The following is a 57671-nucleotide window of genomic DNA, read 5'->3' on the forward strand; positions in this document are numbered from 1 at the left end:
GATTTTGCCTCTTGACAATGTCCTGCTCATATTAAAAGGAACGTCCCCAAGTGTCACCCCCATGTGCCAGCGACAACGGCAACGCCGATGTTTTGGCAATGTCAGCGAGCGGGCCGCATTTGAGACAAGGTGACGTGAAACGAAAGGGCGCTGACCTTTTGGTCGCGCCCCTGAAGTTGAACGTCAGATTGTCCAAATGCGGCCCGCGCAGCGTCGGCCGGTCCGCCGTTCGGTAGAACGGCGGAACCTCCTAGCCACCGAGATAGGCCTTGCGGACGTTATCGTCGTGCAGGAGCTCTTGGCCGGTGCCGGTCATGGTGATCTTGCCGGTCTCGAGCACGTAGCCGCGCGTGGCGATGGAAAGCGCCATCTGCGCGTTCTGCTCGACCAGGAGCACCGTGGTGCCGGCCTTGTGCAGGTCCTCGACAATCTGGAAGATCTGCTCGATCAGAATCGGTGCCAGGCCCATGGAGGGCTCGTCGAGCATGAGCAGCTTGGGGTTGCTCATAAGGGCGCGGCCCATAACGAGCATCTGCTGCTCGCCGCCCGAAAGGGTGCCGGCAACCTGGCGGCGGCGCTCCTTAAGGCGCGGGAACTGCTCGTAGACGCGCTCAAGACCCGGAGCCACCGTGGACTTGGGCTGCGTATAGGCGCCCATCTCCAGGTTTTCCTCAACCGTCATCTGCAAAAAGGCGCGACGGCCTTCGGGCACCTGGGCCAGGCCCTTGCTCACCAGCTTGTCGGCGGGCGCGTGGGTAATGTCCTCGCCCATAAACTTGATGGAACCGGTCTTGGAGCGCAGCAGGCCCGAGACGGTCTTAAGCGTCGTGGACTTGCCGGCGCCGTTGGCGCCGATCAGGGCCACGATCTCGCCCTCGTTGACGTTAAAGGAGATGTCCTTGATGGCGTGGATGGCGCCGTACCAGACGTTGATGTTGTAGACGGAAAGCATCGGCTCTGCCATTTAGTTCTCCCCCTTATCCTGCTTGCCCAGATACGCCTCGATAACGGCGTCGTTGTTCTGGATTTCCTCGGCCGTGCCCTTGGCGATGACCTTACCAAAGTTGAGCACGCAGATGCCCTCGCAGATGTTCATGACGAGCGACATATCGTGCTCGATGAGCATGATGGCGATGCCGAAGGTGTCACGGATCTTGACGATATTCGCCATGAGCTCCGCGGTCTCGGACGGGTTCATGCCGGCGGCAGGCTCGTCGAGCAGCAGCAGCTTAGGGTTGGTAGCAAGCGCGCGGACGATCTCCAGACGACGCTGGGCGCCATAAGGCAGCGAGCCGGCCTGCTCGTTTGCAAGGTGCTCCATATCAAAAATGGACAGCAGCTCCATAGCGCGCTCATGGGCGGCCTTCTCATGCTTCCAATACGTCGGCAGGCGCAGCACGCCCTCAAAACCGGAGTAGCGCTCCTGGTTGTGCAGGCCGACCTTAACGTTGTCCTCCACCGTCATGGTGTTGAACAGGCGGATGTTCTGGAAGGTACGGGCGATGCCCATGCGGTTGACCTGGTAGACGGACTTACCCGAGGTATCCTCGCCGTCGAGCAGGATGGTGCCGTGCGTGGGCTGGTACACCTTGGTGAGCAGGTTGAAGACCGTGGTCTTACCGGCGCCGTTGGGGCCGATCAGACCGGCGATCTCGGTCTTGCCAATGGTCAGGCTAAAGTCGTCGACCGCCTTAAGGCCGCCAAACTCAATGCCCAAGTGGATGCACTCGAGCGCCGGGCGCTGGCCCAGGTCGCGGTCGGGAACGATGGCGCCAGAAGGATACGGGACCATCTTGCCCTTGTTGAACTCAAACTTACTGGGCATCGGCTGCCACCTCCTTCTTGGGAGCAAGGCGGTCCTTAACGCGACCGAAGAACGCCTTGAGCTGCGGGTTGTTGGTAAAGACCATGACCAGGATCAAAACGATGGCATAGATGAGCATGCGATAGTCCGAGAACTGACGGAGCAGTTCGGGAAGCACCGTGAGCAGCGCCGCCGCGATGACAGAACCGCGCATGTTGCCCAGGCCGCCCAAGACCACGAACACCAGAATGAGGATGGACGTGTTGAAGTCAAACTTGGTGGCGGAGAGCTGCGAGAAGTTACCGCCGAACAGGGCGCCTGCAGCACCGGCGAGGGCGGCAGAAACCACGAAGGCGATCATGCGGTACTGGGTGACGGAGATGCCTACGGACTCGGCAGCGATCTTGTTGTCGCGCACGGCAATGATGGCACGGCCGGTACGGCTACGGACCAGATTGAGCACGATCACGAGCGCGATCATGACCAGGATGGCACCGGCAAGGAAGGTCGAGTAGGTCGACACGCCCGACGCGCCCTGGGCGCCCTTGATGATGGCGGTGCCGTCCTCGAGCAGATGAAGGTCGTCGATCGTGGAGTTGCCCGTGATGTTAAAGATCACGTGAAGGCCGCGGGAATCGACGCCCACGATAAGGCAGGTGACGATCTCTTTGATGATTTCGCCGAAGGCCAGGGTCACGATGGCCAGGTAGTCGCCGCTCAGGCGAAGAACCGGGATACCGATCAGGAAGCCCATAATGGCAGCAGCGACAGCGCCGACCACGATGCTGATGATAAGACGCACCGGATCGGAGGGAACGGCGCTCTCGAGGGCAACGGCGGTGACGATACCCGTATAGGCGCCGACACTCATAAAGCCCGCATGGCCCAGCGAAAGATCGCCCGCGATGCCGACGACGAGGTTAAGCGAGATGGCCATGACGATATAGGCCGTGATGGGAACCAGCTGACCGGCGATCATGCGCGGGATCATATGGTTGGACTGCATAAAGAACACGATGGCGAATGCCACGATGCACATGGCGTACGTGACAAAGTCGTGACGCGTCTGCTTGTCTTTAAGGAACTTCATAACGCTCACCTACACCTTCTCGGGGACGTACTTGCCCAAGAGGCCGGCAGGCTTGACGAGCAGGACGATGATCAGAACGCCAAAGACGATGGAGTTGGCAAGGCTCGTGGAAATGTAGGCCTGTGCCATTGCCTCGATGATGCCGATAAGAATGCCGCCGACAAAGGCGCCGGGGATGGAGCCGATGCCACCGAAGACGGCGGCGTCGAAGGCTTTGATGCCAGGCATGGCGCCCGTCGTGGGCTGCAGCACCGGCGAGTAGGAGCACAGCAGCACGCCGGCGATGGCGGCAAGGGCAGAGCCGATGGCAAACGTCATCGAGATGGTGCGGTTGACATTGATGCCCATGAGCTGAGCGGCGGCCTTGTCCTCGGACACGGCGCGCATGGCCTTGCCCATCTTGGTCTTGCCCGTAAAGAACACCAGGCCGGCCATGATAATCAGGCAAGCGACGATGGTGACGAGCGAGACAGCGCTCACGTTATACTTGGCCAAGAACTCCGGCACCGGGAAGGTGACGAGCGAAGTAAAGTTCTTGGGCGTGGCGCCCCACAGAAGCTGGGCGGCATTCTGCAAGAAATAGGACACGCCGATAGCCGTGATCAGAACGGCCAGCGGGCCTGCCTGGCGCAGCGGCTTATAGGCCAGGCCCTCGATGAGAACACCGAGAACCGTGCAGACCGCACAAGAGAGAATTACAGAAGCCCAGCCCGGGAGGCCGAGATACGACGTGGCGCAGAACGAGGCATAGGCACCGACCATGATGACGTCGCCGTGAGCGAAGTTCAGCATCTTGGCGATACCGTAGACCATGGTGTAGCCCAACGCGATGATGGCGTAGACGCTGCCCATGGACAGGCCGTTGACCAGGTATTGGATAAAGACCGTCATGTTCCACATCCCCCTTTCGAATAGGTTTCCAGTTGATGTATGAAACAGGGACGTTACATCGTCCCTAGATACCAAGCAAGCAGGGAAGGCCAAAACCTCCCCTGCTTGGGATCAAAACCGCTCTATGTAAGGCGGTCTATTAGGCCTGTACGTACTTGCCGTCGGTGATGACGTACGCCGTGGGGTCCTTCTGGACCTGGCCCTTGTCATTCCAGGAAAGCTTGCCGGTCAGACCGTCAACGGTGATCTTGAGCATAGCCTCGGGCAGCTTCTCGGCGACCTCGGTGGGGTCGGCGTCGACGCCCAAGCCGGCCTCCTTAAGAGCCTCGACCACAGCGTGCACGCCGTCGTAGGCGTCGGCGGCAAACTGGTCGGGGGTATCGCCGTACTTATCCTTGTAGGCGTTAACGAAGTCGGCGTTCTTCTCGTCGTCGGCGGAGAACGGGGTCATGAGCAGCAGGCCCTCGGCAAGGGAGGTGTCGAAGCCCTCCACGCCCAGGATGCCGTCCATGCCGTCGCAGCCCATCATCTTGACGTCGTAGCCCATGTCCTTGGCGTTCTTGAGCAGGACGGACGCCGGCGTGTAGTAGATCGGCGCGAAGATCATGGTGGCGCCGGCCTGCTTGGCCTTGGTCAGCTGGTTGGTAAAGCTCGTTGCGGAGTCGTCCTTAAAGGTCTCCTCGTCAACGATCTCGAGCTTGGACTCAGCGGCCTGAGCCTTAAAGGAATCCGCGATACCCGAAGAATAGGCGTCGCCGGAGTTATAGAACAGAACGAACTTCTCGTCCGCATACTTCTGGGCCAGGAACTTGGCAGCGTTGACGCCCTGGTTGGGGTCGGTGAAGCAAACCTGGAAGACGCAATCCTTGCCGTCGGTAACGTCCTCGGAGGACGCGGACGGGGTGATCATGAACGTCTTGGGGTCGTTACCGCACTCGGCGGCAACGGCAACCGACGCACCCGTGGTGGTCGGGCCGACGAGGGCCTGCATGCCCCAGTCGAGCAGGGTATTGAAGGCGTTGACGGCCTTCTCGCCGTCGGCCTGGTCGTCCTCGGCCTTGCTGACAAGTGGCAGCTCCTTGGTCGAGAAATCCTTGCAGCCAAGCTCGACGCCCTGGGTAACGGACTTGCCGTAGGACGCGGCAGCACCGGTCAGCGGGCCGATGGTGCCGATCTTAAACGAGGCGTCGCTCGAAGCGGAACCGCTATCGCCGCCGTTGGAGGAGCAGCCAGCTAGAATAGACATCGCCCCCAGACCTGCTGCGCTCGCGATAACGCTCCTGCGATTCATAACAGGGTTCAATGACTTACCGGTGAGGCTCGACATGCGGCTCTCCTCTCAAATCTCGTCGGGTTTCGGTTACCCGACAGGCCATCCTTCGCCGTGTTCGGCGTTCGCAAAATAGTAGACGCTTTAGTTAGGAAAAGTGGCGATTATTTCAACTTTTCTTATACCTCAGATTTTTATCCATATTTCTGCGTATTTTTGCCGCTTTATGCATATCTGCCACTTTATTGTGTAAAAGTAATGTTTCCATTCTGTTACAAGCATCCTCGCCCTGAATAAAAGAGCCTCACCGGTTGCGTTTTATACGCTCTTAGGCGGCGATGTACTTGCCGTCCTGAATCACATAGGCCGTAGCGGGCTTTTCGACCTGGCCCTCGTCGTTCCAGGTGAGCTCGCCGGTCAGGCCATCGATCTTGATCTTACGCATGGCGCGGGCAAGTTCGGCGGCAATGTCGGCACCGTCGGCCGTCGTATCGATGCCAGCCTTGTCGATGGCCTCGGCGATCGCGTGGACGCAGTCGTAGGCGTCGGCGGCAAACTGGTTGGGGGTCTCGTCGTACTCCTCCTTATATGCCTTGACAAAGTCGGCGTTCTTCTCGTCGTCGGCGGAGAAGGGCGTCATGAGCAGCACGCCCTCGGCAAGCGAGGTATCGAAGCCCTCCACAGAGAGCAGACCGTCCATGCCGTCGGTGCCCATGAGCGTCATGTCGTAGCCCATGTCCTTGGCGTTCTTGAGCAGGACGGACGCCGGCGTGTAGTAGATCGGCGCAAAGATGAGCGTGGCGCCGGCCTCCTTGGCCTTGGTCAGTTGATTGGTAAAGCTCGTGGAAGAGTCGTCCTTAAAGGTCTCGGTGTCGACGATATCGAGCTTGGACTCCTTGGCCTGCTCGGCAAAGGCGTCGGCAACGCCCGAGCTGTACGTATCGCCGGAGTTGTAGAACAGGGCGATCTTGGCGTCTGCGTACTTCTCGGCCAAAAACTTCGCGGCACTCGTGCCCATGGTGGGGTCGGTGAAGCAGACCTGGAAGACCGTGGTCTTGTCCTTGGTGACATCGAGCGACGAGGCGGAAGGCGTGACCATGAGCATGTCGTCGGCAATCTCACCCGAGACGGCAACGGCGGCACCGGTGGTGACGGGGCCGACGAGCGCCTGCATGCCCCAGTCGCACAGGGTATTGAAGGCGTTGATGGCTTTCTCGCCGTCGGCGACGTCGTCCTCGGACTTAAGCGAGAGCTTGAGGTCCTTGGTCGAGAAATCCTTTACGGCGAGCTTGGCGCCCTTCTCGACCGAGACGCCATAGGTGGCCGCGGCACCGGTCAGAGGACCGATGACGCCGATCTTGAAAGACTTGCCGTCATCGGCAGACCCATCGTCCGAGCCACCCGAGGAGCAGCCGGCAAGTGCGACGGTGCTGCCGAGCGCGGCGGCGCCGGCGAGGAAGTTCCTACGGCTGAGCGTGCTGTTGATGTTGAACATGGTGTCCCCCTTTTCGCTGGCCGCGGTGCGGCCGTCTTGCGGTACAGGGCAAACCTTATGGCCCAAACGTTGACAATTTGTTACGGGAGTTCGTTTGTAGCGAGCGTGTTTCCAATATTTCCGCAGCGTTTCGGGGGTAGCGTTTTATGCGGCTCCTGTTGCCTGGCAAGCACGCGCCCTTGGTTCACGCTAGAATGCACTCAACCTTAACTGGTCAATCATCCATACAGATGCACGAAGGAGCTATCTATGAGCGAACCCCTGCGCACCGTGAACGTCGGCCTGATCGGCCTGGGAACCGTCGGCGGCGGCGTGGCCCGTCTGATCAAGAGCCACCACGATGAGTACCTGGCCGCCTACGGCATCGACCTTAAGCTGACCCGCGCCTGCGCGCTTGCCTGGGAGCAGGCCGAAGCCGCCGGTATTGAGCGCGAGGCCTTTACGAGCGACTGGCATGATGTCGTCACCGACCCCACCGTCGACATCGTCGTCGAGCTAATTGGCGGCGAGCATCCCGCAACCGAGATCTTCACCACGGCCTTTGAGAACGGCAAGCACGTCGTCTCCGCTAACAAGGCCCTGCTCGGCCGTCACGTCGAGACGCTCGCCGAGAAGGCGCGTGAGTGCGGCGTGCAGATCAAGTGCGAGGCCAGCTGCGGCGGCGGCATCCCCATCGTCAGCACGCTCGAGCACGACCTGGTGGGCAACAAGATCCTGACCATCGCCGGCATCCTCAACGGCACCACCAACTACATCCTGTCGCGCATGGACGCCGAGGGCGCCGATTACGCCGACGTGCTCGCCGACGCGCAGGCCAAGGGCTACGCCGAGGCCGACCCGTCCGCCGACGTCGACGGCTTCGATGCCGCCAGCAAGACGGCCATCCTCGCCTCCATCGGCTTTGGCACCCGTGTGACCACCGACGACGTCTACCAGCAGGGCATCCGTACCATCGGCGCCGAGGACATCGCCCAGGCCCGCGAGCTCGGCTACACCATTAAACTGCTCGGCATCGCCCGCAACACCGACGCCGGCGTCGACGTCCGCGTGCATCCCACGCTGATCCCCGCCGACCACATGCTCGCCAAGGTCAACGGTGCCATGAACGCTGTCTACGTGGTAGGCGACGCCGTGGGCGAGACCATGTTCTACGGTGCCGGCGCAGGCTCCTTCCCCACCGCGAGCGCCGTCGTGGGCGATATCCTGTCGCTCTCCGAGCAAATCAGCCGCGGCGTTGCTCCGCTGCCCGAGATTGAGCCCTATGGTCACAACCTCGCTTTTAAGCCCATGGACGAGCTCCAGACCAAGTACTATGTGCGTCTGAAGGTCGCCGACCGCGTGGGCGCCCTGTCCGAGACGGTCGACATCTTTGCCAAGCACAACATCTCGATCTCGCTCATCAACCAGGTCGAGGACGGCAAGTCGGGCGTCAGCGATACCTGCTCGGTCATCTTCCTGACGCACCGCGCGCTCGAGAAGGACGTCCAGGCTGCCGCCGCCGAGCTTGCCAGCGTCGACTGCGTGGCCGAAATCGCCAACGTCCTGCGCATCGAGGACGTCGAGGCCTGGACCGAAGGCGTCATGGCCAACTAGCCCGATTCTCGGCAAATCAAATAACGCATGAGGGGCTCCCATCCGATTGGATGGGAGCCCCTTTTAGTTACATCTTTTGCACGAAGTGGTCGACTAACGTTTGAGCAACTTGACCGTTCATCAACAACCGTGGATACCGTTTACCGATATGCGGCGTCAGCTGTTTTTTGCCGCCACTATGCTGTGCTGCAAGTATCCATGCACATAAGAGAGGAAGCGATATGCTGCTCAAGGGCAAGAAAGCAATCATCACCGGAGGCACGCGCGGAATCGGCTATGCCATCGCCTGCCGTTTTATCGAGGAAGGCGCCGCCGTCACGGTCTTTGGCTCGCGCCAGGAGACTGCCGACGCAGCCGTTGAGAAACTGGCAGCCGCCTATCCCGAGGCCAAGGTTTGGGGCCGCTCCTGCGACCTCACCTCGCTCGAGGCCGTAACTGAGGCCTTTACCCAGGCTGCCGCCGATATGGGCGGCTTGGACACGGTCGTCAACAATGCCGGCATCTCCCAGCGCTCGCCCCTTTTGGACTACACGGCCGAGGAGTTTGCCAAGGTCATGGACCTCAACGTCGTCGCCGTCTTTAACGGCCACCAGGCTGCCGCCAAGATCATGACCGAGGCCGGCCACGGCGGCACCATCACCACCACGAGCTCGATGGTCGCTAAGTACGGTCAGCCCTCCGGCGTTGGCTATCCCACGTCCAAGTTTGCCGTCAACGGCATGGTCCAGTCGCTCTCGCGCGAGCTCGCCCCCATGGGCATTCGCGTCAATGCCGTCGCACCCGGCGTGACCAAGACCGATATGGTCGCCAACCTGCCCGAAGAGGTCATCAAGCCTATCATCACCACCATTCCGCTGGGCCGCATGGGCGAGCCCGAGGATGTCGCCAACGCCTTCGTCTTCCTGGCGAGCGACATGTCCGCCTACGTCACAGGCGCCGTGCTCCCCGTCGATGGAGCCGCCCGCTCCTAAGGGACCACGAGCTTTGGCCCCTGGCCTCAACATAGCTCAACCAAAGAAGGCGCGCTGTCCACATCAACCGCAGACAGCGCGTCTTCTTCTGTTTGAAGGGAAACTGTGTCCCGTTTCGCGTCCGTCCTCAAACGGGAATGCCGCCCCCGCATCAGCGTCGGCTACTTGCCGTCGTCCTCGTCGGCTTCTTCGTGCGCATAAAGCTCCAGCATGCGACGGCGGTACTCGTGCACGGCGAGCTTGGCGCGCTCTAGGCGGCGACGCTCACGCGGGGTGAGCTCGGACGGATCTATCTCGTCGCCATAGGTCTTATCGGCAAGCAGATGCGCCGCATCCACAATGCGCGCATCGATGCGTTCGCTCGCCGCCCGATCAGAAAGGCGCTCGGCAATCGTGTCGAGTGTAGGCAAGCCTTCGAATACGCGACCATGTCCATGCGACGTCAATAGCTCGTGCTCGCGGGCGAGAAGACTTGCCAGGTCGTGATGGGCACGCAGGATATTGAGCGCATCGGCGGGATGCTCGGCAACCTCCGCCACGGCGGCGACCGGCGCCGCATCGACCACGCGGTAGAAGAGCTGCGCGAGCAGTGGCATCAGGAACACCGTGATGGCGCCGGCTGCCACCATAACCGAAGCGACGCCTTGCGATAATGCGCCGGCATTGACGGCGACGCTCGTCACGGCGACGATGATCGGCAGTGCCGTGGTGCAGTAGAGCGCCACGGTGATGCGACCGTAGGCAGAAACATCGCGCGTCTTAGGGCAGATGCCCATGGAGACAACGATGGGCACGGCACGGATAACCAGCAACGCCACGATAAAGCCCACGAGCAGGCCAGGGCGCGATGCTACAGCCGTCAGGTCGATCTTGGCGCCCGAAACGGTAAAGAACACCGGGATCAAAAAGCCATAGGCAAGGCCATCGAGTTTAAGCTCGAGCGTATGGTTGCCCTCGGGGATGATGTAGCGCAGGACGAAGCCCGCGGCAAAAGCGCCCAGTACGATATCGAGGCTAAAAATAGCGGAAAACGCCACGAGCGTGACCAGGATGAGCACTGTGAGGCGCACGAACGTCTGAGAAGTCGTATCGGCGCGCTCCTGAATAAAGGCAAAGAAGCGGCTGCCAATACGCTTGGAGCGGCTGGGGACCACGGCAAGCAGCACGCACACCACGGCGAACAGCCCCAAGATCAACAGCGTCTCGACACCCGTACGGGCAGACAGCAGCACCGACATGGCGAGCACGGGTCCGAGCTCGCCCCACGTACCATAGGCAAGAATCGAATCGCCGACGCGCGTCCCAGAAAGCGACCGCTCGCGCAAGATGGGCATGAGCGCCCCAAGCGCCGTCGAGGTCAACGCTAGCGTCACGGCGATGCCATCAAAATGACTGACCGAAAACCACGGGGTAAAGCGCACGGCAAGCCAGGCGATACCAAACGTAACGACCCACGTCGCCATGCCGTAACGCCCCTCGATGCCCGTGATGTTCTTGGGATCGATCTCAAAACCGGCAAGCAGGAACAAAAAGGCCAGGCCGAGCTCGGACACGAGCGAGACCTCGGCATCCACATGGATAATGCCGAGCATATGAGGTCCCAGCACCGCGCCAAACACGAGCAAAAAGACCGTCTCGGGAACGGGTTTTCCGGGAATCGCCGAGGCGATGAAGGGACTTGCAAAGGCCACGAGTGCGATGATGGCGAGCGAAACAAATGCCATGTGATGCCTTTCTCTTGTTTGCGCTCCACTGTAGCACCCTCGCCGTCCTCAACGCGCCACGAGCTGTCGTATCATAGTGAGGTTTAAAAGTATGCGGCTCAAGGCGATCGCGAGGCTTGCCCCGCAAACCGACCGCTGCCGCATACCGCACCGTACGCCCAACCGATCAGGAAGGCAGGAACCAATGGTCTCTCGTATCTACGTGGAGAAGAAACCCGGGTTCGACGTCGAGGCTCAGCAGCTCAAGGGCGAGCTGACCGAGATTCTCGGCATCAAGGGCATCGAGGCTCTGAGGATCATCAACCGCTACGACGTCGAGGGCATCGATGAGGAGCTGTTCCGCTCCTGCGTGCCGACCGTCTTTAGCGAGCCCCAGGTCGATGTGACCTACGACGAGCTCCCCGCAAGCGATGGCGCCGTCTTTGCCGTCGAATTCCTGCCTGGCCAGTTTGACCAGCGCGCCGACTCCGCCAGCGAGTGCGTGCAGCTCATCAGCCAGGGCGAGCGCCCCGCCGTGCGCTCCGCCAAGGTCTATATGATCTCGGGCGCCCTGGACGAGGCCGCCATCGATGCCATTAAGCACTACGTGGTGAACCCCGTCGAGGCCCGCATTGCCTCACTCGACCTACCCGAGACGCTGCACATGGAGACCCCCGAGCCTGCGCCCGTCGAGGTGCTTGACGGCTTCCGCGAGCTCGACGAAGCCGGTCTTGCCGCCTTTATCTCCGAGCGCGGTCTTGCCATGGACGAGGCGGACATCGCCTTCTGCCAGCAGTACTTCCGCGATGAAGATCGCGACCCCACAATCACCGAGATCCGCGTGATCGACACCTATTGGTCCGACCACTGCCGCCACACCACCTTCGGTACCGTCCTGGATGACGTGACGATCGACGACGCCGTGGTGCAGCAGGCCTTCGACCGCTACATGGAGATGCGCCACGAGCTCGGTCGCGACGCCAAGCCCGTCTGCCTCATGGATATGGGCACCATCGGCGCCAAGTATCTCAAGAAGACCTGCGTCATGACCGATGTCGACGAGTCCGAGGAGATCAACGCCTGCACCGTCAAGGTAAAGGTCGATGTTGATGGTGAGGACCAGGACTGGCTGTTCCTCTTTAAGAACGAGACCCACAACCACCCGACCGAGATCGAGCCCTTCGGCGGTGCCGCCACCTGCGTGGGCGGCGCCATCCGTGACCCGCTCTCGGGCCGCAGCTATGTGTACCAGGCCATGCGCGTCACCGGCGCCGGCGACCCCACCGTCCCGGTTTCCGAGACGCTCGAGGGCAAGCTCCCGCAGCGCAAGCTCGTGACCACCGCCGCCGCCGGCTACTCCAGCTACGGCAACCAGATCGGCCTTGCCACCGGTCAGGTCAACGAACTCTATCACCCCGGCTACGTGGCCAAGCGCATGGAGGTCGGTGCCGTCGTGGGCGCTACCCCGGCAAACCACGTGCGTCGCGAGTGCCCCGCCCCCACCGACAAGATCATCCTGCTGGGCGGCCGCACCGGCCGTGACGGCATCGGCGGCGCCACCGGCTCCTCCAAGACCCAGAACACCGAGTCCATCGAGACTTCGGGTGCCGAGGTCCAGAAGGGCAACGCCCCGGTCGAGCGCAAGCTGCAGCGCCTGTTCCGACGCGGCGACGCTTGTCGCTTGATCAAGCGCTGCAACGACTTTGGCGCCGGCGGCGTCTCGGTCGCCGTGGGCGAGCTTGCCGACGGCCTGTATGTCGACCTCGATACCGTGACCAAGAAGTACGACGGCCTGGACGGCACCGAGCTCGCCATTTCCGAGTCCCAGGAGCGCATGGCTTGCGCCGTCGCCGACGGTGACGTCGAGGAGTTCATGGGCTACGCCGCCGAGGAGAACCTGGAAGCGACCGTTATCGCCGAGGTTACCGCCGAGCCGCGCATGCGCATGGCCTGGAACGGCGTCGCCATCGTCGACCTGTCCCGCGAGTTCCTCAACTCCAACGGTGCGCCCAAGCACCAGGCCGCCCACGTCTGCGCCCGCAGCGTGTGGCAGCCCAGCTGGGCCGGCACCACGCTTGCCGAGCGTATGACCTCGCTCGTCACCGATCTTAACGTCGCCTCCAACAAGGGCCTTTCCGAGCGCTTCGACTCCACCATCGGCGCCGCCACCGTGCTCATGCCCTTTGGCGGCAAGACGCAGCTCACCCCGAGCTCTGCCATGGTCGCCAAGTTCCCCGTGGACGGCGAGACCACCACGGCGAGCGCCATGGCATGGGGCTTCAACCCCTACCTGATGGAGGCCGACCAGTTTGCAGGTGCCTACCTGTCCGTAGTCGAGTCCATCGCCAAGCTCGTCGCCGCCGGTTTTGAGCACAAGCGCGCCTACCTCTCCTTCCAGGAGTACTTCGAGCGCCTGCGCACCGAAGCCGAGCGCTGGGGCAAGCCCATGGCAGCCGTTCTGGGTGCTCTTATGGCCCAGGTCGATCTGGGTGCCGGCGCCATCGGCGGCAAGGACTCCATGAGCGGCTCGTTTGAGGACGAGGCCGGCGAGCTCAACGTTCCGCCGACCCTCATCAGCTTCGCCGTGGCCGTGGGTCGCGCCGCCCGCGCCACATCGCCCGAGTTCAAGGGCCTGACGCACCGCGTCGTCCGCATCGCCCCCGCCACCTATGGCGAAGACTACCGCCCCGATGCCCAGCAGCTGCTCGCCGCGTTTGACGCCGTCGAGGCGCTCACCGCCACCGGCGACGCCCTGGCCATCTCCACGCCCGGCTACGGCTGCGGCGCCGAGAGCCTCTTTAAGATGTGCGTCGGCAACCAGATCGGCATCGAGCTTGCCGAGGACGTGGACGTGGAGAGCCTCTTCACCCCGCTCTACGGCAGCTTTATCGTCGAGCTCGCAGAGGATGCCGAGCTGCCCGAAGTCGCCGACGGCGTTGTCGTCGAGCCCCTGGGCACCACCGTCGAGGGCTATGTCATCGACACCGGCTCCGAGGTCATCGAGCTCTCCGAGCTCCAGGAAGCCTGGGAGAGCGGCATCGAGGGCGTCTTTGCCTACCGCAGCACCAGCGAGCAGCCCGAGGCCGAGACCATTGACTATCGCGCCAAGGACATCCATGTGTACGGCGGCGCCAAGATCGCCCGCCCGCGCGTGATTATCCCCGTCTTCCCCGGCAACAACTGCGAGTACGACAGCGCCCGTGCCTTCCGCGCCGCCGGTGCCGAGGCCGACACCTTCGTGATCAACAACCTCACGCCCGAGGCCGTTGCCGAAAGCACCCACGAGCTTGCCCGTCGCATCCGCCAAAGCCAGATCGTCATGATCCCCGGCGGCTTCTCGGGCGGTGACGAGCCCGACGGCTCCGCCAAGTTCATCACGGCGTTCTTCCGCGCTCCCGAGGTCACCGAGGCAGTTCGCGACCTGCTCAAGGCCCGCGACGGCCTGATGCTGGGCATCTGCAACGGCTTCCAGGCCCTGGTCAAGCTCGGCCTGGTGCCCTACGGTGACATCGTCGACGCCACGCCCGACGCGCCCACGCTGACGTTCAACACCATCGGTCGCCACCAGAGCCGTCTGGTGCGCACCCGCATCTCGTCCAACCTGTCCCCATGGTTGTCGCAATGCAGCCTGGACGACCCCTACACCGTCGCCATCAGCCACGGCGAGGGCCGCTTTGTCGCCAATGACGAGGTGCTCGCCCAGCTAATCGCCAACGGCCAGGTCGCCACGCAATACGTGGGCGAGGACGGCAAGCCCAGCATGGATCTTTCCGTCAACCCCAACGGCTCCGCACTCGCTATCGAGGGCATCACGAGCCCCGACGGCCGCGTCCTGGGCAAGATGGGCCATGCCGAGCGTCGCGGCGACAACCTGTACCGCAACGTTCCCGAGCATGTCCCCGGCGATAAGTTCATGCCGATCTTTGAGAGCGGCGTAGCCTACTTCGCCTAAAGACGTTCCCATCGGGTACAATCCCTTCGGGTAACAACACCCGCCGCCGGCACCTCCGGTGGCGGGTTCTTTTTTGCTTCGCGCATACAGGAAGGACATCATGGAAAGCCGCAAGCCGCATCTCGCCACCCTGCCCGGACTCATTCTGGGCTGCCTTATCTGCTGTGCGCTCTGGGGATCGGCTTTCCCCTGCATCAAGATCGGTTACGAGCTCTTTGGCATTCCCGCGCACGATAGTGCCTCGCAGCTGCTCTTTGCAGGCTTGCGCTTCACGCTTGCCGGCGCCCTGGTCATCGTTGGGATGAGCGCGGCGAAGCGCCGCCCACTCATCCCGCAGGCTCGCGACATCAAGCCCATCTTTGTCTTGTCGCTTTTCCAGACGATCGGGCAGTACTTCTTTTTCTACCTGGGACTCTCGCGCGCCAGCGCCATGTCGAGCTCCATCATTGAGGCCAGCGCCAACTTCCTCGCAATCCTCTTTGCCGCTCTGGCGTTTCACACCGAGAAGCTCGATACAGCCAAGGTGCTTGGCTGCGTGTTGGGCTTTGCCGGTGTAGCGCTCGTCAACCTTTCGGGCGCGGATGGCACCTTTGGCTTTGCGCTCGACGGCGAGGGCTTTATCCTGGCTTCCACCGTTGCGGGCGCCCTGTCGACCTGCCTCATTGGCATTTTCTCGCGCGAGCATGACGGCGTTTTACTCGCCGGCTGGCAGTTTTTAGTCGGCGGTCTGGTCCTTACCGCCATCGGGCTTTTGATGGGCGGCGCGCTATCCCCCACCAAAATCGTCCCCGCCATCGCGCTCATCATATATATGGCACTCATTTCCGCCGTCGCATACTCGCTGTGGTCTCGCCTGCTCGCCGTCAACCCCGTCAGCCGCGTTTCGGTCTTTGGCTTTATGAACCCGGTCTTTGGCGTAGCGCTAAGCGCGCTGCTGCTCGGCGAGGGTGCTGGCACAAGCCCCGTTACCGTCATTGTGGCCCTGTTCCTGGTCTGCGGCGGCATCATCATTGTCAACAAACCTAAACAGGCCTAACAAGCCAGGCCCTTGCATATGCCGCACCTGCAGCGGACATTCGCGTGGTCGCTTTTTTCTAGCGTATCTGGACGCCGGCTTTTTTCTTCTCGTGCTTTACGCGGTAGAGCTCCGCATCGGCAGCGCGAAGCAAATCTTACCAGGTATCGACACCATCACCCATCCGTGCGTAGCCGATAGACATCCGCAACAGATACGGCACCTCGGTACGCGCGAGCTCGTCGTTGATTGCCTCGCACAGGCGCATGATGTCCTGCTCTGCTATCGCCTTTTGGAGCACTACGAACTCATCGCCGCCATAACGTGCGATAAAGCCACCAGACGCCGAGCAGACATCTTTGGGCGCGGTGGAGATGAGCTGAAGAGCGCGGTCACCCTCCACATGTCCGTAGCGATCATTAATCTGCTTAAAGCCATCAGCGTCCATCATGAGCAGATACACATCGCCCGTATGATCCGCATTCGAGAAGAGCGACAGCATATAGGTCTCAAATCGGTTTCGATTGTTGAGGCCAGTCAACGGATCGGTCGAGATCAGCTGCTCCTGGCAGACGATGTAGAGCAGCAGCATGCTAATCATTATGCCGACACAAAGCCCGGGCACCGAAAACACGACCTGAAAGGTGCCGCCCACCAGGACCGGAATGGCGAAAAATGCCAAGGTTCGATAGATGGCCTTCTTTTGTAGACTCTCGACCCTGCGCGATTGCACAAACGCGTGCAGGGACGTATGAATAACGTAGCAGTAGCTGACGATGGGCTGGATCATATAGGCAAAGCAGCGATGATACACGCCCTGCGCATCGATATAGAACAGGGCGTGCGTCCAGCAGCTCGTAAACGCCAGCACGACCACCAGCACCGTAGGCAACGTTACGAGCGCCACCTTATAGCGCGCGGTCAAAAGGCGAGAGCCCTGCACTGTCTCGGAATAGATAAACCAAATGAGGCACGCGATGGCAAAGAGTGAAAACGAAACCGCGTTGGAAATCCAGTTGGCGGCAATGCCCAGCGTGCCGTCCACACCATCCGAGAGCGTCCAGATCATATCGAATAATATTTACGCGGCAGAGGTATAGCCGAGCATGCTAAACAATAGCTGCTGGGTACTCGAGAATAAAGAGCGACGGCTTCGCGCGGCAAGCCCGATAAGAACAATCATGCAGAGCAGGAATATCTCAATCTTGAGTGCCTTAACCACTAGACGCCATCCCTTCAATATCCAAGTGGCCAGAATCTCCCGAATCGTGCCTGGGAAATAAACACCCCCTATTCCGTAGGGGTAAAGGGAGTCATAGCAGAGCGTCCGAACATTACTGCAAGACAGCTTCCGTTCGGACGCTCGAGCGGCGCGAATTGCGCGCCGGCATCATTGATGAATGATGATTGCTACTCGCCATAGATGTCGGTCGCGACGGCTTCCTCGATGGCCTCGACACCGGCGGACGACAGGTCCTCCTTGCCCTGGCAGAACTTCTTATCGACCCAGCCAGTAAGAATCGGAGCCATGATCGCCGTGATGATAACGGCGGTGGCGATCTGGGCGTACGCGGTGGGAGCAAGCTCTGCATAGCGCGGCGCCACCTCGGCAAGAGCAACCGGCGTGGTCATAGCCGTGCCGGCGATGGTGGAGCAAGCCACGGCGGCCTTGCCGTTACCACCGCACAGGCGCTCGAACGCAAAGGTGATGGGACCGACGACAAACAACGTAACAAGGCCCAGCAAGATGCCGGAAATGCCACCAGTGACAAAGCTCGACAGGCTCATGGATGCACCAAGCTGAAATCCGATGACGGCAATCGCGGGATTGGTGCCGGGAACCAGCAGGTTCTTTATGAACGGGAAGAGGTTGCCCAAAACCATACCGATGACAAGCGGCAGGATGGAGCCGACGATGGTGCCCAGCGGGATGTTAGCAAGACCAGAAACGCCCAGGATGATCATGGTGACGGCGGGGCCGGCCGTAAAGAACAGGATGCCCACGGCGCCCTGCTCGGACTCATCGCCAAACTCGCCCATGATGCCCGTATAGAGCGCCATGTTGCAGAAGGTGATGCCGCCGATAATGGAGACCGAGCTCAGGCCCAAAAAGTTGTCGTTAAAGAAATACGCAACGCCCAGGCCCAGCGCGGCTGCCACCACAAGCTTAGGGATCAGTACGACGACGCCGGTCTTGATAGCGCCCGGCGTGGACTTAAAGCTGATGCCGGCACCCACGAAGAGCAGGATCGCGGCGACGATGGTATTGGAACCGCCGCGACAGGCGGCGGTAAAGAAGCCACCGATCTCGAAGACCTGCGGGCAGAAGGTATTGAGCAAAAGACCGACGATCATCGGGTAGATCATGATGTCGCCCGGGATTCGCGGTACTTTGAATTTCTTTTGCTCGTTGGCGGTCGCTTCCTGTGCCATGAAACCCCCATTTCCGTTGACGGGATACAAAAGCCCACGTCATACTTTGCTACAGTAAAGTTTGACCATGGTACCAGAAGAAGCAGACCGGCTCGGTGAGAAATTCGATTCGCAAAGTCGAGACGGTAAACGCGCCCTGCTCTTATACGAGGCTCAAAACGATATAGAGCACGATGCCCGAGACGCAGCACCACAGCATCGACTTTGTCTTGATTGCCACCGCCACGACGCCGGCAGATGCGATCCAGGGAATCAAGCCCTGCCACAAGCCGGCATCGAAAGCGCCGGGGCTTATCAGGTCGTTAGCGACTAGCGCCGCAAAGGCAGCGGGCGGAATATAGCCCAAGGCCTCGGTAACGCGGGGTGAAAGCGTTCTCCCACGCAAAGCAAACGCCGGGGCAATGCGGAAAAACGCGATGGCCGCCCACGACGAAAGCCACAGGACCAAAAACTCGTTAACGGGCATCGCGAGCACCCCTTCCTTCGGCGAGGGCATCGCACACGAGCGCCGCGGCAACGCCGACGAGTACGCTTACCGGCACGGCGACATTCGTCCACCCCAAGAACTTGCATACGGCGACGGATGCCGCAGCCAAAACGGCAGCTACGGCATTGCCACGCGACAGTCGCTGCGAAAAGAGCAGGCAGATAAAGAGCGATGTGCAGACAAAACCTGCAAGAGCGGTGGGGACATCGACAACGGCACCGACAACGGCGCCCGTTGTGCACGAAACGCCCCATGTTGCGATGAGGATCACGTTGAGCGCAAAGGACTCGCGCGGACCCCAATCCTGCCCCTCAATCAACTTGGCAAGCGAGATGCCATATGCCTCCTCGGTGAGCGTCGCGGCAACGGCCAGCGTCTGACGCTTCGAGGCGCCCGCCAGATGCGGTGCGATCGATGCCGAGTAAAGTGCAAAGCGCGAGGAGATTGCGGCGACGCTAGCGACGATCGATGCCGCAGGCACGCCCGCCAGCCACAGGTTGCAGACCATAAACTGTCCGCAGCCCGTCACAAACGTGCTGCTCAGGGCAAAAACCATCCATGGTTCCATCCCCGCCTGCGCCATAATCATTCCGCACGGCGCACCTATCGCAACATAGGTAAGCATCACCGGCCAGACGGTTTTTAAGATCTTGAGCACCATAACGTTCCTCGTCCCGACAAGCTGTCCGAGCCGCATTCAACGACACGGCAGAATCATCGCCCGGCAGCAACCGACATCACCTACAATTGCCACCGGATCGAAAGATACAGAAAGACACAACTTTTTAGGAAGTCATTATGACAGCTATCGATCGTGTGCGGGCAGCTGCGGCCTTTAAGACCTATACCGATGCCTACGATGCCGCCAATCCACGTATCGCACTCAAAATCGAGCATACGTACCATGTTGCCGAGGCATGCGATGCCGTGGCACGTAAACAGGGTTGGTCACCGCAGGACATTGACCTGGCGTGGCTGTGCGGACTGCTGCACGATATGGGTCGTTTTGAACAGCTGCGGCGCTGGGACACCTTTAAGGACGCCGAGAGCATGAGCCATGCAGCGCTGGGCATCGAGGTCCTCTTTGGCGAGAATCCCGCCGATGCACCCGCCGTAACGAGCATCCGCGACTTTATCGATGACCCGGCAGAAGATGAGCTCATCCGAGCGAGCATTGCCTATCACAGTGATTTCCGTCTACCCGCGCAGCTCGACGAGCGCACGCGGAGCTTCTGCGATATCGTGCGCGATGGCGACAAGATCGACATTATGCGCACCATCGCCGACAGCACCGTCGACACTATCCTCAAAGTGGATGAGGACGCGTTTGTAGCCAGTCGCTTCTCGGCACCGACGCTTGCCGCCTTTGACGAGCACCGCTGCGTCGCACGCGATGAACGCAACGAGCCCGCAGACTACCTGGTGGGACTCATCTGCTTTATGTTTGAGCTCGTCTATCCGACAAGCCGTGCGCTGGCGCGCGAGCAAGGCGATATCTATCGCCTGCTCGACGCGCCCTTTGGCATTACGCGACCCTTTATCGACCCCACCACGCAGGCAACCTGGAGCCGCCTTAAGGACGAGCTGCGCCGCTGGCTGGCAAGCGCTTAGCACTCGAGCTGAGCCAGCAACTCCTCAACGACCTCGACGGCGTTTCCAACAACCTTGTACTGGGCGGCGCCAAAGATGGGGGCATCCGGGTCCTCATTGATGGCGATAATGCACTCCGCCCCACCGATGCCGGCGAGATGCTGGATAGCACCCGAGACACCGATGCTCACGAGGAGCTTGGGCGAGACCGATACACCCGTCTGGCCAATTTGATGGCGATACTCCAGCCAGCCGGCCTCCACCACGGGGCGCGTGCAGCCAAGCTCGGCACCCAGAGCCTCGGCAAGCTTTCGCATCAGCGGTAGGTTTTTCTTGGAGCCAATGCCGCGGCCCACCACGACCAGACGCTCGGCATCGGCAATTGAGGCCTGCTGTCCCCACTCCTCGGCGGGAATCGAGATCTCGACACGGGCCTTAACGTCCTCCGCAAGCATCACCTGGGCAATCGTGCCGGAACGGCCGTAGTCGAAGTCGGGAGCCTTAAAGATGCCGGGGCGCACCGTTGCCATCTGCGGACGGTGGTTGGGGCAAATGATGGTGGCCATCAAGTTGCCGCCAAACGCCGGGCGCGTCTGCTGCAGCAAGCCCGTCTCCGCATCCATCGAAAGCACGGTGCAGTCGGCCGTAAGGCCCGTCTGCAAACGCACGGCAACGCCGGGTGCCAGTTCGCGGCCAAAGGCGGTCGCACCGTACAGAATGGCCTCGGGCTTGCGCTCTGCCACCAAATCGCAGATCAGGCGGGCGTAAACCTCTGCGTCGTTCTGGCGCAGACGCTCGTCGCGACAGACCAGGACCTCGTCTGCACCGGCGTAAACCAGATGCTCCAGGTCACCGAGAGAACCCTCGGGGCCCATACCGACCAGTGCGACCAGACGGCAGCCGCGAGCATCGGCAAGCTCGCGGCCCTTACCCATGAGCTCGTAGGCCACAGGAGCCACGGCGTCGTGCTCGTCAGTCTGCACGAAGACCCAAATGTCTCGATATGCATCAAGGTCCACCGCGCCAGCGGCCTCGTCGCGCTCAATCGAGATAGCGCTGACAGGGCAGGCGTCGACGCACCCGCCGCACAGGATGCAGCCGTCGGTTACGCGGGCGCAACGGTTGGGGCGCTCGCCCTCCACCACAATGCCACCCGAGGCGCAGGCGCGAACGCAGCGGCCACAGCCAACGCAGGCCTCGCTATCGATTATCAGTCCGCTCATCTATGCCATCTCCTCGATAATCTTGGCAAGTTTTACCGCCTGCTCGGACGCCGTTCCCTCAACGGCCTCGCACGTTTGGTCACGGTCGGGCACAAACGAACGCACGACCTGCGTCGGTGATCCGGCAAGGCCGCAACGCGAGGGATCGGCGTTTACGTCGGCAGCGCTAGCCACGCGCACGTCTGCATCCTCGGCCGCGCGAATGCCGGCAATACTCGGCATGCGCAGCTGGCCAATCTCCTTGGCGGTCGTCATCGCACACGGCATCTCCAGGTACACCGTCTCCTCGCCGGCATCGCAGCCGTGGACGAGCGCCAGCGAGCCACACGTCGTAAATCCCGCGCTCTGCACACAGCTCACGTCGGTCACGCAGGGGATCTCAAAGGCGCCGGCCAGCTCGGGGCCGATCTGGGCCGTATCGCCGTCCACTGCCATCTTGCCGCAGATGAGCAGGTCAAAGTCCTCATCGAGTGCCTCGATACCGCATTTGAGGGCATAGGTGGTGGCTAGGGTATCGGCACCCGCAAAGGCTTGGTCGGTCAGCAGCAGCGCGTCGTCGGCACCGCGGGCGATGCAGTCGCGCAGCAGCGATTCGGTCGCGGGGATGCCCATCGACACCACCGTCACACGCACGTCCATGCCAAAGCCGATAAAGTCGTCCTTCAGCGCCAGCGCGCATTCCAGAGCGCTTGCATCGAACGGGTTAATGACCGCCTGCTTGCCATCACGCACGATAGTATTGGTTTTGGGGTCCATCTTGACCTCGGTGCTTCCGGGCACCGCCTTGACGCACACCACCATATGGAAATCACTCATCTTCACGCGCCCCCCTTCTGGACGAGTCCATCCAAGAACTTCTCCGCAAACAGGTTGCCGCGACCCAGCTGGCCGGCAGGATCGAGCTGGAGTTTGAGACGCGCCGACTCGACCATGGCCTCGTGGCCGTACATCGTCTCCAAGAAGCCCGCCTTGATCTTGCCGACGCCGTGCTCGGCAGAAACAGCACCGCCCATGGCCGTGACCTCGGAAGCCCACTGGGCAAAGAGTTCTCCACCGCGACGGTAGTCTTGCGCATCGCGCGGCAGGATGTTCACATGCAGATGGTTGTTACCGATGTGACCCCAGGCGGCAGATTCAAGCCCACTTTCGGCCAACGTGCGACGATAAAGGGCGATGACATCGGCCAAGTGTGCATTGGGCACCGACATGTCCGAGCCCAGCTTGGTGATGGTAGGATCCATGCGGCGGCGCTCGTCGATAAGCATGTTGACGCTCTCGGGGACCGCATGGCGGAAGAACCGCTGGCACTCGCGATCAACCTCGGTGCGCGCGACCCATGTCGCATCGTCGCGGCCGCCCGCAAGCTCCAGCACCCACCCCAGGTGGTACAGCTCCTCGGTCGCCTGGGCCTCGTCATCGCAGTCGAGCTCCACGTAGACACAGACCTTGGCCTCTTTGTCGAGCACCGGCAGCGAGGCAAACGCCGTCGACTGCTCGCGCTGGCGACGCAGGATATCCAGGGCGCTAGCATCGAAGTACTCGATGGCAACCGCATGGGACAGGACAGGGCGCACGGAATCGGTAAAGGACACGGCCTTGTCTTCGCTATCGAAAAAGCAGCTCACACCCCAAACGACCGCAGGTGCCGCTTGCAGGGCAATCTCGAGCTCGGTGATAACGCCGAGCGTGCCGCAAGCGCCGATAAAGAGGTCGATGGCGTCCATATCGTCCGCAACAAAATAACCCGAGGCATTTTTGGTCTTGGGCATGGTGTAGCCAGGAAGATCGAGCTCGAGTGTGTGGCCCTCTGCCGTCACGAGCGACAGGTGGCGGCCCTGGGCAAAAGCCTCGCCGCGCTGAAGCTCAAGCAAATCGCCATCAGCCAGCGCGACGTGGAGTCCCGTGATATGCGGGCGCATGGGGCCGTAAGCGTAGCTGCGGGCGCCGGAGGCGTTGCATGCCGCCATGCCGCCCAGACAGGCAGATGCCTCGGTGGGATCGGTGGGAAAGAACTGCTCGCGGGCCTCTTGAAACTCATCGTAGGCCTTAAGCGATGCCTGGTCCCAGCCATCGGCCGGCAGTACCTTCTTGCCCAGCTGCTTGCGCAGTTCCGAAAGCACAACGCCCGGCTCCACGCGCAGCAGAAAGCGGCCTTGTTCATCGCGGCGAAGGCACAAGTAGCGATTCATGCGGGAAGTATTGAGAATGTGACCGCCATGAGGCACAGCGCCGGCGGCAAGACCGGTCCGGGCGCCCTGAACCGTCACCGGGACACGCTCGGCATGGAGCTTTTTCAAAATGGCGCGGACCTCGTTCTCCGTTGTCGGAAACGAGATGCTTGAGGCCTCGCCCGATGTGCGAGACTCATCGCGGCCATACTCTTCGAACTCGTCGGTGAAGAGTTTGATGGTTGCAGACACGCGAACTCCCCCTTTAGCTAACTACAGTGTTTGCAGGGAGATGTTACCGCATCGTTTCGTCGACGTGTTCGAGACCGTCTCCATAATTGGCGTTTTTTACGTTCGTGCAATTCGGCGAACGGCAAGTCTTCCTCGACAGACGATGCTTTTAACACATATGGCCACGCCGTCGCCGATCGCTCGATTGTCGCTCGAAAAAAGTTGAAGTAATTTTTGCTGCCTTTTACCTGCGGAGACACCAATCCGTCAAGCATTTGGTCAGAAATTGGTCAAGTTGCGACTGATAGGGTCGGCGTCGACAGCCAAAACCGATAGAAGTTTTGGCCCAAGAGCAGGGAGGTTCCCATGGCATATTACTGGCCCCAGTACGGCGTCGCCATCGAGGTCGACGACGATCCCTATCTCCTGCCTTTCGACGAAGAGGCGTTCCCCGATACGGCGGTCTACCATGTCACCACCGATGTTATCTGCGACCCCGAGTCGTTCTCGGCGCTCGCCCACCACATCGCGCGTATCCACGACATCGAGCTCCCTCACGACTTCGACGAGCTCATCTACTCGCGCCGCCTGATGCTTCACATGCTCTTTGGAGCGGACCCGTCCACATTCGCACGTGTCTACACCACCAAGGATGCCGCATGAGTGCGAAGAAGCCGCCCCGCCTCGCAGGACTGGGACGTCGCAAGAAACTCGTCGTTGTCTGCCTGGCTATCGTCTGCGCCCTCATCGCCGTAGGGCTATACGCTTGGCAGTCGCAACCCGTGCCCGAAGCGGGTGCCTCAGTCACGACGGCAGAGGGTAAATCGCGCCAAGAAATCCAAGATGAGCTCGATGCCATCGTCCGCGACAACATGATGACGATCTCGGTCGCGCCGGTCGCTCAGCTGCAGGAGAACGGCAAGCTGCGCATCAACGTGCAAAACGTCCAAGACAATAAATTTCCCCAGCGATTCCGCGTCATCCAAAACGACGAGACCATGTACGAATCCGGTGTGGTCGAGACCGGCAAGACAATCGAGACATGCCCCGCCGGCAACATCAAAGAAGGCGAAGCATACATCGAGATCCAGGCACTCGATGCAAAGACCCTCGACAGCCACGGCAATCCGACACGTGTCAAGGTACGGGTTGAGCAAGCCGAGAACTAGCTTTCCGGCCGACGCGGCACCGCACGCAATTCACCGGCATTTGTCCAATCATCGCGGGGACGGCCCGCGGCGAATAGAAAGGAACGACCATGGACATCACCAGGAACATGAACGGAGCCAGAGCGCTCGTCGTGGGCGCAGGGCTCGCGCTCGCGCTCGCAATGGGCGCCGCCCCGACGCCAGCTATGGCAGCCGGGCGCGTTGGAACCACGAAGGTAATGGTCAGGACCGAGATCGACAACGTTGAGTTCAAAGTTCCGACGGTTATTCCCTTCGTCGCCAAGCCCGACGGCACGCTTCAGGGCCCCTCAGAAGACGCGACCACCATCGACAATCATTCGGCCTACGGCATCCATGTCACCAACATGAAGATCGACGCCATGAACACCTGGACCATTGCCGCCGACGCCAAGGCCGGAACCGCGCAGAACTCCATCGACTTTAAGGTCGGCCCCGACGGCGCACTCCAGAACGCTAGCACCGCAATGCAGGAGACGGGCCTCGATCTTTCCAAGAATGCAGCCTTCGACATGGGTTACCAGGGCATTGCCGGTGGCACGGACAAAATTAAGCTCAAGACAAGCGGAAACGTCGCCCGCGTCACGCGCGACATCTTCCGCGTAACCGGCGAAGGCGATCAGGTTGCAACGATCACCTGGACGGTCGAGCCCGGTGCGCACACGGCATAAGGCCGTCGCCCTGGCCGCCGCCGTCAGCATCCTAGCATTTGAGCCAGCCATGGCCTTTGCCCAGCAAGAACAGGCACAGGCCGCCACGCAAGTGACGGTCGACCTCTCGGAGCTCGACCGTGGCGACCGCGAGGAACCGTTGGCGCAGACAGGCGACAGACGATGGCTCTTGGCAGCAGGCGCCACAGCAGCAGGCGCGGGGACCGCCGGCCTCGGTCTGCACATCAAACGCAGCCAGAAACAAAACACGGACAGGCCGCACTAAATTAGCTAAGGAGACCCCATGGCATCGAAGAACCTTTTGCCCGTCGTCGCACTCTGCGGCGCGCTCGCAACCGGAACGCCTGTCGCCGCCTGGGCGACTCCCGTCATGGCGGACTTCTTACCGGCAGCCCTAAGCTCCGCACCAAATCCGTCGAGCGCCATTGCGTGCAAGCGTTTTTCGTTCGCACAGGCTGCAATCTCAACCTCGGGATGCCTTCGCCGTAATACGGACGGCTCGATAGTCGTGGATATCAATCGTTCGAACAAGGCAAACGGCTCCCAGGCGGGGTGCGCCGTCTGCACGTGGCGCTCGGTTGTGCTCGATGCAGATGGCGATCCATGCAATTTAGAGCTGCGCATCGACATCGCTTCGGTCGATGACTCGGCGAACGGAGCGAAGGTCGCCTTCGACGGTGCGTTTTTCGAGAAAGGAGGCGGTATATGTCTGGGCTGCGCCGCCGCGAATGCAGACGACACGCAGCCCACCCTCTCATTCACGGCATCGTTGCGGCTGACCAAAGCCGGCACCGATGCCATCGCGGCGGGAGAAGCGTCCCTGCTGTTCTACGCCGTCAGCACCAAAGACACAGATGCTCATTTCGAGAAGCCAGCCGGATCACTCAGCCTTACACGAGGGATAGAAGCAGGCCCTATTGAAATCGATGCCCACGCGCAAAGCAGGCAACGCATTCTTGCCGACCCGGCGCTTCTCGAAATGGAGTGGAACGGATCCGGAGCCATCGGAATTCTCCCCTCCGCGCTTGACGCCAAGACGCTCTCCTCAAACGACGAACCCATCAACGCAACCATACAAGAAGAGAGCGCGGACAAGGAAGCGGGTGCGGGCGACACGCCGTCGCCGACAAACAGCGTCCCAGCTTCTTTCGAAGCACCGAATGAGCCCGCTACCGATCAAAACGATCCCGAGCTCGCGGACAGTCTGGGGCTTGCTGATCCTCAAGAGATCGATGAAGGTAACTGCTGCGTGCTTGCCGCGCTCGACCACACGGAGGTCATCGACGCTGCGAACATCGAAGTTGCCGCCGCCAATCAGCCCGTCCGCAAGTCGGCCATCATCGCATTTCCTGAATCCATCGAAGTCGTCTTTTTGCCATCGGGCGAGGTCGTGGCCCCAACACTGCTCACCTTGTTGGGCGCCAAGAATACTCGAAACGAAATTAAAAAGGTCACGGTTGTCGACCCTGCAACCACCGCTAAACTGCGCCTATACGCCGTTGCCCCAGACGGAGGCAAGACCTTGGAATTCGATGGCGACACACTCCTAGCCTGGCGACGTCTGGACATTATGCAAGACGTCTCGTATCAGATCGAACTCGAAGGGTTTGATCGTGCCCGCGATGCCAATATCATCGCCGCGGCTATTGAATCCCCACAGCGGCTTATGACACTGCGCTTTGACTACTATCCCTATGTCCCGACAACCACCTGAGGCTTAAATACTGCGCATCATTCCTAATACCACTTATATAACGTATTAGATGAGTCGCGATGTGCCTCGCATTCCATTCTGCTACGATTGCCACGTTGGCATCAATACAGGAGGGCTCATGCCGGGCTTGGGAACAATCATCAACGTTGTCCTTTTAGTTGCGGGCGGTCTTTTGGGATTAGCGGGCGGTCGCTTTATCACACCGCGTATCCAAGACACGCTCATGAAAGCGTCGGGGCTGTGCGTCCTGTTTATCGGCCTTGGCGGCACCATGCAAAAGATGCTCCTTATCGATGGGAAGGCGCTGGCGACCACTGGTACCACCATGCTCATTGTCTCGTTCGCCCTCGGCTCGCTCATCGGCGAGGCCGTCAACTTGGAGGCCGCCATTGAGAACCTTGGCGAATGGCTCAAGCGCAAAACCGGCAGCGAGGGCGATAACGAGTTCACCAACGCTTTTGTCTCGACTTCACTCACCGTGTGTATCGGCGCCATGGCCATTGTGGGATCGATCCAGGACGGCCTGCTCGGCGACTGGTCAACGCTTGCCCTCAAAGGCGCACTGGACTGCATCATCGTCTGCACCATGACGGCCTCACTTGGCCGCGGCTGCATCTTTTCCGCCCTGCCCGTCGCCGTGTTCCAGGGGACGATCACGCTGTTTGCCGGTGCACTCTCCCCCATCATGACCACGGCAGCCCTCGACAGCCTTTCGCTCGTAGGCTCCATGCTCATCTTCTGCGTCGGCGTCAACCTCATCCGTCCTCAGACCTTCCGCACTGCCAATATGCTTCCCTCCGTCATCATCGCCGTCATCTACGCCCTCCTGTTCTAAATCTATCTACGCAGCGGTATCTCGAACATCTGTTTGATGCTGTGCTATGATATGAGGTCACCGTAGCTGCGTTCGAGAGGAGGAGCGGTGGCCGACCAGGACATCAAGATGCTCATCGAGCGCATTATGGCCGAGGCCCGGACCCATCAGTCCGCCCGCTTCTCAAACGAAATCTACGCAGACGAGCCGATTCTCAAGACCGGCCGACAGATGCAGAACTTCCTCCCCGACCAATACCGCAAGATGCGTGAGATATCGCGTTGGCAAGAAGACCCAAAGGGCGGGGCGGGCCGTTGGCTTTCGGAAGCCGAGCTTTTCTACCGCCAAGGCCTGCTGATGGCCGACTTTGAGGACGACTGTCCCTACAACGGCACCTTTAAGTCGTACTTTCCCACCTACAACGCCATGAGCGACCGGCAGCTGCGCGGCTACTTTACCTGGCGTGCCCAAGTGCGCCGCGGGAATATTGAGGAGACATCGACCTCGTTTGCCTTTCTGTATCTCTATGAGTTGATTTGCGGCATTGGCGTAGATGACCCGCTCGATGGTTTTAACAAGATCAAGGCTTTTTGGGATGTCTATCGCGCCTTCGAGCCCGGCATCGACCGGTTTGCGCGCGTGTGGCTGCAGGACTACGCCGTGTTCCACAGGCTCGACCCCAAGCTGCTTCGTGACTCTAAAACCGTCATGTTCGATAACGCCCTTATCGAGCTGCGGCGCGCGGCACGAGACCTTGTACCAGCACCGGCACCATCCGGCCAGCCCCCCAAGCGTCGCAAAACCTCCGAGCCCACGCTCCCCCTTCCGCCCGATGAGGTGCGCGAGGAGCGACTCATGGCCGCTATCAATGCCCTCTCCACGTATAACCTAAGTAACTCGCGGCTCGACCGCAGCCACCACCGCGATCTGCGCCACGTGGCGTGCGCCGTGTATGTCCGCATGGTGCGCTACTATGACACGCACCGAAAGACCGGCATCGTGGCGAGTTTATTTGGGGAGGAGACGGCCATGCCCTACACCATGTTTGCCTCGGCCGTATTCTTTGCGCCCGAGCGCCACGAGGACTGCGAATATCGCCTAGATCCTATCCATATCTACCGTTGCCAAAACGGCTTTTGGGAATGCATGCGTATCCACGGTAGTAGGCAAAAGAGCAGCAAGCTCGGTGAAATGATGCGCGCCTGCGACCAACGCCTGCGCCTGGCGCTTGACCCCGCCCATCCCCTTAAGGAAGAAAAGGTCCCCAAATATCTGGCCAAGATTATCGATGACGAGATTGTGGCATGGCTTTCGTGGGACGCCGCACACCAGCCCGTCAAGATCGATATCGATCTGAGTCAGCTGGGGCACATTCGGAGCGCCGCCGCGCAAACGCGCGAGGCGCTTTTGATCGACGAGGAGCGCGAGGACGGAATGATCGCAGAGGTCGATACGGCAGGCTCCGAACGGTCGAAAGCCGAGCCCGTGGCAGACGCGACGGTCGAGGCGGTCGCGGCACCCATTCGGCAGGACGAGGCCGACGAGCCAACCATTTCCACCGAACAGTTTGGTGTTGTGGCGCCGCTTCTTGTGCCGACGCCCGCGTTTACAGCTGCTGCGCCCGTTGACGCCACGAACGAACTCGCGCCTGCTGCAGACGCCTATCTCCGCGCGCTGCTCGAGCACAATGCAGTACAGGCGGAATCGGCGGTAGCGCAATCGGAGCAGAGCGAGGACATGCTCGTCGATACCATCAACGAGGCGCTCTTTGATCTGGTGGGCGACACCGTAATTGAATTTAGCGCGGCAGGACCGCAGATTATTGAGGACTACGAAGCAGACGTGAGAGGATACCTAGACCATGAGTGATACCGCATCCGCAGCACCCCGCGTGCCCAAGCGCGTCGCCGCCGTCATTCTCAACTCGCTCAAGGGCGGCGTGGTCCCGCGCATCGGCCTTCCCTACATCACCGTAGGACGCGAGGTCGAGATCCGCGCCCTGCTCACCGATCTGAGCCTCATCGCCGACGGTGGCGCGAGCTTCCGCTTTCTGGTCGGTCGCTACGGCGCCGGCAAGAGCTTTTTACTCCAAACCATCCGCACGCACGCCATGGGCGAGGGGTTCGTCGTCGCCGATGCCGATCTATCCCCTGAGCGCCGTCTCCAGGGCGGTCAGGGACAGGGCCTTGCCACCTACCGCGAGCTCATCCGCAATATATCGACTAAAACGCGCCCCGAGGGCGGTGCGCTCAACCTTATCCTGGATCGTTGGGTCGCCTCGTGTGCCGACGTCGACGAGTCGGTCGTCAATGCCCAACTAGCCCCGCTCGAGGAGATGGTCCACGGCTTCGACTTCACCCGCATGCTTCGCCGCTATCGCGCGGCCGTATCCGAGGGCGACGAAGAGGCCATGAGCCGCGTGACCAAATGGATCCGCGGCGAATACCGCACCAAGAGCGAGGCTCGCGCCGAGCTGGGCTCCTCAACCATCATCAGCGATGACGACTGGTACGACTACGTCAAGCTCATCGCGCGTTTTTTGGTTTGCAGCGGCTACAAAGGCATGCTGGTGCTCATTGACGAGCTCGTGAATCTGTATAAGATTCCCAACGCCATCACGCGCCAGTACAACTACGAGAAAATCCTGACCATGTACAACGACACACTTCAGGGCAAGGCGCAGTACCTGGGCATGATCATGGGTGGCACGCCGACCTCCATCGAGGACCGCCGCCGCGGCGTGTTTTCCTACGAGGCCCTACGCAGCCGACTCGCCCAGGGCCGCTTTGCACGCGAGGACCTTAAGGACATGCTCGCGCCCATCATCCGCCTGCAGCCACTCACCTATGAGGAGCTGCTGGTGCTCATCGAAAAACTCATGCAGATCCATGCTGGCTACTTTGGCTGGACGCCCACGCTTACCGAGAACGACCTGGTGGACTTCCTCAAGATTGAGTTCGGTCGCGTGGGAGCCGATACGCACCTGACGCCGCGTGAAGTCATTCGTGACTTTATCGAGTTGCTCGATATCCTGTGTCAGAACCCCTATGCTAGCGTAGCCGAGTTGCTGCAAAGCGTCGGTGGCGACGCGCTGGCGCCGACAGCCGCAACAGACAACACCGGCACCGCAGGCGGCGACCGCAACTTCGCCGAGTTCACCATCTAACCTGCCAAAAAGGGACAGGTTTATTTTGGTAGGTTTTATCTCGGCAAATGCCGATATTGCAATTCGACGACCCATTGCCCGTTGCGTTTGATAACCCGTTGTTGAAAGGAGGCCCCGTGAACGCCTTTGACCGCTACGCCCCGTTTATCCAGGACTTCATCTACTCCCACGATTGGGAGAGCTTACGCTCTATCCAGGTTGCAGCAGCAGACGCCATCTTTAACACGCAAGACAACGTGCTCCTGACGGCATCCACAGCGTCCGGCAAAACCGAGGCGGCCTTCTTTCCCATCCTGACCGAGTTTTGGGAAAACCCGCCCACAAGCGTAGGCGCCCTCTACATTGGTCCCCTCAAAGCACTCATCAATGATCAGTTCGTCCGCCTCAACGACCTCTGCGAAGAGGCCGATATCCCCGTCTGGCACTGGCATGGCGACGTCTCGCAGTCGCACAAGGCAAAGCTCATTAAAAAGCCGAGCGGCATCTTGCAGATTACGCCCGAATCGCTCGAGGCGCTCCTGATCCATAAGCACATGGCGATCCCGCGCATGTTTTGCGACCTGCGCTATGTGGTCATCGACGAGGTTCACTCGCTTATGCGTGGCGACCGCGGCGGGCAGACGCTCTGCCTTATCGAGCGCCTCTCGCGCATGGCAGGTGTGCAGCCCCGACGCATTGGCCTTTCGGCTACCATCGGCGACCCCGAGCGCACGGGCGCCTTTCTCTCGCAGGGAACGGGACGCAGCTGCGTTATCCCCCGTTTTGAGGAACCGCGTCGCGTGTGGCGCATCTCCATGGAGCACTTCTACAACTCGGGCCCCCAGGCGCAGCAGCGAGGATTCGAGAGTGCTGGTCCCCAAGAGGCCGAGGTGCTTGCGTGCGAGCGCATCGAGGCGGCAACGTCCACGGCACTGCCCGCCGGCACCCAAGACAGACGTCACAGCGGACAGCTCACGCAGGAGGAGCGCCGTCAGCGTCGCGAACAGGCACGGGGCAAGGTTACCTCTAGGGATCGTCGCACTTCCTCGGCCCCCGAGGGCGAAGTCGATATCCCGCGGGCGACCGAGCAGGCGCTTCTCAACCCCACCGACACCGCGCCCGAAAACGCCGACCCCGGCATGGGCTACATCTTTGAACATACGCGCGGCCGCAAGTGCCTGGTCTTTGCCAACTCGCGCGAGGAGGCAGAGGCCGTATGCTCCATGCTGCGCAGCTACTGCGAGAGCCGACACGAGCCCGACCGCTTTCTCATCCACCACGGCAATCTTTCGGCATCGCTGCGCGAGACCGCCGAGGAGCTGATGCGTGACGAGGAGCAGGCACAGACAACCGTCACCACTTCCACACTGGAGCTCGGCATCGATATCGGTCGTCTGGAGCGCGCGTTCCAGATCGATGCACCGTTTACCGTCAGCTCCTTTTTGCAGCGCATGGGCCGCACAGGACGCCGCGATCTTCCACCCGAGATGTGGTTTGTCATGCGCGAGGAAGAGCCCGAGCCGCGCACGATGATGCCCGAGACCATTCCGTGGAAGCTCCTGCAGGGCATCGCGCTCGTACAACTCTATCGTGAGGAAAAGTGGGTCGAGCCACCCGAGCTCGATCGACTCCCCTATAGTCTGCTCTATCACCAGACCATGTCGACACTTGCCAGCACCGGTGAGCTCACGCCGGCAGAACTTGCCCAGCGTGTGCTCACGCTCAGCTATTTTCACCGCATCTCGGCCGATGACTATCGCGTCTTGCTCCGTCACCTCATTACCATCGACCATATTCAGATCACCGAGGGCGGCGGGCTCATCGTGGGTCTCGCAGGCGAGCGCATCATTAACAACTTTAAGTTCTACGCCGTGTTTCAGGAAAACGAGGAGTTCACCGTTCGCAGCGAGTCGGCCGAATTGGGCACGATCGTCAATCCGCCACCGCCCGGTGAGCGCATCGCCATCGCCGGACACTGCTGGATTGTCGAGGAAGTGGACTGGAAGCGTCATACCGTCTTTGCCACACAGGTCAAAGGTCGCGTGCCGGCCTACTTTGGCGACTGCCCCGGCGACATTAATACACACGTACTCGAGCGTATGCGCAAAGCGCTTAACGAGCACGCGGCATATCCGTACCTCATGGGTAACGCGAGAGCCCGCTTGGCGCAGGCTCGTCATACGGCCGAGATTTCGGGCGCAGGAACCAAGCCGCTCATCAACCTGGGCGGCGATACCTGGGTGCTCTTCCCCTGGCTGGGCAGCTACGCCTTTTTGGCGCTCGAGCGCATGCTCAAGATTAAATGTGCCGCTGAGCTGGGCCTTCGCGGACTCGACCCGTCGCGACCGTACTATATGCAGTTTAAGATGAAGGCCGACGAGGAGACGTTCTTTGAGGTGCTCGCCGCCGAGGCCGAGAAGGACTTCGATCCCATTGAGCTCGTCTATCCCGGCGAGGTGCCTTACTTTGATCGTTACGACGAATTTGTTCCTGAGGAACTCGTGCGCAAGGGCTTTGCCGAAGGCGTACTCGATATCGAGGGCATGAAGCAGCGCATCCGCAGCTGGACCAGCTAATTTGGGACGGGGCTCTTTTAGCTATCCCTGCCGTTAATCAGCCAAACCGTTCGCGTTACCTGCCGGGGTAGCTAAAAAGCCCAAAAAGACTGGTCGAAAGAGGCCCGCCCCGAATAGGCTAGTCGCGGAGGGCCGTGCCGAAGAAGTCGGCATCGAAGGGCACGGCTTCGGCAAAGGTGTAGTCACCGTCGCTGGCAATGAGCAGGTAGTTCTCTTCGCCGCCAAATTCCGCGTCGCCGCAGGGAACCACCCAAACATGCGCAAACACCTCGAGCGCCGTGGCAACGCAATCGCGCAGGAACGTCACATCGCTCCCCTCGTTTGCACTCACGATATTGGCAGCATAGATACCGCCGGGGTTCAGGCTGCCCCGCACCAAACGCAGCGCCTCAATCGTCGCCAGCTCGCGCACGGGTTCGGCACCGCCAAAGCAATCGCTCACGACGACATCGTAGCGACGATGCCCCACGCTCGTCACGCCCAGATACGAGCGAGCCTCGGCGGTAATCACCCGCAAGCGGTCTCCCACCGTGCGCTCCAGCTCGTCCAGATAGAACCAACGACGTGCTAGACGCGTAATCTCGGCGTCGTACTCAATGACGTCCATGCGCAAGTTCTCGTGCGACATCAGCGCAAACTTGGGATAGGCAAACCCGCCGCCGCCCAGCATAAGCATGCGGTCGATGCCATGACTACAAGCATCGCGCATGGCATCCTCGGCCTCAAACACATCGTCAAACGCACGATAGTACACAAAGACGGGCTCTGCCCAACGCTCGCCAACATAGGTCGCGCTTTGGTACACGCCGCCTTGCACCAACACGCGGACTTCGTCGCCGTTCTCATCGTGCACGCGCTTCACGCGCGCCAGCCCATTGCGGGTCCTCGCGACCTGCAGACAGGCAGCGCGAACAGCAACGGCGGCCGCACCGAGCGCCGCGGCTCCCAGGGCAACGCCGGCAACGACACCGGCAGAAACACTCGGCTTGTTCATCTAGAGCTCCTTTTGCAGATAGAGTCCATGATCATAAAAACCCAAATGGCGATAGTACTCACGCGTGCCAATCGCGCTAATCACGTTGATGCGCGCATAGCCCGCATCCCGAGCAATTTCGCACGCGCGCTCCACCAGCGAGCGCCCCAATCCATGATGCTGAGCCGCCTGGCCTTGATCGCCCACGCGCGCGGCCATACCATACACGTGTACCTCACGAATCATCGCCTCGTCCGGCGTCGTCGGCAACTCGTCCGCATGCGCGGCAACAAATGCGCGGTCGGGCAGCGACAAGCGCAAAAAGCCCGCGATCTTGCCCTGCGGCGTTACCCACTGCAAAAAGCGCTCATGCGTCACCGGCGTCTCGTACGCCACCTCCTCGTTAAGGGTCAACTCGCCCAGGTCGGCGCCCGCCGTGCTGATCTCGCGATAGCGAATCTCGCGCACCTTGGCGCCCTTGCCCTGCGCCGCCAGGCGATTCTCGACCAGCTGGCGAAGGTTGGGCTTCTTGTTGCCCACCATAATGTCGTCGGAACTAAAGTCGCGAATCATACGGCTAATGCGGCAGAACGCCGGCGTCACCACGATGTCATCGGCCAACACATCGAGCAGCTCGTCCTCGGTATAGGGGCGCCACTCGCCACGCTCGTAGCATCCCACCAAACGCGAGCCCTCAATGAGCGCACACGGGTAGACCTTGACCTCGTCGGGCATAAAGGCGCCCTCGGTCATAAAGCGCTCGTAGTCGCGCTTGTCCCCCACGGGCGTGGCGCCCAGCAAGTTGAGCATAAAATGCGCATGGATCTTAAAGCCGAAGAGGCGCGCGAGCGAAAACGCTCGCTCAATCTGCGCCACAGCAATGCGGCGCTCGTTGATATCGAGCAGATGCTGGTCGAGGCTCTGGATGCCCACCTGAATCTTGGTGCAGCCCAGGCGGCGGATGAGCGTGAGCGCCTGCGACGTCACGGCATCAGGGCGCGTCTCGATAACGAGTCCCACCACGCGATGCTTCGCCGTCTCGTTGATGCGCTGCTGCCGCTCAAGCTCCTCCATCGTTGCCGTCTGCCACTCGGCAACCCGGCCCCACGGCGTGCCGGGGCCATAGAGCTTTCGCACCGCGCGGTTATAGCCACCCACGGCAGCATCCACACGCCCTTGCTCGCCGGCAACACCGGCGGCAAGCTCAGCCTCATCGGTCGCAATGCCGGCAGTCCTATAGCGCTCGCGACGCACCGCCACCACCGGCGGCAGGGCATCGGCGGGAGCGTCATCGAGCAGGCGCCCCGCCTCGGCACGGCTGATGCCCGGACGCGCCAACATGGGGTTGGCTGCCACGCCGGCCACGGCATCGTCATTGAGCGCACGGAAAAGCTCCGACACAAACCATGTTTGATACCCTTGCGGATAGTCGCTCCAAGTACCGCCAAGTACGATGAGCTCGATCTTGTCGGTCGCATGCCCCATTTGCGAAAGCGCGGTCAGACGAGCGCTCACCTGCAGATACGGATCAAAGCAGTTTTGCTCCGCACGGGCGCACGCCGGCTCGGCGTGCAGATAGCTTTTGGGCATGCGCAGGTCGTTGGGGCAAAACAGGCAATCGCCCGAGCACGGCCACGGCTTGGTGATGACGGTAATGGTCGCCACGCCCGAAGCCGTGCGGCGCGGCTTCATACGCAACACCTGCAGCAGCTGGCGTTCCAGCTCGGCATCGATGTTCCACCCAGCCCAACGAGCCGGCTCCTCACGTTTTACCCGCTGGTAAAACGGCAGCAGACGGCGCTTGGCCAGGTCACGTTTGTCGGCACCCTCGCGGCGCGCCTCGGCATGTATCAGTTTGACGAGCGCCTTGTCGTCCACGGTATCGCCGCGGCGCAGGGCCTCGAGTATGTTCAAGATAATCTGTTCCATGCCCCCATTGTAAAGGCAAAGGCGCCGGAGCCGACCTCGGCTTCGGCGCCTTCATCAAACAGCGCGTCTATGCTTACGGGTTTTCGAAAAGCGCCCGTTACTCCGAATCAAACGACACGTCGCCCGAGCCGATCTCAAAACGATACGTGGCGGACTTATCGCCATTGTCGAACTCAGAATTCAATATGGTCTCGCCATCGTAGCCAAGCGGAAGGAAATCACTCTCGAAGTCGCCACTGCCCAGGGTAAGGCTCGCCTTAAAGCCCGTAGAGTTCGGAACCGTCATCTCCACATCGCCCGAGCCCACACTCACGTCCATCGACTTCGCGGGGGCCTGGTAGAGCTCGAACGCTACATCGCCCGACCCGACCTCTGCACTAAGCGCATCAGTCACGCTGCCCGCAAACTCTACATCTCCCGCACCCAGGAAAAGGTCGAAACCATCACAGGTGACACCGGCAATCTGCAGATCACCCGAGCCCACGTGCGCGTTGACTCCCTTCAGATGTTCGGCAACACGGCGCGGCAGCTCAACCGTAACCGAGCGGTCAATTGCTTTACCGTCATCACTTCCAAACTGAGAAACCTTGAGCGTCGAGTCCTCGACGGATGCGATGTTCTGCGTCGCGGCCTTGGAGGCATCCATACCATTGGCAACGCGTCCCCGCTCGATAACGCGAGCCTTGTTGCCATCAACAACCTTGACGTCCACCGTAGCCGCATCGATATCGAAATCGAGGTAGCGAAACTCATCGGCATCAAAGGTCGTACACGAAAGCCGCTGAGGCCGAGCGGAATAGTTACCGCTATCCAAGAGATCATCGTCGTCAACCGCATCGTCCAAACCAGACAAGCCGGATACAACATCGTCGAGATCCCACGGACCATCAAAATGAATCAATACCCGCGAAATGCCAAAGACAAGTCCGATGATGAGCATGAACGCTCCGATGCCAACGCCCAAGCGTACCTTGGATTCATGCGAAAGCTTCATCATTCATCACCCTCTTTGGCAATCGGCTCAGCGGTGGCCGCGGTGGTCACGTCAGCGTCAACCGCAGCGGAAACATTCTGAGCCCTAGCTGCCACCGGCGCCGGACCAACCTGAATATCCCCGCGCGCCCAATCACCATCGAGCGCACGCGCCACCCAGTGATAGATGGGAATCGTAAAGAAGATCAGCGCGGCAAAGGGACCGGCGCCAAACAGGAACATCAGCAAAAAGAACAGCATCCAGCACACAGCCCAATACGGGAACGACTGGAACGGTCCTTTCACCGGAGTCGGATTGACCGCACCGGCGTTCGTCGCTTGCGCCGTCGCGGCGTTAGCCGCCTGCGCGCTCCAGCTTGCAGCCTGCGCCGCCTTAGCCGCGGCATCACTCGCCTGCGTTGCGGCCTCGGTAGCGCGTGCCGCCGCCTCGTGGGTACGGGCTCGCTCCGCCGCCTCGGCCTCGCGCTGGCGGGCGCGGTCCTCATTCTCAAACTCGATATCGTCCTCGATCTCGTCGCTCGGATTGAGCAGCTCGTCCAGACTCACACCATAGAGCTTGGCGAGCGAGATCAGGTTCTCGGTATCGGGCGAGCTCTCCGCGCGCTCCCATTTACTGACCGCCTGGCGCGACAGTCCCAGCTTTCGCGCCAATCCCTCTTGGCTAAAGCCCTTGCTGCGGCGAAGGTCGGCGAGCCGCTGCGCAGTTTCTACATTCATGGTTCCTCCTATGCGATGCCAGCCGTGCCGCCGGACCGTTTTTTCTTAAGGCGCCTTGCACAGTTAAAAATCTATCCGCCACCGCCAAAAGCATGCCACCTATTCTAGTGAGATTTTTGACAACCGACGGTTGCGGGCACATATGAGCTGCGAAAATGCGTCCAAACAAAGCAATGGCCCGCAGCTCGGTTGTCCCCGTTGCGGTGTTAACGGTAGTATGGTCGTACTGTTTATTCCGCACCGCCAACGGAGGGAGTTCCGCGCCGTGAACCGCGATTTCGCCTCATCGCTCATCCAGCTCAACAATACGTTCTATCGCGAGCACTCCGCCTCTTTTTCCGATACGCGCCAGGCCCCGTGGCCTGGCTGGGTGCGCACCATGGACATCGCGCTCGGGCAGCTCGACGTCGCCACGATCGAGCATCCCGTCCGCGTCTTCGATCTCGCCTGCGGCAATATGCGATTCGAGAACTTTGCCGCCGGCGGCACACTTGCCGCCAAAGGCGTCGACGGCACGAGTCCCTCGGCAGACGCCAGCTGCCCGCTTGAGTTCTATGGCGTCGACTCGTGCCAAGACCTGGCCATCGATGCTCATGGCCACGCCCTGCGCATCCCCAACCTGCACTTCCAGGAACTCGACGTGCTCGATGCCCTCATGAAGCTCAACCCCGCCGAGACACCCGACGCGCTTTTCGACGCCCCGCTCGCCGACATCTCGGTCTGCTTTGGCTTTATGCACCACGTGCCGTCGTGCGAGTATCGCGTGCGCGTGCTCGACGCCCTGGTGCGCCAGACGCGCCCGGGCGGTATCATCGCCATCAGCTTTTGGGAGTTTATGAACGACGAGCGTATGGCACGCAAAGCCGTTCGCGCCGAGGCCCGCGCTGAGCTCACCCCGCCGTTTGAGGACTACGATTCCGCGCAGTTCGAAGCCGGCGACCACCTCATTGGATGGCAAAACGACCGCCATGCCTACCGCTATTGCCACCACTTTGACGATCAGCAGATCACCGACCTGGTGCGCGGCGTTCGTACGTTCTACAAGAGTGGCGAGGTTCCCGTACGCGAGCTCGAGCGTTTCCACGCCGACGGTCGCAGCGGCGAGCTCAACCGCTATGTGATCCTCAAGCGCCTGTAGGCATCGGCGACCCGCCGCCGAGTCGCGCCGCAACTTCCGGGCAAACCATGCCCACCTTTTCCAACCCGTTGACGGAACGCGTAGTCATGCGTTCCATGCGTATAACCAAGGAGCCTCATGGGAGCCGTCCACGTTCGCACGCCTAAGAACTTTGTGCTCGAAGAGCGCCTGGAGCGCTACGCCGATGCGATTGAGACGAACCCCGAGGCCTATGCCGGGAATTGGGGCGAAGCCTGCGCGCCAGCCGGCGGCCTGCCCTTTACCCGCCTTCATCTGGATCTAGGCTGCGGCAAAGGCACCTATCTGGTTGAGCGAGCTCGCCGTGAACCCGACACGCTCTTTGTCGGTATGGACCAGGAGCCCATCTGCGTCGCCTATGCCGCACAGAAAATCTGCGAGCAGGGGCTGCCCAACGCGCTCGTACTCCCGCGCGGAGCTGCAGCGTTGCCCGCGCTGTTTGCCGCAGGCGAGCTCGATGCCATCACCATCAACTTTCCCACGCCGCAGCCCAAAGCCAAGTACGCCAAAAAGCGGCTCGTCCATGTCGACCATCTGATGCTCTACCGCCCGCTCCTTGCAGCTGGCGCCACCGTCACGCTGCGCACCGACAGTAAACCATTGCGCGACTACGCCCTGGGGCAGTTTGCCGCGGCAGGCTACGACACGCGTTGGATAAGTGACGACGTCCGCCGCGACCATCCCGAGTATCCCGAGACCGAATATGAGTGCCGTACGCGCGAGATGGGTGCCGCTGTCTACGGCATTTGCGCCACACCCGGCGCACAGCCCGGTGACGATGAGCTCACGGCGGGGCGCATGCAGGAGCAAAGTCTTGCCTGCTACCTGCCCGACGACCTTAATGAGCTCACGTACGTGCCCCTGGGCATGGAAGAGGCCGTCGAGAATTTTAAAAACCGCGCCCGCAAGGGCAAGAAGCGCCTGCCGCAAGAGTCCTAGGGGCTTTTGGCAGTCGCGGCGCCGGTAGCCAAACGCAAATAGGCGCCGACGAACGACCCTCAAACCTAAGTGAGTAGACTTTTTGGCAATAGCCAAGCACGACCCGTATGGCGAAAACTAAAATCGCAGGTAGAGCCCTTGCGTAAAATTCGCGTGCTCGCGATATCGCAAAAAGTCTACTCACTTAGTTAGCGGCCGCCCCAAACAGCTGGGCAGAACGCCCATTTCCTGCATTTTCTTGCCTGCGAACGCATCGATGCGACGCTACGCCATAATAGTTGGCGGACAAACGCGAGAGAAAGCAACCACATGGCACAGACCACGACAGATACCGCCGCCAGCACCGTCTCCGGCGCCGGCGCTGCCAGCTCATTCTCGGGCGGCACGGGAACCGAGGCAGAGTTCGGCTCGCTCGGCGCGCTCTCCCCCACTTGGTGGGAGCCCGAGGATGGCAGCGAGCCCGAACCGTGGCTCACGCCCGATCAGGCCTTCGAGCGCTTCTTTGAATGGACGAGCGACCGCGGCATTGAGCTGTGGGACCACCAAGAAGAGGCCCTCATGGACCTGGCCGCCGGCGATCACGTCATCTTAGGCACGCCGACCGGATCGGGTAAATCGCTCGTCGCGCTGGGCATGCTTTTTATGGGCATGGCGCAGGGCAAACGCTGTTATTACACGGCCCCTATCAAGGCCTTGGTCAGCGAAAAGTTCTTCGACCTGGTACAGGTGCTCGGCCGCGATAACGTCGGTATGATCACCGGCGACACGCACATCAACACCAAGGCGCCCGTCATCTGCTGCACGGCAGAGATCCTTGCTAACGACGCACTGCGCGAGGGCGAAGATGCCGACGTGGGCTGCGTCGCCATGGACGAGTTCCACTATTTTGCCGACCCCGATCGCGGTTGGGCCTGGCAGGTACCGCTGCTCACCCTGCCCCACACGCAGTTTATGCTCATGAGCGCCACGCTCGGCGATGTCACCGCCATCGCCGCCTCACTCGAGGAGCACACCGGCGCTGCCTGCGACTTGGTCGTCGATGCACCACGCCCTGTTCCGCTGAGCTACGACTATGTGACGACCTCCCTCGAGGGTACGGTCGAGCTCGCCATGCGCCGTGGCGAAGCCCCACTCTATATCGTGCACTTTAGCCAGGATGCCGCACTTGCAACGGCGCAGTCACTCGCCAACTTTGGTATTGCCAGCAAGGAGCAGCGCGAGGCCATCAAGGAGGCGGCCAAGGGCACGAGCTTCTCCACGGCCTTTGGCAAGATTCTCAAGCGCCTGCTCGGATGCGGCGTCGGCGTGCACCATGCCGGCATGCTGCCGCGCTATCGCCTGCTGGTCGAGCGCTTGGCGCAGCAGGGCCTACTGCCCGTCATCTGCGGTACCGATACGCTCGGCGTCGGCATCAACGTACCCATCCACACCGTGGTGCTCACCGCACTCACCAAGTTCGATGGCTACAAGATGCGTCGCCTGCGTGCCCGCGAGTTCCACCAGATTGCCGGTCGCGCCGGCCGCTCGGGCTTCGATACCGAGGGCATGGTGATTGCCGAGGCACCTGAGCACGAGATTGAAAACGCCAAGCTCATGGCAAAGGCGGGCGACGATCCCAAGAAGCTTCGCAAGATTAAAAAGAAGAAGGCGCCCGAGGGCTTTGTCACCTGGAACAAGCAGACCTTTGAGCGCCTGATCGAGACGCAGCCCGAGACACTCAAGCCGCGCCTGCGCATCACGCACTCTATGGTGATTAGCGTAGTCGAGCAGGACGGCGACGCCCGCGCCCGCGTGCACGACCTTATCGAGACAAGCTTGCAGACCCCCGAGGAAAAGGCCAAGCTCGAGGTTCGCGCCGACGAAATCTTCGCCACGCTCATCGATTCCGGCGTCGTCGTGCGTACCGAGGTGCCGCCCGCACCCAACGCCCCGGCCGACGCCACGCCAGACATCGACTATGCGCTGACGGTCGATCTACCCGAGGACTTCGCGCTCGATCAACCGCTCTCGCCATTTTTGCTTGCCGCGCTGGAGCTGCTCGACCCCGAGAGCGAGACCTATACCATGGATCTCATCAGCATGGTCGAGGCCACACTCGAAGACCCTAAGCAGGTGCTCCGCGCCCAGGAGCGTGCCGCGCGCGACCGCGCTATGGCCGAGATGAAGGCCGACGGCGTCGAATATGAGGAACGCCTAGAGCGCATTCAGGACGTCACGTACGAAAAGCCGCTCGAGGAGCTGCTCGATGCCGCCTTTGACAAGTACTGCCAGGAAGTGCCCTGGGCAAACGACTACCAGCTCTCGCCCAAGAGCGTCCTGCGCGACATGTTGGAGAGCGCGAGCGACTTTAAGGGCTATATCCAAAAGCTCGGAATCGCCCGCTCCGAGGGCATCTTGCTGCGCTACCTGGCAGAGGCCTACCGTTCGCTCGACCGCACCGTACCCATCGAGAAGCGCGACGAGTGCCTGCGCGACATTATCTCGTGGTTGGGCTTTGTGGTGCGTTCGGTGGACTCGAGCCTGGTGGACGAGTGGGAGAACGCCGGCAACCCCGCCGCACTCGACGCCGCACCGCCGCAGGGCATCGACGAAGTCGTAGCCGACCGCCGCGGCTGCACGCTGCTGGTGCGCAACGCGCTCTTCCGCCGCGTAACCCTTGCCGCCCGCGAGCATACGAGCGACCTAGGCGAGCTCGACGAGGACTGGGGCATGAGCGAAATCCGTTGGCAAAAAGCGCTCGATGCCTACCATGAGCAGCACGAGGAGATTCTCACCAACGGCGACGCGCGCAGCTCCGCCATGTTCTCGATCGACGAGTCCGACGAGAAGGCACTCCACGTGTGGCACGTGCACCAGATCTTTGCCGACGAGGACGGCGACCACGACTTTGGCATCATGGGCGATGTCGACCTGGATGCCACGCAAGACGGCGGCGAGGTTATTTTCAAGAACTACCGTGTCGGCTTTATCGAGGATTTGCTCGAGGACTAGCCGTACATACTGGAACGAAATGAAGCGGGGCCGCTGGCAACATCGCCAGCGGCCCCGCTTTTGCACTATACGTTATGCCTTACTCGGCATCCTCGACCTCATACGAATCGGCATCGGCGGGCTCATCAACCGTGTCCGCCGCCACCTCACGCACCTCGTCGAAGGCCGCCTTCATTGTTTTGTTCCCCCAGGTGAGTTTGCGGATCGTGAGGTCGTCGGCCTTCTTGTTTGCCAAGCGTAGGTTGTTCTCGGACGACAGGAGCGCCTCCTTGGTCTTTTGCAGATGGATAATCGTCTTGTCGATCTCCTCAATCGCCGTCTGGAACTTACGGCTCGCGAGCTCATAGTTGCGGCCGAAGTCGTTCTTGAACTTCTCCATCTTGGCTTCGAAGTTCGTGACATCGATATTCTGCTGTTTGTACTCCGCCAGTTCCTGCTTATAGCGAAGCGAACCCATAGCGGCGTTGCGCAGCAGCGTAATCATGGGAATGAAAAACTGTGGGCGGATCACGTACATCTTCTCGTAGCGATAGCTCACGTCCACGATTCCTGCGTTATAAAGCTCGCTCTCGGGCTCGAGCAACGTGCAGAGCACCGCGTACTCACAGCCTTTCTGGCGACGATCGTGGTCGAGCTTCTTAAAGAAGTCCTCGTTCTTATGCTTGGTCGCGGTCTCGTCGTTCTCGTTTTTCATCTCGAACATAATCGAAATGATCTCGTTGCCGCTCGCGTCACACTCACGGAAGATAAAGTCGCCCTTGGTGCCCTCGGACGCATCGTTGTCTTTCTCGAAGTACGCGTTGGGAAACGCCGTCATGCGTAGGCGGTTAAACTCGGTCTCGCAGTGCTGCTCGAGCGACTCGCCCACCATCTTGGTGGACAGGCGGACCTTCATGTCCTTAAGGCGCTCAATCTCTTCATCCTTATAGCGAATCAGTTCCTCGTTCGCGCGCTTGGTCTGCGCAAGTTCGAGCTCGTGTGCCGCCTTGGCCTGCTCCTCGCGCGAATCGCGCACCGCCAGCTCGCTCGTCAGCTTGGCACGCGCCTCGTCGCGCTCTCGCTCCGCCGCGGCAACCGCCTCCGACAGGTTCATTTTTGCTGCCAGCTCCTGCTCGCGCAGCTGGGCGCGCAGGCCCTCAGCCTCCTGCTCAGACTGAGCCTTTGCGGCGGAAAACTTCTCCTGCACCTTCGCCTGATAGTCAGCAAATGTGCGTTCAGCCTCGCTGCGAGCAGCATCAAGCGCGCGCTGCGACTCGGCCGCGGCCGCGGCAAGCGCCATCTCCTGGGCCTTGTCCGCCGCGGCAAGCTTGGCCTGCAGCTCGGCAATCTGCGCATCGCGTGCGGCCAGATCGCTTTGAGCAGCGTTACGCACCGCCGACTCGGCAAGCTTGGCTTCGTCATCCTTACGTCCCAGCTGTGCGCGCAAGCTGTCGATTTCGCGCTGGAGCTCGGCGTTCTCCTTTTGAGCATCGGCGCGGGCCTCTACCGCCGCGCGCTGGCTTGCGCTCTCGCGCTCTGCAGCAGCGCCCTCGAGCTTGGCGCGCAGCTCGGCAAGTTCGGCATCGCGCTTGGCGACCTCTTGCGCCAGCTGTTGAGCTGCGGCATTCTTCTGCTCGACAATCTGGGCGTTACGTTGGGACTCCGCCTTTTGCAAAGCGGCCGCCGAACGCGAGCGCTCAAGCTCCAGCGCCCGCTCGCCCTCGCGCTGGACCGCCTTCACACGCTCATCCAGGTCGTGCGAGAACTCGGTATCGCGCACCTGCTTGACGATATCCGCATAGCCGGACGCATCGACCTTAAAAACTTCGCCGCAATGCGGGCACTTAATCTCGTTCATGGCAGCTCCTCGATGGACGCAAATATCAACCGCATACACTCTACCGCGCCGCACGGACAAAAAAGGCGCCGCCGCCATAATGGCAACGGCGCCAAAACCACCACAAAGGTGTCTGTCCCCTTTGTGGTGGTTCGAGAATTACAGCCCAAAAAAGTCTAGGATCTGGTCGCGGCTTACGGGCTTGTAGCCATTAGCGTCAAGTCCCACGTCATAGCGCAGAACCGGGCGCTCGCGATCGCGGTTGCGGACGTTGGCACGGTCTCCCCTGCTGTGAATGTGTCCGTGCAGCATGATGGCACCGCGCGCCTTGCCATTCCAGCTGAGCATGGGGTAGTGGCTCATCACCAGACGATGGCCCTTGGCGTAACCGGGAGCGACCTCCAGATAATCGCGCACTTCATCCCAAATATGCGGCGCGTCCGGATCTTCCCAATCGCCGTCATGGTTGCCACGAATGAGCGCCACGTTCTTACATTCGATACGCTCGCGCAGGCGCACCGCCTCCGCCAGGGGCAAACGATAGGTAAAGTCACCCAGAATATAGAGGCGGTCATCCGCAGCAACACACTCATTGATGGCATCGATGACCTTGCGGTTCATCTCCTCGATCGAACCAAACGGTCGATCCATGTCGTGCAAGATATTCGTATCACCCAGGTGCAGGTCGGCGGTAAACCACATCATCGTCTACGTCCTCATTTCGCAATGCGTATAAGACCTGTTTAGTATACAGACGCAGCGATGCGACAGTTACCCAAAGAGCCCGCCGAACAGACCCCGGCGACGTTTGTCTTGCTTTTTCGAAGCGTCGCCCTGGGCTTTCTTGTCCTGCCGCTTTTTACGGTCCTGCCCCAGCTCGTCATCATCGAGCAGCAGATCCCACTCAAACGGATCGTCTGTCAGATCGAACAGTTCGTCATCATCAAACATGACCGCCTCCATTGCCGGTTAGCGAGCGTCCACCACATAGTTGAGAAGTCTACGGACCCGTGCGGACACAAATTCATCCTGTCTGCATCCTTCAATCGTTTGCCGCAACGCTTGCGCGACAGAACGCTTGCAGATAAGATAGGAACACGGATGGCACCCGTTGCCGCGGGTCTTGCCAACTCCGATACACGTTTTCATCGTGAGAAGTGGCCGTCTTCGCTTACGCGGGGCGGCCACTTTGTTTATTCCTATGCCATCGACTCTAATGCACAAAAAGGCACGCATGACACGTTGCCCTGACTCTATTGCGCCGCATGGAAAAAAAGGCGCCGCCGCCATAATGGCAACGGCGCCAAAACCGCCACAAAGGTGCCTGTCCCCTTTGTGGCGGCTTGAGTCCTTACAGGTCGCGGTAGTCGATCAGGCGAAGATCGGGTTGAGACTCAAGCCAAGCGCGAAGCCCGGGATCGATCAGAGCATCGACTTCCTTGGTGCGATCGGTCGTAAGCGAGCTGTTCTCGAGGATAAAGCGGTCGAGATAACCCGGATGGCAGACAAAGATCACCGTCTCACCTTCTACCATCTCGCGGACCGTCTGCATGATTGCCTCTTTGGGTTCGTAGCCCGGCTCCATCGAGCGCATCACCATGCGCAGGTCGGCATCTCCGCAATGCACCACTGCCACAGGGTCGAAGCTCGCCTTTTGCTCCTTAAGACCCAGTTCCTGGGCAACCGCCGAGATAGCTCGGTTAAGGTTTTTGCTCATGACGGCATGGGCCTCAAAGTAATCGGGCTCGCGACCCACGATCTCGACAAAGCGGTCATGCTGCGCGCGGATCTCGATGCAGGCCTCGTCGAAGTCTATCAACTCCTCACCGCGCTTAAAATGCTCACGGAAGGTACGGCTGCTATGGAATTCACCGTTCTCGTTGAGCATGCTCGGAATGAGCGCCGGGTCGGCACACGGCTTACCCAGACACACGTTGGTATGCTGGCCCACTGCAACACCGGCGTCTGCCACGAGCGACCAGCCACGTTCGGCCTCGGGCATATTGGGCATAAGGCCTACCGAGCGCACCAGACCCTCGTTGACGCTGCGGGCGATTCCCAGGTCAACGGCATACGAATACCCAATGTCATCGGCACGGATTAAAAGCCGTTTCATAACAACTCCCCCAATCTATGGAAAACTCACCACAAGTGGATACCTTTGTGATGGTTCGAGAATTACAGCTCGAAGAATCCAAGGCTCCAGTCGCAGCTTGCGGACTTGTGACCGTTAACATCGAGCCCCGCGTCATAGCGCAGGATCGAGCGCTCGCAATCGCGGCTGCGCGCATTTCGCTTTCCCCATGCGACCTATTCAGCAAGGCAAGCGGAATGCCGAGAGCCTAGCCCCGACGCCGGGCGATTGCCCAAAACGTGCAGGCGATAGCGGCCGTTGCCAGGCTTGCGCCAACAAGCACTCCCTGCACGCCAAAGGCGTCGGCCAAAAACGGAGCAACGACCAGAGGCAGCACGCCTGCGCCGTTGAGGCCCACGCGCATCACGCCCAGCACGCGCCCCACCTTGGCAGGGTCGCTCAAGCGCTGGGTGAGTGTGACGCGCACCGGTCCCATGGCGCCAAAACCAATGCCACAGACAAGCTGCCCCACCGCAGCAACGGCAACATGGGCGGTACCCACATACACAACGGAGCCCACACCCGTCACCAGCAGCATCGCCGCCAGAAGCTCCAGCCTGATGCGTCCCGACGGCACACGCATGATTAGGTACGACCCCAGTGTTCCGCCGATGCCAGCAATGGCCGACAACCATCCCATCCACTCCGTACCCACGCAGAGAACATCGCGGTAGAACAGCGACTCGAGCGAATCGAATGCCCCGTAGGAAAAGAAGCCCATAAAGCCCATGAGAAAAATCAGGCGCAGGTCGGCATCAGCTGCCGTGGCAATAACGCCTTCCCAAAGCGATCGCAAGCCCGTCGCCTCAGCGCGAGACTCCGGCTTAGCGAAGCCCTGAACAGCAGCGCCTTCACACAACGAGGTCGCAAGCAGCAGAGCGGGAACAGGTGCCACCGCAAGCAGGAAAAACACCCCTTGGTTGGAAAAGACCGAAGCGATAACGCCTCCAAGCGCAGGTCCAACGATCACCGCGACACTTGTCGCGATGTTATTGAGGCCGTTAATGCGCAGAAGCTCATCGGGGACTTCCGTCAAAAAGCGCGGATAGGCGTCCATGGCCGTAGTCCCCGCGCCAAACAACAGCCCGGTAGAGATGGCGAGTAGCGCAAGCGCGGAATAGGACACGGGAGCAACAAGACCAAAAACGCCCGATGCGCAAAGCAGGACGCAAACGGCTAGAAGCACATGACGCGGGCCCAAGGAGTCCACAAGTGCGCCGGAGCAAAACGTTGCAAAGATGAGCACCAGGTTGAGTCCAAACACGAGTGCGGACGTCTCAAATGCGCCGGCCCCGAGAACGTAGGTGCCGCAGCCAATGATGCCGACAAAATACGTCGACTGAAATGCAAGCTGTATAAAGAAATTTACCGCAACCAAACGGTGCGATGGAGAAAGAAGGCGGGACATAGCAAACCCCTCATGCATATGAAAACCAAACGAGACAGCCTGAGCGTCATCAGTCCATGTAGCTCTCGAACATATGCATAATCTCCCCTTTGCTGCGGTCGTCCCGTATTCTAGCACCGATCTGGCGTCCCGCCCCTGCGCGTTGCCATCAGAACGCTCCACGCCCCAGCGCTTGGGCATGAGAAATGGCCGCCTTCGCTTACGCGGGGGCGGCCATTTTGCTTGTCTCTGTGTCATCGATTCTAATGCACAAACATGCGCACGAATTTGTGTTTCCAGCTTGCGTAGGGCGCATACCGAAACGGCACGTCCAGCCAGGTTGCCTTGTTCACGATGCTCTTCTTGTGGCTAAACGTATCGAAGCTCTCGCGGCCATGGTACTGCCCCATGCCGCTCGCGCCCATGCCGCCAAAGCCCATATGGCTCGTGGCCAGGTGCATGATCGTATCGTTAATGCAGCCGCCGCCAAAGGGCACGTAGCGCACAAAGCGCTGCTGAACCGCACGGTCCTGACTAAAGACGTACAGGGCCAGCGGCGTCGGGCGATTCGCGATGAACGCCTCGACCTCATCCAGGCTCTCAAACGTCAGCACCGGCAAGATGGGGCCGAAAATCTCCTCCTGCATTACGGCGTCATCGGGGGTCACGCCATCCAGAATCGTCGGCTCAATCTTGAGCGACATCTCGCGCGCCGCGCCACCAAGCACAACCTTATCGGGATCGATCAGCCCGCGCACGCGCGCAAAGTGCTTGGCGTTGACGATATGGCCGTAATCCTCGTTGTCGAGCGGATGCTCGCCAAACATACGGCGGACTTCCTCCTTGATAAGGCCCAGCAGCTCGTCGTGCACGCGTCTATCGACCAGCAGGTAGTCGGGCGCCACGCAGGTCTGCCCCACGTTGAGCCATTTACCAAAGGCGATACGCCGTGCCGCGACCTTCAAGTTTGCCGTTGCATCTACGATGCAGGGACTCTTTCCACCCAGCTCGAGCGTCACGGGCGTAAGGTTTTTACTTGCCCGCTCCATGACGAGTTTGCCGACCGGAACGCTACCGGTAAAGAAAATCTTGTCCCAGCACTCATCGAGCAGCGCTTCGTTCTCGGCGCGCCCGCCCTCGACAACCGTTACCAGGCGCGGATCAAATGCCTCTTCGCAGATTTGCTTGAGCACCGCGCTCGAAGCCGGGGCATAGGCGCTCGGCTTGATGACCACGGTATTGCCCGCGGCAAGGGCGCCGGCAAGCGGCTCGAGCGTCAACAAAAACGGATAGTTCCAAGGAGCCATGATGAGCGTAACGCCATAGGGCACGGCCTGCGTCTTGCACACACTCACGGCGTTGGCGAGGTCACACGGGCGCAGGCGCGGGCGACTCCATCGAGCCACGTGCGCAATCTGATGACGAATCTCGGAAAGCGACGTGCCGATCTCGCACATATATGCCTCGTCGTGCGACTTGCCCAAATCGGTCTTGAGCGCATGGGCAATATTGGCCTCGTGCGCCTGTGCCGCATCACGCAAGCTCACGAGCGCGCGACGGCGAGCATCGACATCAAACGTGGCATGCGTCTTAAAATAGGCGCGCTGATCGGCAACGATGCGCGCGATTTCCTCGGTGTTCATGGGCCCTCCTAGTTCTCGCCCTCAAACATACCACCTGCAACGACTTCGTACATATGCTCGAGCTCCAAGCGGTCCATTAGAAGCGGAACGGGGTACAGGGGATTGGCCTCGGCATCGGCATGCGCCGCCATCTGCGGAATGTCGGAGCGGCGAACGCCTGTCACATATTTGGGGATACCCAGGGCAACGTTCATGCGGTCGACCCAATCGATAAAGGCCTCGGCCGCAAGACCGTCCTGCGCGGTAGCCGGCGCAATGTCCGCCATGCGGGCAAGATCGGCGAGCTTGGGGGCGGCGGCGTCACCATAAGCGCGAAGCATATGCGGCAGGATGATGGCGTTGGCCAGGCCATGCGGAATCCCGTATCGTCCGCCCAGGCTGTGTGCAATGGCATGAACGTATCCAACGTAGGAGCGCGTAAACGCAACGCCCGCCTTATACGCTGCAGAAAGCATATTGTGGCGCGCACGCATGTTGTCGCCGTGCTCATAGGCCTCGAGCAAATAATCGTGGATGAGCTGTACCGCCTGACGCGCCATCTTGCGCGTATAGGGCGTGGTGCTGCGGCCGATAAAGGCCTCGACGGCATGCGTCAGGGCATCCATACCCGTTTGTCCCGTAATGGAGGCGGGCAGGCCGCGCGTAAACTCGGGGTCGTACACCGCAAAGCGCGGGATAAGCACAAAGTCGTTAATGGGGTACTTGTAGTGCGTCTTGTCATCGGTAATGACCGCTGCAAGTGTGACCTCGCTTCCCGTGCCTGCCGTGGTGGGGACGGCGATGAGCAGCGGCAGGCGACGATGAACGCGCAGCAGGCCACGCATCTTGTTGATGGGCTTGTTTGGCTGTGCGATGCGTGCGCCCACACCCTTGGCACAGTCCATGGCCGAGCCGCCGCCAAAGCCGATAACGGCCTGGCAGGCGTTCTCCCGATACAGGGACGCCGCTTCCTCCACGTTTGAGACCGTAGGGTTTGCCGATGTTTTGGCATAGATCGCAACGCCGATTCCCTTGGACGCGAGCGCCGTCTCGAGCGGTGCCGTAAGCCCCAGACGGGCAATACCGGGATCCGTCACGATAAGAACCCGCTGTATCGAGCGTTTTTGAAGCACCGCGGGGACATCCTCGGCATGCTCCAGAATATGCGGCTCGGTATAGGGCAACACCGGCAATGCGATGCGAAAAACCATCTGATACGTTCGGCACCAGGCGCGACGGGCTAGATGCATAAAGGAAGCTCCTTCATTTGTTGATGGGTCAACATTTGCTCGACCGATTGTACTCATCGGAGGTCTCGGGCGGCCTGCCAATCGTTAATCAATCAACATCTTCACAAGCTCAAAATTTTTTATTAAAAATCATTCCTAATAGGCTTCACATTCGGTTGCATTTATGGATAATAGAACTCGTCAAGACGCGCGTCCGGAGAGGGCCTTTACGGGACCGGACGAGCGCTCCATCGCCATCGATCGAAAGGATCGAATCATGAAATTTGTTTGCCCCGTTTGCGGTTATGTGGAAGAGTTCGACGGCGACCAGCTGCCCGAGGATTTCAAATGCCCCCAGTGCGGCGTTCCCGGTTCTCGTTTCCTGAAGCAGGAGGAGGGCCAGCTCGAGTGGGCTGCCGAGCACGTCGTGGGCGTCGCCAAGATGGAGGGTGTCTCCGAGGATATCGTTGCTGACCTGCGCGCCAACTTTGAAGGCGAGTGCTCCGAGGTCGGTATGTACCTGGCCATGGCTCGCGTCGCTCATCGCGAGGGCTATCCCGAGATCGGCCTGTACTGGGAGAAGGCTGCGCACGAGGAGGCCGAGCATGCCGCCAAGTTCGCTGAGCTCCTGGGCGAGGTCGTGACCGACTCCACCAAGAAGAACCTCGAGATGCGCGTTGAGGCCGAGAACGGCGCCACCGCCGGAAAGACCGATCTTGCCAAGCGCGCCAAGGCCGCTGGCCTCGATGCCATCCACGACACCGTGCACGAGATGGCTCGCGACGAGGCTCGCCACGGCAAGGCTTTCGCCGGCCTGCTCAAGCGCTACTTTGGCTAAGCCAATCGCCTGAGAGATAATCTCTAGCTCGATAAGGCCCGGACCGCATGGTTCGGGCCTTTTTCGTGTCTTGCGAACCAGTTAACGTCCCAAAAATAGGAACACCTTTGACATCGGCTTCGCGTCAAAAACTAAGTGAGTAGACTTTTTGGAACTTGTCGAGCAGACCACCCGTATTGCTTTATAAAACCGCAGGTAGATAGCTTGCCGCAAAACAATCTGGTCGCCATCACGCTAAAAGTCTACTCACTTAGATTAGCAGCCGCCCACGATCGGGCCTTTTTGTATCTAACGGGTATCTTTTTGTCGATTTCTCCCAGTTTTGACCAGTCAACGAACAGCTCAGACCGGAGTAACGCCTCGGCCCCTTGCTCCTCCGAGCTTTTATCGCGATATTCAACATCGAGCAACCTGCATACGGCCTTAACAATCGCGCGAAATCTATCCTCATCGGATATCTGTCCGTGTGTCAGGAGAAATACATCGTAGCCCATTGCCTGAAGCGCCGTCATGCGGTCGGCGTCACGCAAGCCATCCCCCGCTCGCCCGTGCGAGGCCTTCCCCTGACATTCGATGGCCACCTGCCGCTTTCCGTTCGGCGAAGACAACAGTAGGTCGATATATACGCGGGACTTTCCCACAATCGATCGAGCACTTGTGCTTAGCATCACTTCAACATTAAGCTCTATGCCGCAAAAACCTTCGCCTCCCAGGGATCGTGGCAACCCAAGCAACAAATACGTCTCAACCTCAAAAGGCGATGCGGCGCCCAGTGGAACGAGATGCGATACCGCGACAAATCGCTTGCCGTAACGCATCCCACAAACATCTGAACAAAAACGGTCAAGGTCTCCGCCCAAAACCAAAGCGTCGCGCCGCCACAAATTTGAGGCGGCACCGTCCTCGGACGGGCAACGTGCCCAACCAAAGGTTGCCGGAATCGCGCCCGACTCAATTGCACGCGAAAGCTCTGCCTCGAGTGCTGCTGGCAAGGCACAAACCGTAAACAAGCCGCACATCTCCGCTAATACCAAAAGCAGCTGGAGATCCGTCAGATGCCGCGACATGATGAATGCCGTCAGCAAAGGAGATGTGACCAAAAACCCATGTTCCGTTTCCAGCACGGATTCCCTGGGAAGCTCACCAAGGAACAGCCGTTGCCTAACGCTGGCAGGACAAGTCCGCTTATTTCTCGTCCCAACCAATGTATGCAACGGCAAGCCGAGCACGACCGCAGCCGTCGGGTTACGGGCGAGGCCATATCGCTGCCGGTCTTCTTCCGGTCGTGGAAGTGGCGGACACAAAGCGAGGGCTTGAGGAGGCAAACGCCAGTACCTAAAAGCCGATATGTCACAAAGTAGATCCTTCATAGGCACAGGAAAACACGAATTTCAACCCAGCCAGTCTCGCATTGGCGCGAACGCACCAAAAATGGCACCGAGCGGACCGCTAAGTTTTCAACAGCCCTCCCCAACTGACCAATAGCTTGCCAAGAACTGGACGAAGCCCTGTTGAAAACCCCTTTTTTTCTCATGGAGAAGCTTTGCGCGGCAAGTGAGTAGGCTTTTTGGAGCATCCCGAGCAGGCCGGTCATCCTGCTTTTCAAAACCGCAGGTAGATAGCTTGTTACAAAACTGCCTGGTCGCCAAAGAGCTAAAGGTCTACTCACTTAGGCTAGAGGGCACCCCCATTAGCTGTGATTCCAGGGTGTTTAGCGCATTTGAACTCAAGTCGTCATACTGGACAAGGATTCGAGTCGAGCTTTCAGGGACAGATGCGCCATCGGCACACCAAAAGCAGTCACTGATATCGATAAAAGGGATACTCGAGCGCGTGAGGGCCAGCGTAAAAGAGCTTCCGCCCGCGCCACGCTCCGCAACCACGATGCAGTAAAGACCCGCATCCGCATGTTCGATCGAGACCTCCCCCGCCGGAAACGTCTTCCGTACAAGCGCCGCCAGGCCATCACGCGCCTCGCGAGCACGAACACGCACGCGGTTCACATGTCGCTCGTAATCACCCGATTCCAGCAAGCGCGCCAAGGCGACCTGGTCAACAGAGCTCACCGATGAGGCATAAAAACCAAGGTCGCGCCTAAAGCACTCCATCAGCTCGTCGGGCAGCACCATGTACGCCAAACGTAACGCCGATGAAAGGCTCTTCGAAAACGTGTTGGTGTAAATAACCGACTGAGCGGCATCGATCGACGCGAGCGCGGGAATCGGCTTGCCGGCAAGGCGAAACTCGCAATCGAAGTCATCTTCGATGAGATATCGGCCCGGCTGCTCGGCAGCCCAGCTCAGCAGGGCATAGCGACGCGCAATGCTCGTCACAAGGCCGGTCGGATACTGATGGGACGGCATCAGGTGAAGGATATCTGTTCCGGTTTTCTGCAAAGCGCTCAAGTCCACGCCCTCACCATCCAGCGGGATATGGCGAACTTCGCAACCCATAGCCTGATAGATGCGTGTCAGACGCAAATAACCCGGATCCTCGACGGCATACACCTTGTCCGCGCCAAGCAACTGAACCAACATGGTATCGAGCAGCTGGGCGCCCGCACCGATAACAATGTTGTCGGGATTAACATTCATGCCCCGTGTCCCGCGCAGATGGCGAGCGATTGCGCGTCGTAGCCGAGCGGTGCCCTGCGCTGGTGCGGGCGAAAAGATCTCGCGTTCGTCTTCGGATGTCAGCGTTGCCCGTAGTGTGCCTTGCCAAAGCCTAGCCGCCTCCAAAGCGGAAGGAGAAAGCGCATCGAATCGCTCGATCTGTCCATCGGCGTCATGCGCCCCGGGGTCCATAGAGACAGTATCCCGGTCGATATCCCCCGTAACCAAAGCCAAAATCGGTGCATCCGGAAGCTCGCAAGCATAGTAGCCGCGACGCGGCTTTGAGCGAATATAACCCTCGGCAAGCAGCTGACTATATGCATTCTCGATGGTAATGACACTGATTCCCAGATGACTGGCAAAGGCGCGCTTAGACGGCAGATGCTCCCCCGCCGCAATGCGTCCAGCAACGATATCATCTCGAATTTGCTGGTAAACATACTCATAGAGCGACGCTTCGCCGCGTTGTTCCAAATTGTAGTCAAGCATGAGTCTATCATCTGACCTTATCGAGTCATTCAATCTGGTATTAGTCTGACCTTGTTATTATCTCGAAAACTGAGTATTTCGCCATACCCAGCTCCCCGATAGGATGTTCCGTCAAGCAATGCACATGCCAATCAAGGGAGCGACCATGGCAGAACAGACCAGCAAGGCCGATCGCGTCAAACTCAACCGCGAGCTCGCACAGATGCTCAAGGGCGGCGTCATCATGGACGTTACCACGCCCGAGCAGGCCCGCATCGCCGAGAAGGCAGGCGCCTGCGCCGTCATGGCTCTCGAGCGCATCCCGGCCGACATCCGCGCCGCCGGCGGCGTTTCGCGCATGAGTGACCCCAAGATGATCAAGGGCATTCAGGAGGCCGTCTCCATCCCCGTCATGGCAAAGTGCCGCATCGGTCACATCGTCGAGGCGCAGGTCCTTCAGGCCATCGAGATCGATTACATCGATGAGTCCGAGGTTCTCTCCCCCGCCGACGATGTCTACCACATCGACAAGACCCAGTTTGACGTGCCGTTTGTCTGCGGCGCCCGCGATCTGGGCGAGGCGCTGCGCCGTGTTGCCGAGGGCGCCACGATGATTCGCACCAAGGGCGAGCCGGGCACGGGCGACGTGGTCCAGGCCGTGCGCCACATGCACAAGATCCAAAAGCAGATCCGTGACGTTGTCGCCCTGCGTGACGACGAGCTCTTTGAGGCAGCCAAGCAACTGCAGGTTCCGGTCGAGCTGGTGCGCGATATCCATGCCACGGGTAAGCTTCCCGTGGTGAACTTTGCTGCTGGCGGTGTAGCAACCCCTGCCGACGCCGCGCTGATGATGCAGTTGGGCGCCGAAGGCGTCTTTGTCGGATCGGGCATCTTTAAGAGCGGCGACCCGGCCAAGCGCGCCGCCGCCATCGTCAAGGCCGTGGCCAACTTCACCGACGCCAAGCTCATCGCTGAGCTTTCGGAGGATCTAGGCGAGGACATGGTCGGCATCAACGCCGACGAGATCGAGATCATCATGGAGGAGCGCGGACGCTAGTCCGGTAGAAAGGATCGCACATGAGCGATTACGCAGACCAGACGGTCGCCGTGCTGGCGGTCCAAGGTGCTTTTGTCGAGCACGAGGCAAGGCTGTCCGAGCTGGGCGCACGTTGTATTGAGCTGAGGCAGGCGGCTGATTTGAAGCAGGACTTTGACCGTCTGGTACTTCCCGGCGGCGAGTCTACCGTTCAAGGGAAGCTGCTTGATGAGTTGGGCATGCTCGAGGAGCTTCGCGCCCGTATCGCCAAAGGCATGCCCGTCCTGGGCACCTGCGCCGGCCTGATTCTGCTGGCTCACGACCTTGCCGCCCATGACGATAAGGGCACGCCGCGTTTGGCAACCATGGATGTACTTGTCGAGCGCAATGCCTACGGCAGGCAGCTCGGCAGCTTTCGAACCAAGGGGCAGGTAGCCGGCATCGACGCTGAAGTGCCGCTGACGTTTATCCGCGCGCCCCGCATCGTCGAGGTCCACGGCGACGCCAGGGCCTTAGCGAAAGTCGATGGGCGCATCGTCGCCGCCCGCCAGGGCAACCAGCTCGGCGTCACCTTCCATCCCGAACTCGACGACGACACCCACCTCCACGAACTGTTCCTACAAATGTAGGCGGAGTAGAAACGAGCGTGGATTTTCAGACACACAACAAATGAGAGTGGATAATCTCCCACTTTGAGTTTGAATACAGGCTCAAACCGGGAGATTATCCACTCTCATGCTATGTAGTCGTTGGGGACGTTCTTAAACAACTAGTCAAACAAGAACGTCCAGCAACCACAAGGAGTGTC

47 protein-coding genes are annotated in these 57671 nt (G+C 60.4%); 20 read left to right on the top strand and 27 right to left on the bottom strand.

Annotated elements, in window-relative coordinates; genetic code table 11:
* Window positions 1-250 precede the first annotated feature (250 nt).
* From DW029_RS07645 to DW029_RS07670, 6 genes are all read right to left on the bottom strand, one after another.
* Window positions 251-952 carry an ABC transporter ATP-binding protein gene (locus DW029_RS07645; RefSeq protein WP_117807975.1) on the bottom strand — a complete coding sequence of 234 codons (702 nt, stop codon included), beginning with the start codon at window positions 950-952 and terminating at the stop codon, window positions 251-253.
* A gap of 12 nt (window positions 953-964) precedes the next feature.
* Complete coding sequence (locus tag DW029_RS07650) at window positions 965-1825, bottom strand: ABC transporter ATP-binding protein (RefSeq protein ID WP_006234439.1); 861 nt, start codon at window positions 1823-1825, stop codon at window positions 965-967.
* Window positions 1815-2894, bottom strand: coding sequence for a branched-chain amino acid ABC transporter permease (locus DW029_RS07655; RefSeq protein WP_117807943.1), 1080 nt, complete (start codon window positions 2892-2894; stop codon window positions 1815-1817). The genes DW029_RS07650 and DW029_RS07655 overlap by 11 nt, the downstream gene beginning before the upstream one ends.
* A 9-nt stretch (window positions 2895-2903) precedes the next feature.
* Complete coding sequence (locus DW029_RS07660) at window positions 2904-3785, bottom strand: branched-chain amino acid ABC transporter permease (protein ID WP_118345701.1); 882 nt, start codon at window positions 3783-3785, stop codon at window positions 2904-2906.
* A gap of 139 nt (window positions 3786-3924) precedes the next feature.
* Window positions 3925-5112: an ABC transporter substrate-binding protein gene (locus tag DW029_RS07665; protein WP_117734505.1), complete on the bottom strand. Its 1188-nt coding sequence runs from the start codon at window positions 5110-5112 to the stop codon at window positions 3925-3927.
* A 271-nt stretch (window positions 5113-5383) separates the two neighbouring features.
* The gene (locus DW029_RS07670) at window positions 5384-6550 is read right to left on the bottom strand and encodes an ABC transporter substrate-binding protein (RefSeq protein ID WP_117807946.1); all 1167 of its coding nucleotides are present in this window, start codon (window positions 6548-6550) and stop codon (window positions 5384-5386) included.
* A 249-nt stretch (window positions 6551-6799) separates the two neighbouring features.
* On the opposite strand from DW029_RS07670, the gene DW029_RS07675 reads away from it, so the two are divergent.
* Both DW029_RS07675 and DW029_RS07680 read left to right on the top strand, forming a co-directional pair.
* On the top strand, window positions 6800-8143 hold the full coding sequence (locus DW029_RS07675; protein WP_117763725.1) for a homoserine dehydrogenase: 1344 nt from the start codon (window positions 6800-6802) through the stop codon (window positions 8141-8143).
* Window positions 8144-8364: 221 nt separating this feature from the next.
* The gene (locus tag DW029_RS07680; protein ID WP_117734508.1) at window positions 8365-9114 is read left to right on the top strand and encodes an SDR family NAD(P)-dependent oxidoreductase; all 750 of its coding nucleotides are present in this window, start codon (window positions 8365-8367) and stop codon (window positions 9112-9114) included.
* 161 nt (window positions 9115-9275) lie between these two features.
* Here DW029_RS07680 and DW029_RS07685 read toward each other — a convergent pair whose 3' ends face one another.
* A complete protein-coding gene (locus DW029_RS07685; protein ID WP_117734509.1) occupies window positions 9276-10838 on the bottom strand; it encodes a cation:proton antiporter in 1563 nt (520 codons plus the stop codon).
* A 184-nt stretch (window positions 10839-11022) separates the two neighbouring features.
* On the opposite strand from DW029_RS07685, the gene DW029_RS07690 reads away from it, so the two are divergent.
* Both DW029_RS07690 and DW029_RS07695 read left to right on the top strand, forming a co-directional pair.
* Window positions 11023-14769 carry a phosphoribosylformylglycinamidine synthase gene (locus DW029_RS07690; RefSeq protein WP_118345702.1) on the top strand — a complete coding sequence of 1249 codons (3747 nt, stop codon included), beginning with the start codon at window positions 11023-11025 and terminating at the stop codon, window positions 14767-14769.
* A 100-nt stretch (window positions 14770-14869) separates the two neighbouring features.
* Window positions 14870-15805: a DMT family transporter gene (locus DW029_RS07695; RefSeq protein WP_117734511.1), complete on the top strand. Its 936-nt coding sequence runs from the start codon at window positions 14870-14872 to the stop codon at window positions 15803-15805.
* Window positions 15806-15941: 136 nt separating this feature from the next.
* Here the strand turns inward: DW029_RS07695 and DW029_RS07700 are convergent, their stop codons facing one another.
* The 4 genes from DW029_RS07700 to DW029_RS07715 form a co-directional block, all read right to left on the bottom strand.
* Complete coding sequence (locus DW029_RS07700; protein WP_117794335.1) at window positions 15942-16853, bottom strand: GGDEF domain-containing protein; 912 nt, start codon at window positions 16851-16853, stop codon at window positions 15942-15944.
* 341 nt (window positions 16854-17194) lie between these two features.
* Entirely contained in the window at window positions 17195-18217 is a 1023-nt protein-coding gene (locus DW029_RS07705) for a 2-keto-3-deoxygluconate permease (protein ID WP_118345703.1), read from the bottom strand.
* Between the two features lie 142 nt (window positions 18218-18359).
* Window positions 18360-18683: an AzlD domain-containing protein gene (locus tag DW029_RS07710; protein ID WP_117734514.1), complete on the bottom strand. Its 324-nt coding sequence runs from the start codon at window positions 18681-18683 to the stop codon at window positions 18360-18362.
* Entirely contained in the window at window positions 18673-19365 is a 693-nt protein-coding gene (locus DW029_RS07715) for an AzlC family ABC transporter permease (RefSeq protein WP_158550197.1), read from the bottom strand. Before DW029_RS07715 ends, DW029_RS07710 begins: the two co-directional genes overlap by 11 nt.
* Window positions 19366-19502: 137 nt before the next feature.
* Between DW029_RS07715 and DW029_RS07720 the strand changes: the two genes are divergently transcribed.
* The gene (locus DW029_RS07720) at window positions 19503-20315 is read left to right on the top strand and encodes an HD domain-containing protein (protein WP_117734516.1); all 813 of its coding nucleotides are present in this window, start codon (window positions 19503-19505) and stop codon (window positions 20313-20315) included.
* Here DW029_RS07720 and DW029_RS07725 read toward each other — a convergent pair.
* The 3 genes from DW029_RS07725 to DW029_RS07735 are packed head-to-tail and all read right to left on the bottom strand — an operon-like array spanning window position 20312 to window position 23937.
* Window positions 20312-21517 carry an electron transfer flavoprotein subunit alpha gene (locus DW029_RS07725; protein WP_117763716.1) on the bottom strand — a complete coding sequence of 402 codons (1206 nt, stop codon included), beginning with the start codon at window positions 21515-21517 and terminating at the stop codon, window positions 20312-20314. The two genes, DW029_RS07720 and DW029_RS07725, sit on opposite strands and share 4 nt — an antisense overlap.
* A complete protein-coding gene (locus DW029_RS07730) occupies window positions 21518-22333 on the bottom strand; it encodes an electron transfer flavoprotein subunit beta/FixA family protein (RefSeq protein WP_117743428.1) in 816 nt (271 codons plus the stop codon).
* Between the two features lie 2 nt (window positions 22334-22335).
* Complete coding sequence (locus tag DW029_RS07735; RefSeq protein ID WP_233543839.1) at window positions 22336-23937, bottom strand: FAD-binding oxidoreductase; 1602 nt, start codon at window positions 23935-23937, stop codon at window positions 22336-22338.
* A 345-nt stretch (window positions 23938-24282) separates the two neighbouring features.
* On the opposite strand from DW029_RS07735, the gene DW029_RS07740 reads away from it, so the two are divergent.
* The 9 genes from DW029_RS07740 (at window position 24283) to DW029_RS07780 (ending at window position 34023) form a co-directional block, all read left to right on the top strand.
* A complete protein-coding gene (locus DW029_RS07740; RefSeq protein ID WP_089573322.1) occupies window positions 24283-24579 on the top strand; it encodes a hypothetical protein in 297 nt (98 codons plus the stop codon).
* Window positions 24576-25085: a hypothetical protein gene (locus tag DW029_RS07745; RefSeq protein WP_117734518.1), complete on the top strand. Its 510-nt coding sequence runs from the start codon at window positions 24576-24578 to the stop codon at window positions 25083-25085. Before DW029_RS07740 ends, DW029_RS07745 begins: the two co-directional genes overlap by 4 nt.
* Window positions 25086-25174: 89 nt before the next feature.
* The gene (locus DW029_RS07750; protein ID WP_117734519.1) at window positions 25175-25774 is read left to right on the top strand and encodes a hypothetical protein; all 600 of its coding nucleotides are present in this window, start codon (window positions 25175-25177) and stop codon (window positions 25772-25774) included.
* Window positions 25758-26039, top strand: coding sequence for a hypothetical protein (locus DW029_RS07755; protein ID WP_117734520.1), 282 nt, complete (start codon window positions 25758-25760; stop codon window positions 26037-26039). Before DW029_RS07750 ends, DW029_RS07755 begins: the two co-directional genes overlap by 17 nt.
* Before the next feature lie 18 nt (window positions 26040-26057).
* A complete protein-coding gene (locus DW029_RS07760) occupies window positions 26058-27488 on the top strand; it encodes a hypothetical protein (RefSeq protein WP_117794339.1) in 1431 nt (476 codons plus the stop codon).
* Window positions 27489-27606: 118 nt separating this feature from the next.
* Entirely contained in the window at window positions 27607-28323 is a 717-nt protein-coding gene (locus DW029_RS07765; protein ID WP_199407129.1) for a DUF554 domain-containing protein, read from the top strand.
* 87 nt (window positions 28324-28410) lie between these two features.
* On the top strand, window positions 28411-30171 hold the full coding sequence (locus DW029_RS07770; protein ID WP_233543840.1) for a TerB N-terminal domain-containing protein: 1761 nt from the start codon (window positions 28411-28413) through the stop codon (window positions 30169-30171).
* Window positions 30164-31468, top strand: a complete 1305-nt coding sequence (locus tag DW029_RS07775) for an ATP-binding protein (RefSeq protein ID WP_117743407.1) — start codon at window positions 30164-30166, stop codon at window positions 31466-31468. Before DW029_RS07770 ends, DW029_RS07775 begins: the two co-directional genes overlap by 8 nt.
* A gap of 116 nt (window positions 31469-31584) precedes the next feature.
* Window positions 31585-34023, top strand: coding sequence for a DEAD/DEAH box helicase (locus tag DW029_RS07780; protein ID WP_117794340.1), 2439 nt, complete (start codon window positions 31585-31587; stop codon window positions 34021-34023).
* Between the two features lie 118 nt (window positions 34024-34141).
* Here the strand turns inward: DW029_RS07780 and DW029_RS07785 are convergent, their stop codons facing one another.
* The 4 genes from DW029_RS07785 to DW029_RS07800 form a co-directional block, all read right to left on the bottom strand.
* On the bottom strand, window positions 34142-35017 hold the full coding sequence (locus tag DW029_RS07785) for a spermidine synthase (protein WP_117807967.1): 876 nt from the start codon (window positions 35015-35017) through the stop codon (window positions 34142-34144).
* Window positions 35018-36925: an elongator complex protein 3 gene (locus DW029_RS07790; RefSeq protein WP_118345704.1), complete on the bottom strand. Its 1908-nt coding sequence runs from the start codon at window positions 36923-36925 to the stop codon at window positions 35018-35020.
* A gap of 97 nt (window positions 36926-37022) precedes the next feature.
* The gene (locus DW029_RS07795; RefSeq protein WP_117807971.1) at window positions 37023-37922 is read right to left on the bottom strand and encodes a DUF4097 family beta strand repeat-containing protein; all 900 of its coding nucleotides are present in this window, start codon (window positions 37920-37922) and stop codon (window positions 37023-37025) included.
* Window positions 37919-38635, bottom strand: coding sequence for a helix-turn-helix domain-containing protein (locus DW029_RS07800; RefSeq protein ID WP_117794342.1), 717 nt, complete (start codon window positions 38633-38635; stop codon window positions 37919-37921). The genes DW029_RS07795 and DW029_RS07800 overlap by 4 nt, the downstream gene beginning before the upstream one ends.
* A gap of 265 nt (window positions 38636-38900) precedes the next feature.
* Between DW029_RS07800 and DW029_RS07805 the strand changes: the two genes are divergently transcribed.
* From DW029_RS07805 to DW029_RS07815, 3 genes are all read left to right on the top strand, one after another.
* Complete coding sequence (locus DW029_RS07805; RefSeq protein WP_117794343.1) at window positions 38901-39773, top strand: class I SAM-dependent methyltransferase; 873 nt, start codon at window positions 38901-38903, stop codon at window positions 39771-39773.
* Between the two features lie 117 nt (window positions 39774-39890).
* Window positions 39891-40730, top strand: coding sequence for a tRNA (guanosine(46)-N(7))-methyltransferase TrmB (locus DW029_RS07810; protein WP_118345705.1), 840 nt, complete (start codon window positions 39891-39893; stop codon window positions 40728-40730).
* Between the two features lie 309 nt (window positions 40731-41039).
* Window positions 41040-43721: an RNA helicase gene (locus tag DW029_RS07815; protein ID WP_118345706.1), complete on the top strand. Its 2682-nt coding sequence runs from the start codon at window positions 41040-41042 to the stop codon at window positions 43719-43721.
* 79 nt (window positions 43722-43800) lie between these two features.
* On the opposite strand, the gene DW029_RS07820 is transcribed toward DW029_RS07815, so the two are convergent.
* The 7 genes from DW029_RS07820 to DW029_RS07845 all read right to left on the bottom strand — a co-directional run bounded on the left by DW029_RS07820 (window position 43801) and on the right by DW029_RS07845 (window position 51891).
* The gene (locus tag DW029_RS07820; protein WP_118345707.1) at window positions 43801-45558 is read right to left on the bottom strand and encodes a DUF2130 domain-containing protein; all 1758 of its coding nucleotides are present in this window, start codon (window positions 45556-45558) and stop codon (window positions 43801-43803) included.
* Window positions 45559-45696: 138 nt separating this feature from the next.
* Window positions 45697-46242 carry a metallophosphoesterase gene (locus DW029_RS07825; RefSeq protein ID WP_117734531.1) on the bottom strand — a complete coding sequence of 182 codons (546 nt, stop codon included), beginning with the start codon at window positions 46240-46242 and terminating at the stop codon, window positions 45697-45699.
* A 66-nt stretch (window positions 46243-46308) separates the two neighbouring features.
* On the bottom strand, window positions 46309-46488 hold the full coding sequence (locus DW029_RS11305) for a hypothetical protein (protein WP_158550198.1): 180 nt from the start codon (window positions 46486-46488) through the stop codon (window positions 46309-46311).
* Between the two features lie 400 nt (window positions 46489-46888).
* Window positions 46889-47653: a ChbG/HpnK family deacetylase gene (locus tag DW029_RS07830; RefSeq protein ID WP_117734532.1), complete on the bottom strand. Its 765-nt coding sequence runs from the start codon at window positions 47651-47653 to the stop codon at window positions 46889-46891.
* Between the two features lie 226 nt (window positions 47654-47879).
* Window positions 47880-49079, bottom strand: a complete 1200-nt coding sequence (locus tag DW029_RS07835; RefSeq protein WP_158557569.1) for an MFS transporter — start codon at window positions 49077-49079, stop codon at window positions 47880-47882.
* Window positions 49080-49321: 242 nt separating this feature from the next.
* Entirely contained in the window at window positions 49322-50701 is a 1380-nt protein-coding gene (locus tag DW029_RS07840; protein WP_118345708.1) for an aldehyde dehydrogenase, read from the bottom strand.
* An 8-nt stretch (window positions 50702-50709) separates the two neighbouring features.
* On the bottom strand, window positions 50710-51891 hold the full coding sequence (locus tag DW029_RS07845; protein ID WP_233543841.1) for an iron-containing alcohol dehydrogenase: 1182 nt from the start codon (window positions 51889-51891) through the stop codon (window positions 50710-50712).
* A 292-nt stretch (window positions 51892-52183) separates the two neighbouring features.
* On the opposite strand from DW029_RS07845, the gene DW029_RS07850 reads away from it, so the two are divergent.
* Window positions 52184-52747: a ferritin family protein gene (locus DW029_RS07850; protein WP_070097113.1), complete on the top strand. Its 564-nt coding sequence runs from the start codon at window positions 52184-52186 to the stop codon at window positions 52745-52747.
* Window positions 52748-52989: 242 nt separating this feature from the next.
* Here the strand turns inward: DW029_RS07850 and DW029_RS07855 are convergent, their stop codons facing one another.
* The gene (locus DW029_RS07855) at window positions 52990-53871 is read right to left on the bottom strand and encodes a hypothetical protein (protein ID WP_117794349.1); all 882 of its coding nucleotides are present in this window, start codon (window positions 53869-53871) and stop codon (window positions 52990-52992) included.
* 537 nt (window positions 53872-54408) lie between these two features.
* A complete protein-coding gene (locus DW029_RS07860) occupies window positions 54409-55848 on the bottom strand; it encodes a PLP-dependent aminotransferase family protein (RefSeq protein WP_117743389.1) in 1440 nt (479 codons plus the stop codon).
* Window positions 55849-55993: 145 nt separating this feature from the next.
* On the opposite strand from DW029_RS07860, the gene pdxS reads away from it, so the two are divergent.
* Window positions 55994-56884 (top strand): pyridoxal 5'-phosphate synthase lyase subunit PdxS, encoded by an 891-nt coding sequence (gene pdxS / locus DW029_RS07865; RefSeq protein WP_118345709.1) that lies wholly within the window; start codon window positions 55994-55996, stop codon window positions 56882-56884.
* Between the two features lie 20 nt (window positions 56885-56904).
* Window positions 56905-57492 carry a pyridoxal 5'-phosphate synthase glutaminase subunit PdxT gene (gene pdxT / locus DW029_RS07870; RefSeq protein ID WP_117734539.1) on the top strand — a complete coding sequence of 196 codons (588 nt, stop codon included), beginning with the start codon at window positions 56905-56907 and terminating at the stop codon, window positions 57490-57492.
* Window positions 57493-57671 lie beyond the last annotated feature (179 nt).

The sequence above is a fragment of the Collinsella sp. AF38-3AC genome (assembly GCF_003474365.1).
GTDB lineage: Bacteria > Actinomycetota > Coriobacteriia > Coriobacteriales > Coriobacteriaceae > Collinsella.

Coding starts and splice junctions, on each gene's coding strand:
- DW029_RS07670 (WP_117807946.1), bottom strand. CDS start 6,550: ATGTTCAACATCAACAGCACGCTCAGCCGTAGGAACTTCCTCGCCGGC.
- DW029_RS07800 (WP_117794342.1), bottom strand. CDS start 38,635: ATGAATGTAGAAACTGCGCAGCGGCTCGCCGACCTTCGCCGCAGCAAG.
- DW029_RS07655 (WP_117807943.1), bottom strand. CDS start 2,894: ATGAAGTTCCTTAAAGACAAGCAGACGCGTCACGACTTTGTCACGTAC.
- DW029_RS07840 (WP_118345708.1), bottom strand. CDS start 50,701: ATGAACACCGAGGAAATCGCGCGCATCGTTGCCGATCAGCGCGCCTAT.
- DW029_RS07680 (WP_117734508.1), top strand. CDS start 8,365: ATGCTGCTCAAGGGCAAGAAAGCAATCATCACCGGAGGCACGCGCGGA.
- DW029_RS11305 (WP_158550198.1), bottom strand. CDS start 46,488: ATGTTTGATGATGACGAACTGTTCGATCTGACAGACGATCCGTTTGAG.
- DW029_RS07710 (WP_117734514.1), bottom strand. CDS start 18,683: ATGCCCGTTAACGAGTTTTTGGTCCTGTGGCTTTCGTCGTGGGCGGCC.
- pdxS (WP_118345709.1), top strand. CDS start 55,994: ATGGCAGAACAGACCAGCAAGGCCGATCGCGTCAAACTCAACCGCGAG.
- DW029_RS07730 (WP_117743428.1), bottom strand. CDS start 22,333: ATGAGTGATTTCCATATGGTGGTGTGCGTCAAGGCGGTGCCCGGAAGC.
- DW029_RS07825 (WP_117734531.1), bottom strand. CDS start 46,242: ATGATGTGGTTTACCGCCGACCTGCACCTGGGTGATACGAATATCTTG.
- DW029_RS07685 (WP_117734509.1), bottom strand. CDS start 10,838: ATGGCATTTGTTTCGCTCGCCATCATCGCACTCGTGGCCTTTGCAAGT.
- DW029_RS07675 (WP_117763725.1), top strand. CDS start 6,800: ATGAGCGAACCCCTGCGCACCGTGAACGTCGGCCTGATCGGCCTGGGA.
- DW029_RS07760 (WP_117794339.1), top strand. CDS start 26,058: ATGGCATCGAAGAACCTTTTGCCCGTCGTCGCACTCTGCGGCGCGCTC.
- DW029_RS07810 (WP_118345705.1), top strand. CDS start 39,891: ATGGGAGCCGTCCACGTTCGCACGCCTAAGAACTTTGTGCTCGAAGAG.
- DW029_RS07725 (WP_117763716.1), bottom strand. CDS start 21,517: ATGAGCGGACTGATAATCGATAGCGAGGCCTGCGTTGGCTGTGGCCGC.
- DW029_RS07695 (WP_117734511.1), top strand. CDS start 14,870: ATGGAAAGCCGCAAGCCGCATCTCGCCACCCTGCCCGGACTCATTCTG.
- DW029_RS07645 (WP_117807975.1), bottom strand. CDS start 952: ATGCTTTCCGTCTACAACATCAACGTCTGGTACGGCGCCATCCACGCC.
- DW029_RS07720 (WP_117734516.1), top strand. CDS start 19,503: ATGACAGCTATCGATCGTGTGCGGGCAGCTGCGGCCTTTAAGACCTAT.
- DW029_RS07690 (WP_118345702.1), top strand. CDS start 11,023: ATGGTCTCTCGTATCTACGTGGAGAAGAAACCCGGGTTCGACGTCGAG.
- DW029_RS07790 (WP_118345704.1), bottom strand. CDS start 36,925: ATGGAACAGATTATCTTGAACATACTCGAGGCCCTGCGCCGCGGCGAT.
- DW029_RS07700 (WP_117794335.1), bottom strand. CDS start 16,853: ATGATCTGGACGCTCTCGGATGGTGTGGACGGCACGCTGGGCATTGCC.
- pdxT (WP_117734539.1), top strand. CDS start 56,905: ATGAGCGATTACGCAGACCAGACGGTCGCCGTGCTGGCGGTCCAAGGT.
- DW029_RS07830 (WP_117734532.1), bottom strand. CDS start 47,653: ATGAAACGGCTTTTAATCCGTGCCGATGACATTGGGTATTCGTATGCC.
- DW029_RS07765 (WP_199407129.1), top strand. CDS start 27,607: ATGCCGGGCTTGGGAACAATCATCAACGTTGTCCTTTTAGTTGCGGGC.
- DW029_RS07750 (WP_117734519.1), top strand. CDS start 25,175: ATGGACATCACCAGGAACATGAACGGAGCCAGAGCGCTCGTCGTGGGC.
- DW029_RS07650 (WP_006234439.1), bottom strand. CDS start 1,825: ATGCCCAGTAAGTTTGAGTTCAACAAGGGCAAGATGGTCCCGTATCCT.
- DW029_RS07860 (WP_117743389.1), bottom strand. CDS start 55,848: ATGCTTGACTACAATTTGGAACAACGCGGCGAAGCGTCGCTCTATGAG.
- DW029_RS07705 (WP_118345703.1), bottom strand. CDS start 18,217: ATGGCACAGGAAGCGACCGCCAACGAGCAAAAGAAATTCAAAGTACCG.
- DW029_RS07785 (WP_117807967.1), bottom strand. CDS start 35,017: ATGAACAAGCCGAGTGTTTCTGCCGGTGTCGTTGCCGGCGTTGCCCTG.
- DW029_RS07795 (WP_117807971.1), bottom strand. CDS start 37,922: ATGATGAAGCTTTCGCATGAATCCAAGGTACGCTTGGGCGTTGGCATC.
- DW029_RS07665 (WP_117734505.1), bottom strand. CDS start 5,112: ATGTCGAGCCTCACCGGTAAGTCATTGAACCCTGTTATGAATCGCAGG.
- DW029_RS07820 (WP_118345707.1), bottom strand. CDS start 45,558: ATGAACGAGATTAAGTGCCCGCATTGCGGCGAAGTTTTTAAGGTCGAT.
- DW029_RS07745 (WP_117734518.1), top strand. CDS start 24,576: ATGAGTGCGAAGAAGCCGCCCCGCCTCGCAGGACTGGGACGTCGCAAG.
- DW029_RS07835 (WP_158557569.1), bottom strand. CDS start 49,079: ATGTCCCGCCTTCTTTCTCCATCGCACCGTTTGGTTGCGGTAAATTTC.
- DW029_RS07845 (WP_233543841.1), bottom strand. CDS start 51,891: ATGGTTTTTCGCATCGCATTGCCGGTGTTGCCCTATACCGAGCCGCAT.
- DW029_RS07715 (WP_158550197.1), bottom strand. CDS start 19,365: ATGGTGCTCAAGATCTTAAAAACCGTCTGGCCGGTGATGCTTACCTAT.
- DW029_RS07660 (WP_118345701.1), bottom strand. CDS start 3,785: ATGACGGTCTTTATCCAATACCTGGTCAACGGCCTGTCCATGGGCAGC.
- DW029_RS07740 (WP_089573322.1), top strand. CDS start 24,283: ATGGCATATTACTGGCCCCAGTACGGCGTCGCCATCGAGGTCGACGAC.
- DW029_RS07815 (WP_118345706.1), top strand. CDS start 41,040: ATGGCACAGACCACGACAGATACCGCCGCCAGCACCGTCTCCGGCGCC.
- DW029_RS07775 (WP_117743407.1), top strand. CDS start 30,164: ATGAGTGATACCGCATCCGCAGCACCCCGCGTGCCCAAGCGCGTCGCC.